Source organism: Paenibacillus thailandensis (assembly GCF_042685365.1).
Classification (GTDB): domain Bacteria; phylum Bacillota; class Bacilli; order Paenibacillales; family Paenibacillaceae; genus Paenibacillus_AP; species Paenibacillus_AP thailandensis.
Window position 1 is genome coordinate 344621 of record NZ_JBHUMY010000006.1, and the last position, 57671, is coordinate 402291.

The 57671-nt window shown below is 55.3% G+C and carries 50 protein-coding genes and 1 pseudogene (2 of these 51 running past the window's edge); 39 read left to right on the forward strand and 12 right to left on the reverse strand.

Annotated features, from left to right (window positions below; all coding sequences use genetic code 11):
• From ACFSW5_RS06490 to ACFSW5_RS06615, 26 genes are all read left to right on the forward strand, one after another.
• Positions 1-945, forward strand: partial view of a BMP family ABC transporter substrate-binding protein gene (locus ACFSW5_RS06490; RefSeq protein WP_379270590.1) — the 3' portion only. It extends 165 nt beyond the left edge of the window; 945 of the gene's 1110 nt are visible here — the last part of the coding sequence; the start codon falls outside the window, past its left edge; it ends in the stop codon at positions 943-945.
• A 246-nt stretch (positions 946-1191) separates the two neighbouring features.
• Complete coding sequence (locus tag ACFSW5_RS06495) at positions 1192-3759, forward strand: LuxR C-terminal-related transcriptional regulator (RefSeq protein ID WP_379270591.1); 2568 nt, start codon at positions 1192-1194, stop codon at positions 3757-3759.
• Positions 3760-3849: 90 nt separating this feature from the next.
• The gene (locus tag ACFSW5_RS06500; RefSeq protein WP_379270592.1) at positions 3850-5097 is read left to right on the forward strand and encodes an FAD-dependent oxidoreductase; all 1248 of its coding nucleotides are present in this window, start codon (positions 3850-3852) and stop codon (positions 5095-5097) included.
• 238 nt (positions 5098-5335) lie between these two features.
• On the forward strand, positions 5336-6199 hold the full coding sequence (locus tag ACFSW5_RS06505; protein ID WP_379270593.1) for a chemotaxis protein: 864 nt from the start codon (positions 5336-5338) through the stop codon (positions 6197-6199).
• Between the two features lie 4 nt (positions 6200-6203).
• Positions 6204-8066, forward strand: a complete 1863-nt coding sequence (locus ACFSW5_RS06510) for an ABC transporter substrate-binding protein (RefSeq protein ID WP_379270594.1) — start codon at positions 6204-6206, stop codon at positions 8064-8066.
• A 73-nt stretch (positions 8067-8139) separates the two neighbouring features.
• The gene (locus tag ACFSW5_RS06515; RefSeq protein WP_379270595.1) at positions 8140-8595 is read left to right on the forward strand and encodes a GNAT family N-acetyltransferase; all 456 of its coding nucleotides are present in this window, start codon (positions 8140-8142) and stop codon (positions 8593-8595) included.
• 90 nt (positions 8596-8685) lie between these two features.
• Complete coding sequence (locus ACFSW5_RS06520) at positions 8686-10311, forward strand: alkaline phosphatase family protein (RefSeq protein WP_379270596.1); 1626 nt, start codon at positions 8686-8688, stop codon at positions 10309-10311.
• Between the two features lie 152 nt (positions 10312-10463).
• Positions 10464-11051, forward strand: coding sequence for a TetR/AcrR family transcriptional regulator (locus tag ACFSW5_RS06525; RefSeq protein WP_379270597.1), 588 nt, complete (start codon positions 10464-10466; stop codon positions 11049-11051).
• A gap of 102 nt (positions 11052-11153) precedes the next feature.
• Positions 11154-12584 (forward strand): MFS transporter, encoded by a 1431-nt coding sequence (locus ACFSW5_RS06530; RefSeq protein ID WP_379270598.1) that lies wholly within the window; start codon positions 11154-11156, stop codon positions 12582-12584.
• A 162-nt stretch (positions 12585-12746) separates the two neighbouring features.
• Positions 12747-13292 (forward strand): cysteine hydrolase family protein, encoded by a 546-nt coding sequence (locus tag ACFSW5_RS06535; protein ID WP_379270599.1) that lies wholly within the window; start codon positions 12747-12749, stop codon positions 13290-13292.
• A gap of 143 nt (positions 13293-13435) precedes the next feature.
• On the forward strand, positions 13436-14164 hold the full coding sequence (locus ACFSW5_RS06540; protein ID WP_379270600.1) for a response regulator: 729 nt from the start codon (positions 13436-13438) through the stop codon (positions 14162-14164).
• A gap of 20 nt (positions 14165-14184) precedes the next feature.
• Positions 14185-15306, forward strand: coding sequence for a sensor histidine kinase (locus tag ACFSW5_RS06545; protein WP_379270601.1), 1122 nt, complete (start codon positions 14185-14187; stop codon positions 15304-15306).
• Positions 15307-15440: 134 nt separating this feature from the next.
• On the forward strand, positions 15441-16379 hold the full coding sequence (locus ACFSW5_RS06550; protein WP_379271046.1) for an ABC transporter ATP-binding protein: 939 nt from the start codon (positions 15441-15443) through the stop codon (positions 16377-16379).
• Between the two features lie 16 nt (positions 16380-16395).
• Positions 16396-17523 (forward strand): ABC transporter permease, encoded by a 1128-nt coding sequence (locus tag ACFSW5_RS06555; RefSeq protein ID WP_379270602.1) that lies wholly within the window; start codon positions 16396-16398, stop codon positions 17521-17523.
• A 1-nt stretch (position 17524) separates the two neighbouring features.
• On the forward strand, positions 17525-18676 hold the full coding sequence (locus ACFSW5_RS06560; protein WP_379270603.1) for an ABC transporter permease: 1152 nt from the start codon (positions 17525-17527) through the stop codon (positions 18674-18676).
• 144 nt (positions 18677-18820) lie between these two features.
• The gene (locus ACFSW5_RS06565) at positions 18821-19387 is read left to right on the forward strand and encodes a GNAT family N-acetyltransferase (protein ID WP_379270604.1); all 567 of its coding nucleotides are present in this window, start codon (positions 18821-18823) and stop codon (positions 19385-19387) included.
• Positions 19384-20484, forward strand: coding sequence for a DmpA family aminopeptidase (locus ACFSW5_RS06570; protein WP_379270605.1), 1101 nt, complete (start codon positions 19384-19386; stop codon positions 20482-20484). The genes ACFSW5_RS06565 and ACFSW5_RS06570 overlap by 4 nt, the downstream gene beginning before the upstream one ends.
• A 43-nt stretch (positions 20485-20527) precedes the next feature.
• Entirely contained in the window at positions 20528-21646 is a 1119-nt protein-coding gene (locus ACFSW5_RS06575; RefSeq protein ID WP_379270606.1) for a threonine aldolase family protein, read from the forward strand.
• Positions 21647-21835: 189 nt separating this feature from the next.
• Positions 21836-23110, forward strand: coding sequence for an MFS transporter (locus ACFSW5_RS06580; RefSeq protein ID WP_379270607.1), 1275 nt, complete (start codon positions 21836-21838; stop codon positions 23108-23110).
• Between the two features lie 196 nt (positions 23111-23306).
• A complete protein-coding gene (locus ACFSW5_RS06585) occupies positions 23307-23708 on the forward strand; it encodes a DnaJ family domain-containing protein (RefSeq protein WP_379270608.1) in 402 nt (133 codons plus the stop codon).
• A 103-nt stretch (positions 23709-23811) separates the two neighbouring features.
• On the forward strand, positions 23812-24558 hold the full coding sequence (locus ACFSW5_RS06590) for an ABC transporter ATP-binding protein (RefSeq protein WP_379270609.1): 747 nt from the start codon (positions 23812-23814) through the stop codon (positions 24556-24558).
• Positions 24555-26528, forward strand: a complete 1974-nt coding sequence (locus ACFSW5_RS06595; RefSeq protein ID WP_379270610.1) for an ABC transporter permease — start codon at positions 24555-24557, stop codon at positions 26526-26528. Before ACFSW5_RS06590 ends, ACFSW5_RS06595 begins: the two co-directional genes overlap by 4 nt.
• A gap of 63 nt (positions 26529-26591) precedes the next feature.
• The gene (locus ACFSW5_RS06600; protein ID WP_379270611.1) at positions 26592-27263 is read left to right on the forward strand and encodes a response regulator transcription factor; all 672 of its coding nucleotides are present in this window, start codon (positions 26592-26594) and stop codon (positions 27261-27263) included.
• A complete protein-coding gene (locus ACFSW5_RS06605; protein ID WP_379270612.1) occupies positions 27260-28273 on the forward strand; it encodes a sensor histidine kinase in 1014 nt (337 codons plus the stop codon). The genes ACFSW5_RS06600 and ACFSW5_RS06605 overlap by 4 nt, the downstream gene beginning before the upstream one ends.
• A gap of 2 nt (positions 28274-28275) precedes the next feature.
• On the forward strand, positions 28276-28497 hold the full coding sequence (locus tag ACFSW5_RS06610) for a cysteine-rich CWC family protein (RefSeq protein ID WP_379271048.1): 222 nt from the start codon (positions 28276-28278) through the stop codon (positions 28495-28497).
• Between the two features lie 13 nt (positions 28498-28510).
• On the forward strand, positions 28511-28753 hold the full coding sequence (locus ACFSW5_RS06615) for a hypothetical protein (protein WP_379270613.1): 243 nt from the start codon (positions 28511-28513) through the stop codon (positions 28751-28753).
• Between the two features lie 265 nt (positions 28754-29018).
• On the opposite strand, the gene ACFSW5_RS06620 is transcribed toward ACFSW5_RS06615, so the two are convergent.
• The 5 genes from ACFSW5_RS06620 to ACFSW5_RS06640 form a co-directional block, all read right to left on the reverse strand.
• A complete protein-coding gene (locus ACFSW5_RS06620; RefSeq protein WP_379270614.1) occupies positions 29019-29846 on the reverse strand; it encodes a carbohydrate ABC transporter permease in 828 nt (275 codons plus the stop codon).
• Between the two features lie 29 nt (positions 29847-29875).
• The gene (locus tag ACFSW5_RS06625; RefSeq protein WP_379270615.1) at positions 29876-30847 is read right to left on the reverse strand and encodes a carbohydrate ABC transporter permease; all 972 of its coding nucleotides are present in this window, start codon (positions 30845-30847) and stop codon (positions 29876-29878) included.
• 71 nt (positions 30848-30918) lie between these two features.
• Positions 30919-32184, reverse strand: a complete 1266-nt coding sequence (locus tag ACFSW5_RS06630) for an ABC transporter substrate-binding protein (RefSeq protein WP_379270616.1) — start codon at positions 32182-32184, stop codon at positions 30919-30921.
• Between the two features lie 401 nt (positions 32185-32585).
• Positions 32586-33485: an SDR family oxidoreductase gene (locus ACFSW5_RS06635; RefSeq protein WP_379270617.1), complete on the reverse strand. Its 900-nt coding sequence runs from the start codon at positions 33483-33485 to the stop codon at positions 32586-32588.
• A 184-nt stretch (positions 33486-33669) separates the two neighbouring features.
• Positions 33670-34998, reverse strand: a complete 1329-nt coding sequence (locus tag ACFSW5_RS06640; protein ID WP_379270618.1) for a GH1 family beta-glucosidase — start codon at positions 34996-34998, stop codon at positions 33670-33672.
• 399 nt (positions 34999-35397) lie between these two features.
• Here ACFSW5_RS06640 and ACFSW5_RS06645 point away from each other — a divergent pair, with 399 nt between their 5' ends.
• The gene (locus ACFSW5_RS06645; protein ID WP_379270619.1) at positions 35398-37647 is read left to right on the forward strand and encodes an AraC family transcriptional regulator; all 2250 of its coding nucleotides are present in this window, start codon (positions 35398-35400) and stop codon (positions 37645-37647) included.
• Positions 37648-37789: 142 nt separating this feature from the next.
• Here the strand turns inward: ACFSW5_RS06645 and ACFSW5_RS06650 are convergent, their stop codons facing one another.
• Positions 37790-38674, reverse strand: coding sequence for a carbohydrate ABC transporter permease (locus ACFSW5_RS06650; protein WP_379270620.1), 885 nt, complete (start codon positions 38672-38674; stop codon positions 37790-37792).
• A gap of 320 nt (positions 38675-38994) precedes the next feature.
• Here ACFSW5_RS06650 and ACFSW5_RS06655 point away from each other — a divergent pair, with 320 nt between their 5' ends.
• The 8 genes from ACFSW5_RS06655 (at position 38995) to ACFSW5_RS06690 (ending at position 47774) form a co-directional block, all read left to right on the forward strand.
• Positions 38995-39930 carry an ABC transporter permease gene (locus tag ACFSW5_RS06655; protein WP_379271050.1) on the forward strand — a complete coding sequence of 312 codons (936 nt, stop codon included), beginning with the start codon at positions 38995-38997 and terminating at the stop codon, positions 39928-39930.
• A 108-nt stretch (positions 39931-40038) separates the two neighbouring features.
• The gene (locus ACFSW5_RS06660; RefSeq protein ID WP_379270621.1) at positions 40039-41547 is read left to right on the forward strand and encodes an extracellular solute-binding protein; all 1509 of its coding nucleotides are present in this window, start codon (positions 40039-40041) and stop codon (positions 41545-41547) included.
• Between the two features lie 75 nt (positions 41548-41622).
• A complete protein-coding gene (locus tag ACFSW5_RS06665) occupies positions 41623-42741 on the forward strand; it encodes a glycoside hydrolase family 88/105 protein (RefSeq protein ID WP_379270622.1) in 1119 nt (372 codons plus the stop codon).
• A 20-nt stretch (positions 42742-42761) separates the two neighbouring features.
• A complete protein-coding gene (locus ACFSW5_RS06670) occupies positions 42762-44123 on the forward strand; it encodes a glycoside hydrolase family 28 protein (protein WP_379270623.1) in 1362 nt (453 codons plus the stop codon).
• Entirely contained in the window at positions 44120-44407 is a 288-nt protein-coding gene (locus tag ACFSW5_RS06675) for a hypothetical protein (protein ID WP_379270624.1), read from the forward strand. The genes ACFSW5_RS06670 and ACFSW5_RS06675 overlap by 4 nt, the downstream gene beginning before the upstream one ends.
• 156 nt (positions 44408-44563) lie before the next feature.
• Positions 44564-46549, forward strand: a complete 1986-nt coding sequence (locus tag ACFSW5_RS06680; RefSeq protein ID WP_379270625.1) for a Na+/H+ antiporter — start codon at positions 44564-44566, stop codon at positions 46547-46549.
• A 235-nt stretch (positions 46550-46784) separates the two neighbouring features.
• A complete protein-coding gene (gene infC, locus ACFSW5_RS06685) occupies positions 46785-47273 on the forward strand; it encodes a translation initiation factor IF-3 (RefSeq protein WP_379270626.1) in 489 nt (162 codons plus the stop codon).
• 204 nt (positions 47274-47477) lie between these two features.
• On the forward strand, positions 47478-47774 hold the full coding sequence (locus ACFSW5_RS06690) for a Dabb family protein (protein WP_379270627.1): 297 nt from the start codon (positions 47478-47480) through the stop codon (positions 47772-47774).
• Between the two features lie 112 nt (positions 47775-47886).
• Here ACFSW5_RS06690 and ACFSW5_RS06695 read toward each other — a convergent pair whose 3' ends face one another.
• Complete coding sequence (locus tag ACFSW5_RS06695; RefSeq protein ID WP_379270628.1) at positions 47887-49335, reverse strand: stalk domain-containing protein; 1449 nt, start codon at positions 49333-49335, stop codon at positions 47887-47889.
• A gap of 177 nt (positions 49336-49512) precedes the next feature.
• Entirely contained in the window at positions 49513-50724 is a 1212-nt protein-coding gene (locus ACFSW5_RS06700; protein ID WP_379270629.1) for an MFS transporter, read from the reverse strand.
• Positions 50725-50986: 262 nt separating this feature from the next.
• Here ACFSW5_RS06700 and ACFSW5_RS06705 point away from each other — a divergent pair, with 262 nt between their 5' ends.
• The 3 genes and pseudogenes from ACFSW5_RS06705 (at position 50987) to ACFSW5_RS06715 (ending at position 53422) form a co-directional block, all read left to right on the forward strand.
• The gene (locus tag ACFSW5_RS06705) at positions 50987-52462 is read left to right on the forward strand and encodes a GyrI-like domain-containing protein (protein ID WP_379270630.1); all 1476 of its coding nucleotides are present in this window, start codon (positions 50987-50989) and stop codon (positions 52460-52462) included.
• A 185-nt stretch (positions 52463-52647) separates the two neighbouring features.
• Positions 52648-52964: pseudogene (locus ACFSW5_RS06710) on the forward strand (MmcQ/YjbR family DNA-binding protein).
• A gap of 59 nt (positions 52965-53023) precedes the next feature.
• A complete protein-coding gene (locus ACFSW5_RS06715; RefSeq protein WP_379270631.1) occupies positions 53024-53422 on the forward strand; it encodes an NUDIX hydrolase in 399 nt (132 codons plus the stop codon).
• Positions 53423-53497: 75 nt separating this feature from the next.
• Here ACFSW5_RS06715 and ACFSW5_RS06720 read toward each other — a convergent pair whose 3' ends face one another.
• The 4 genes from ACFSW5_RS06720 to ACFSW5_RS06735 form a co-directional block, all read right to left on the reverse strand.
• Positions 53498-53956 (reverse strand): SRPBCC family protein, encoded by a 459-nt coding sequence (locus ACFSW5_RS06720; protein ID WP_379270632.1) that lies wholly within the window; start codon positions 53954-53956, stop codon positions 53498-53500.
• 82 nt (positions 53957-54038) lie between these two features.
• A complete protein-coding gene (locus ACFSW5_RS06725) occupies positions 54039-54824 on the reverse strand; it encodes a helix-turn-helix transcriptional regulator (RefSeq protein WP_379270633.1) in 786 nt (261 codons plus the stop codon).
• A 14-nt stretch (positions 54825-54838) separates the two neighbouring features.
• On the reverse strand, positions 54839-55270 hold the full coding sequence (locus tag ACFSW5_RS06730) for an MOSC domain-containing protein (RefSeq protein ID WP_379270634.1): 432 nt from the start codon (positions 55268-55270) through the stop codon (positions 54839-54841).
• Positions 55271-55559: 289 nt separating this feature from the next.
• Positions 55560-55802: a hypothetical protein gene (locus tag ACFSW5_RS06735; protein ID WP_379270635.1), complete on the reverse strand. Its 243-nt coding sequence runs from the start codon at positions 55800-55802 to the stop codon at positions 55560-55562.
• Between the two features lie 529 nt (positions 55803-56331).
• On the opposite strand from ACFSW5_RS06735, the gene ACFSW5_RS06740 reads away from it, so the two are divergent.
• Positions 56332-57671 carry the 5' portion of an ABC-F family ATP-binding cassette domain-containing protein gene (locus tag ACFSW5_RS06740; protein ID WP_379270636.1) on the forward strand. The gene runs 193 nt beyond the window's last position, so only the first 1340 of its 1533 coding nucleotides appear in the window; the start codon lies at positions 56332-56334; its stop codon lies beyond the right edge, outside the window.

Consider the following 57671-nt stretch of genomic DNA (forward strand, 5'->3'; position numbering starts at 1 on the left):
GGCTGGACGTACCAGCACGACCTCGCGAGAAAAGCGGTGGAGGAGAAGTTCGGCTTGAAAGCGACGGTCCTCGAGAATATTCCCGATACGGCGGACGCCGAACGCGTCTTTACCCAACTGGCACAGGAGAACGATATCGTATTCGGAACGAGTTACGGCTATATGGACGCGATGGTCAACGTGGCCGCCAAATTCCCCGATGTCGTATTCGCGCACAGCACCGGCTATAAGCTGGCGGACAACTTAAGCACGTATACGGGACGCGACTATGAGGCCGGTTATTTATCCGGCATAGCGGCCGGAAAGATGACGAACAACGACAAGCTCGGGTATGTCGGTTCGTTCCCCATTCCGGAAGTCATCAATACGATTAACGGCTTTACGCTTGGTGCGCAAAGCGTAAATCCGGACGTCGAGGTATACGTCACCTGGAGCAATACGTGGTACGATCCGATGACGGAACGGCAAGCGGCGATAAGTCTGCTGGATCAAGGCGTCGACGTACTGGCTACGTATCAGGACTCGCCGGCAGGCATCCAAGCCGCGGCCGAGCGGGGCGCATACGGCATCGGCAACGATTCGGACATGAACAAATACGTACCGGAAACGTATATTACGAATCCGGTATGGAATTTCGAACCTTTTTACAGCAAAGTGATTCAAAGCGTCATTGACGGCACGTTCAAGTCGGAAGCGTATTACGGAGGCATGGAAGACGGCATGATCGAGCTCGCTCCGCTTGGCCAAAACGTGCCGCAAGACGTGCGGGAGCTGATCGAGCAAAAACAAAAGGACATCGTCGATAACGGCTTTGAAGTGTTTACGGGACCTCTTTACGATCAAAGCGGCGCGGAGAAGGTGGCCGCGGGCGCCGCGATGAGCGACGGGGACATTTTATCGATGAACTGGTTCGTCAAAGGCATCGTCGGTACGATACCGCAGTAAATCGGGCAACGCGCCGAGAAAGGACCGCTTTCCGTTCCGGGCAAGGACGGGAAGCGGTATTGTTTGTTTTTTAGGAAACAACGGAAGGATTTCGAGGCGAGCGCCGTGAATAGGGTTGGTAAACATTCGGCGAAGAGGAAGAGATGAAACCCATGGAATATGTAAACGATGATCCGCATCCGAACAGGGCAGGCGCGGGCCTGCTAAAGACAAAATGGTTTTTTGCCGGAGCGTCCGTCCGCGTATATGGAACGGGCCGGACTGGCGGAGCGGCTCGGCAAAGCATTGGAAACCCGGCTTACCGCCATAGTCGCCCCGGCGGGTTACGGCAAATCGACGCTCGCCGGCGGCTGGGTCCGAACGGCCGGTCTCCCCGCCGGATGGATATCGCTGGACGAGAAGGATAACGATCCGGTCCGTTTCTGGCGCTGCTTGAGCGGAGCCGCGGAGCAGGCTTTGGGAACCGCGCCGGCGTACGTGCCGGAAGCTGCAGGTTCCGTGCGGACGGAGCACCTGGCCGAAACATTGCTCGAGGCGCTGATCGGTCATAGCGAACGGAGCGGAAGCCTGCTGCTCGTGCTGGACGATTATCATGTGCTCCAGGAGGAACGCTTGCACGAAGCCTTTTACCGATGGATCATCCGCCTGCCCCGTTCCGTCCGCATCATGCTGCTCAGCCGGCACGACATCCCTTTTCCGCTAGCGGCTTTGCGGGCGAAAGGGATGCTCAACGAGCTTGGCATGACCGATCTTCGTTTTACGCGGGAAGAGGTTGCGGATTATTGGCGGCTTCAGACGGGCGAAGCGCCGCAAGAACCGTTTCTACGCCGGCTGGTTGCCGTTACGGAAGGGTGGGCGGCGATGCTGCATTTATCCGCGCTATCATTCGCCGGGAAACGCGCCGCAGGGCTGGATGAAGCGTACCCGATCAGCGGACGCAGCCGCCATGTATCCGATTATTTGTTCGAAGAAGCGTTCGGCGGCTTGCCCAAGGAAACACAGCGGTTTCTGCTGCGGACTTCCGTTCTGGACCGGATGAACGCCGGATTAGCCGAGGCGGTCTCGGGCGTTTCCGCCGCACGGCGGACGATGAAGGAGCTGGCCCGCAAAGGGTTGTTCATGATTCCGCTCGACGACGATCGGGAATGGTATCGGTATCATCATTTGTTCCGGGACTTTCTAAGGGAGAGGCTTCGCGAGGAGTCGCCAGCCGAGGAGGTCCGTCTGCACGGTATAGCGGCCGGGTGGCATGCGGCGAACGGATTATGGGAGGAGGCCGTCGAGCATGCGCTGCGTGCCGGTCGCGCCGCGGAGGCGGCGGCTTGGACGCTGGAGCACGCAGACGTCTGGCTCAGACATCGGGAGACGGTCGCGCTGCGCCGCTTGCTCGAACGGCTTCCGAAGCCGGAGGCGAACGAGCCGGGCATTGTTCTGCTGCAGCTTTGGACCGATCTGCTGGACGGGCGGAAGGGGAGGGCCGGCAGCATGCTTCGGGAACTGAACGCGGCGCTCGGTGCGATGGCGGATCGGCCCGCGTACGGGAGAATGCGCGAGGAGGTGCGGATTCTTGAAAATTACTGCGCGGTTCTGGAAGGCGATTTCGACCGGGCTCTTGCGCTCATTCGCGAATACGGCGAAAGGAACGATCTGCCGGCGCGGGACACGCCGCTTCTGCTTGGCCGAGGATTGGAATTGAACGAAGGGGCGGTCCCGTTTATCCGGGGAGCGTTCGGGTTTAACGGCGACGTCGGCAAAGCGGGGCTTTACCATCGGTACTACGGCAAGTTCATCGAGAAAAACGGTTTGCACGAAAATGCGTACACCGCTTACCAGCAGACGGCTATGGCGGAATGCCGCTATATGTTGGGCGAGCTGCCGGACGCCCGCGCATACGCGGAGGAAGGGGCAAGGCTTGGCCGAGTCTTCGGCGCGCTTGGCGCATACGTTCCGGCGATGATATTGCAATCGCGTCTGCTGGCCGCGGATCGGCGGCTTCACGGGGCCGCCGATTGTATGGAAGAGGCGCTGGAGCATTTGCGCCAATGCCGTCTGCATACGACAGTCTGGCAGCGGAAGCTGGGGGCTCGATTGGCATGGATAAAGCTTCAGCTTGGAGACCTTGATTGGGCCCGGAAATGGATGAAAGGGCGGAGCGGGATCTCCTGCGGAACGAATGGACCGGCGGCCGCCGACATCGGATATCCGGACGACGAGGATCTGATCCATGCACGGGTTGCAGCCGGATTGGGCCGCACGGAAGAAGCGATGGCCGCGGCTACCGCTATTCGGGAAGCGGCCGAACGGCGCAACAACCGGCTGTCCATGCTCGAGGCCGAGCTTCTTCTCGCCCGCCTTCATGCGGAAGGCGGCGATAACGCCGCTTGCGCCCGCCATTTGGGCGAATCCGTCAAGCTGGCCGCTCCGGATCGCTGTTATCGCCCGTTTCTGGACGAAGGCGCCGCCATTGCGGAACGGTTGAAGCTGCTCGTAAGCTCGTCTATAGGCTCGTCGTTCACGGAAGAGGAGCTTCGTTTCATTCAAGCTCTGCTGCATATGGCGCGTTCGAAGGGAACCTCCGTGCCGGATGAGGCGAAGCTGTCGTACGAACGTCTGCGCGAGCCGCTGACGGAAAAGGAGAAGGAGGTGCTGACGCTAATGGCGATGGGTCTCTCGAACAAATCGATTGCGGCGGAGCTTAGAGTGACCGAGGGTACCGTAAAGACGCATCTCCATCGGATATACGCCAAATTATCCGCGAACGGCCGGACGCATGCCGTCCGGCTGGCGAAAGAGCGGGGGCTTCTTGCCCCGTAAAACCCGTTTCTCTATCTTTCGATAGACGCTCCGATTCTTCATGGCGAGTATGCTGAATACGGTATTGCCATGAAAAAGGAGCGAATGCGAATGAAAACCGAATACGACGTTATAATCGTCGGGGCGCGGATCGCCGGCGCCTCTCTGGCCTATGAGCTCGGCCGCGCGGGTTATAAGGTGCTGCTTGTCGATAAAGCCAATTTTCCGAGCGATGTGCTGTCGACTCACAACTTTTTCAACAATTCGGTCGCCATGCTGCGGGAGATGGGCGTGCTCGGCAAATTGCTCGCAACGGGCACCCCGACCTACAAGCGGGCTTACGTCCGGTTGGAGGAAGCCGTCATCGACGGCGATTTTCCCGAAGCGAACGGCGAAACGGAATGTTTATGCATCCGCCGAACCCATCTCGACCGCATCTTGCTGGAGCATGCGGCAGCGGTTCCCGGTGTCGCCGTCTTGGAGGGCTTCCGCGTTGCGGGACTGCTCAGAAGCGGCGAGACGGTGACGGGGATCGAAGGCGTAAATGCGGGAGGAGAGGCCGTATCGTTCCGTTCCAGACTGGTGGTCGGGGCAGACGGCCGGCGGTCGGCCGTCAGGCGGATGGCCGGAAGCCGAAGGCTCGCGGCAGTGCCGACCGATTTCGCTTCCTATGTCGGTTACTTCCGTCATTTTCGCCAGGAGGGGGAGCCATGCGCCGAGTTCTACAGAATGGGCGAATATTTGGCGATCGTCTTTCCGACCAGCGATCAGCTCCACGTTGTCGGGCTTATGTTTCCGCTGTCCTGGAGCCGTATGCTCGAAAGCATGAAACAAGATCCGGAAGGGACGTTCCGCCATGCCGTCCGGACGGGGTTCGGACGCGTCTCGTTCGCAGACCGATTGAGCAGGTCCGAATTGGCCGGTCCGATCCGCGGGTTGAACGGCTACGATAACGATTGGCACGAAGCGATGGGGAAAGGCTGGGCGCTGACGGGCGACGCGTTGTCCTTCAAAGACCCGGCGGTCGGCCAAGGGATGCACGACGCTTTGTTTGCGGCCAAGGCGCTGACCGGCGTATTGGTCTCCCATGACGACTGGGCCGCAAGCTGGGATCGAATGGCGGAAAGCTACGGGAGGATCATGAACGGGAAGACCCGTCCGCTGTTCGAACTCGCTTGCGCGATGACCCGCAACGTACCCGTTACGCCGGAGCAGACGGCCGTCAATTGGTTGATCGGCATTCATCCGGAGGCGAAACGGGCTTTTCTCGGGATGTACAATCATACGAACGGTCCGGAGGAGCTGGAGCGGGTAATCGGGGGCATTATGAGCGGAGGAGCGGCGAACGAAAGGGAGTGAAGCGGCGTTCGATTAATCGGCTGCAATCGGAATACGGCGGATGGCGAATATGGTTTGCCACTCATTGGAGCATTCCATTCCATCTTCGGCAAGCCGAATAAACAAGGCGTCTTGCCAGAGCGAATCCGGCTCTGAGCGGATGCCTTCTTTCGCATTCCGGGCTTCTCGATTATGATGGAAGAGAAAAGGAAGGAAGGGATCGTAAGCCGTCCGATCAAACGTCGTGAAGGAACGGGGAGTGGTACGATTGCCTCAGAAGCTCGCGGTTATCGTAATACACGGATTAGGCAGGCATAAGGAAGATTTCGCCGATCGGTTCATGATACAGCTCAAGAAGCGGTACGCGGACGCCGCGGGCATAAACGACCCCGGCAATCATCTCGCCATCCGGCCGGTACATTGGGCCGAAATTCTCGAAGTCCGGGAAGAGAGGCTGAAGGCAAGGCTTTACGGTCATAACCGGCTGCGTTATAAGCTGCTGCGGAATTACCTGATTCATTATTTGGCGGACGCCGTCGCTTACCAGCCGCTGGAGGTCAACGATCAAATCTATCGCGACATCCACGCGACGATCAGCACGGCGCTGCAGCGTTTAACGGAAGAAGCCGGACCCGAGGCGCCGCTTTGCGCCATTTCCCACAGCATGGGGACGGTTATCGCAAGCAATTATTTTTACGATATGCAGAACGCCACGAGATGGAAGCCGGACGTGCTTGAGCCGGGCTCTCCGCTGGCGAGGGGAGAAACGTTGTCGCTGTTCTATTCCTGCGGCACGACGCTGCCGTTATGGAGCCTTCGCTACCGCGATTTTGACCGGCCGATTCGCGTTCCCGCAGACGCCGCCTACGCAGCGGCGAAAGGCATTACGGGGGAATGGGTCAACTTTTACGACAGGGACGACATTCTCGGATATCCGCTCCGAAGCATCGACCCCGCCTACGGCCGGGCCGTTCGCGAAGACGTGCAGATCAACGCCGGCGGAATGCTAAGAAGCTGGAACCCGTTCAGCCACGGCGGATATTTTACGAACGGCAGCATGCTGAGACGGATCGCGGCGGGCTTGGTACGCACATGGCGGGAAGCAAACCAACAGGAAGGATAAAGCTATGTCTTTGACGCAAGATTATTTACGGCTGTATACCGCGTTTGCGCGAGCGGGAGGCGGGCAATCCGTCAAGGTTACGTCCGACCGGCTTGCCTCCGCATTGTATTGCACGGCCCGTAACGCCAAGCTCATTATTCATAAAATGACGAAGCTCGGCTGGCTCGACTACCGGCCGGGGAGGGGGCGCGGCAACCCTTCGGAGTTGACGTTCCGGCTCGATTACGAAGAAACTTATGTACGGGAAGCGAAACGCTTGGCCGGGGAAGGCAAGGTCGAAGCCGCTTTTCAACTAGTGCAAGCGTTCGGCGGGAATACCGGATTTCGGCAGGAGCAATTCGTGGAATGGCTATCCGGCTATTTCGGCTATTCCGTGGACAACCGGAACGAGGCCTATTTGGAAACGTTGAAGCTTCCGGTATTTCGGGAGCTGAACGGCGTTCATACGCTGGATCCGGCCGAGTCGTTTTATGCGCTCGACATGCACCTTATTCAACAGGTGTACGACACCCTCGTAGAAACCGATCCCGTCACGCGCGGATTTAAAGGAGCGATCGCTCATCATTGGAGCAGCGACGATTCGGCCAAGGAATGGACGTTTTATTTGCGTAAAGGCGTCCTCTTCCACAACGGCAGAGAGCTGACCGCGGAGGACGTCCGCTTCAGCCTGCTGCGTCTGGCCGAAGGCGGATACAAGCAACGCTGGCTGGCCGAAGACATCGTATCGGTCGACATCCTGTCCAAATTCGCGGTCAGCGTTCGTTTGAAACGTCCTAATCGTTTGTTCCCGGCTTACGCCGGATACCCGCCGATGTCCATCGTGCCGTTGGAATGCGGCGAAACGGGTTTGTCCGATAAGCCCGTGGGCACCGGCCCTTACCGGTATGTGGCGCAGGACAGCCAAAGATACGTCCTGGAAGCGTTCGACCGGCATTATGCGGGAAGAGCGCTGATCGACCGGATCGAACTGACCGTCATTCCGGGCGATTGGAGGCTTGCGCTTACGCCTTCCGCATCGCTGCTCATCGATACGGACGACATCCCGGTGAGCGAACCGGTAAGCTTGCCGGACTGGCGGCTCAAGCGCAAGGTAACCGGCTGCACGCTGCTCACCATGAACCAAAGGAAACCCGGACCGCTCCGGGACCTGCATTTGCGCAAAGCCGTGCAATACGCGGTGAACCGCCGCTTAATGGTGGACGAGCTCGGCCATTCCAGAGCGTGTCCGGCATTCGGTTTTTTCACCGAAGACGGTCAGGGCGGCCTTGTGGATACGGATTGGGATATGAAGCTTGCCCGCGGGCATATGGAGAAATCTTCGTATGCGGGCGAGCCGCTTCGGTTATTGACGTACCGGCGGCATGTGAAAGACGCGGAGTGGCTGCAGCGTGAGCTTGCGGCCATCGGCATCCGGTTCGAGGTCCAAATCGTTTCGTGGAAGCAATTGCTGCAGACGTCCGTAATGGAACGGGCCGATATGATCTTGTTCGAACTTCCGAGCGCGGAGGGGATCATTCGGATCGTCGAAAGCTTTAAATCCCATTTTATCCGCGCCCATCTGTCCGAAGACGACGCCTCCGCCGCGGACGAAGCCGTCGCGGAGCTGCTGGCGGCTGCGGACGAGCGGTGCCGCAGTGAAATTTTGAAGCGGATCGAACGCAATTTAAAAGAAAAAGCGGCTTTTGCGTTTCTGGTTCATAAAAGCGTCAGCAGCCATGCCCATCCTTCGCTCCGGGGCATACGCATAAACGGAAGAGGCTGGATCGATTTCAAAACGTTATGGTACGACCCGGAACGAACGTCGGCGGCCGGGGACGGACAAAAGGCGAAATCCGGCGCGTATCTTTACCCTTTTTCGGATGGATAGGGTTAACTATAATGCAAATAGATTTCTCAACCGTAGAAGTCGGACAAATAGACGTAACCGAGGAGTGATTGAAATGGACATTAGACAAGACGATTTATCGGGAGAAAAAGTCATTGCATTGATTGCGGAGCATTTGTACGGAATGTCGCTTCATTCGCCGCCGGAAAGCATACATGCGCTAGACCTTGTCGGGTTGAAAAAAACGGATATCACGTTTTGGAGCGGATGGGAAGAAGACGAGCTGCTCGGCATCGGAGCGCTGAAGGAGCTGGACGGCGGGCACGGGGAAGTCAAATCGATGAGGACCTCTTCTTTGCATCTGAGAAAAGGGGTGGCAAGACGCATGCTGCAGCATATTATTGACGAAGCGAAGCGGCGGGGGTACGGCCGCATCAGTCTGGAGACCGGCTCCATGGAAGCCTTCGCGCCGGCCAGACGGTTGTACGAGAGCTTCGGCTTTGCATATTGCGGCCCTTTTGCGGATTACAAGGAAGACCCCAATAGCGTGTTTATGACAAAAGAGTTGTAGAATATATCGCCACGGCGCTTCACGAGAAATAGGTTTGCTGCATAGATAGACTTCTCCAAGCTCACAATAGAGCCAAAAGGAGGAGTCTTATTGCGTTATGCCATCCGAATCGTCTTAACCGTCGCGGCAATAGCGCTCGCGGCAAGCTGTTCAAGGCCGTTTAAGCCGTTTCAAGACGAGGATATCGTTCGGCTGCGAAGCGGCGGGCAGACGGCACATGCGAATAAGCCGGTTATCCTGCTGCTCGTCGATTCGTTGATGTACCAAACGATCGACCGAGGGATTCGGGAAGGAAAGCTTCCGGCCTTTCGGTATTTAATCGAGCACGGCCAATATTACCGCAACTTAGTCAGCGGCTTTCCGACGATGTCGGTGTCCATCGACAGCACGCTGCTCACGGGCGCGAACCCCGACCGGCACCGCGTGCCGGGGCTTGTCTGGTATTCTGCAACCGAGAGACGGCTTGTCAATTACGGCACGGATCCTCTGGAGGTCGTCAAGACGGGCTTTCCGGGTACGTTTCGGGATGCGTTGCTGCATTTGAATCAATCGCATTTAAACCCGAAAATTTCTACCTTGTACGAAGAACTGGAGAGAAAGGGGCTTTCCACGGGATCGGTCAACGGTTTAGTTTTCAGAGGCACTTTCGCCCATCGGTTAACCGTCCCCGCATGGCTTCGGACGGTTACCGGCCTGCCTTCCGGCTTTGACGTGAAAGGGCCGGCCTATTATTCGTTCGGCGCGTTCTCGAACCCGCTGAAGACGGCCGTCAACCTGCCGGAAGGAGCGACGGAGCGCTTCGGATTCAACAACCGATACGCGATTGAGATGACCGCCTATTTGGTGAAGCATCATCTATTGCCCGATTTCTTGTACGTCTACTTGCCGGATTTGGACCAAAAGCTGCACAAGAGCGGGCCGGACGAGTTCGACGGCGTCGCGGAGACGGACAGGCAGCTGGACTCATTGCTGCAAAGCTTCGGTTCGCGGGAACAAGCGCTCGAACGGGCCGTATTTGTCATTTCCGGCGACAGCGGAATGACCCGCATCGCTTCTTCCGCCGATCAGCCTACGATCGATCTGCCGGCGCTGCTGCTTCCTTATAAGATTTTGCTCCCAAGCCGGAGAGCGGCGAAGGAAACGGAGCTGGCGCTTGCGGTCAATGAGACGATGGCCTATGTATACAAATTGAATACAAAAGCCGCTTTACGCGATATCGCATCGCAGCTGTGCGGGGATGCGCGAATCGATTTCGCCGCCTGGGAAGAAGGCGGTTCGATTCACGTGATGCAGGGAGGCACCAGGAAGACGATGCGCTACCGGCCCGGAAAGGAAACCGCGGATTCGTACGGTCAGGCTTGGATGGCGGACGGAGCGGTCGACGTGCTGGACTTGCGCATCGATCATGCGAATAAAACGTTGAATTACGGCCGATATCCCGATGTCTTGCAGCGTCTGTCCGCGGCGCTCCATTCTCATGACGGCGAATTTCTGGTCGTTACCGCCAAAGAAGGCTACGAGCTGGCGACAAGCGGCTCGCCCGTGCATCGGGAAGGCGGAGGACACGGAGGACTGACCGCCACGGAATCGTTAGTGCCGTTAATTATCGCCGGAACGGACGCGAAGCCGGACAAGCTTCGCATTGTCGATTTAAAGGATTATTTGCTCAAGCTGCTGCTCGATAAATCCGAGTTTGCCAAGCTTGGGGATAAGTGAACAAAAAATTGACCGCGTTGGCGGTCTTTTTTATTGACCGAACGGTCCGGAAATGGTAAGATGATTCCATCAAGAGGGAGGCGACGCTCCTTCTTGACTGAATGGTCTAGTAAAAGGTAGTATGGGAGGAGGAAAAAAGGAGGCATACCGATTTGGCAAGAAGCAAGGAATTTGATACCACGCTCGTACTGCATAAGGCTATGGAAGTATTCGGCCACTACGGCTACGAGGGGACGTCGCTGCAGCTTTTGCTCGAAGAGCTGGGGATAGCCCGCCAAAGCTTATATGACACGTATGGCACGAAACGGGATCTCTTTATTAAAGCGGTCAAACATTACGTGAACGAGAAATCGTCCGCCGTCGTTGCTTATTTAGAGCAGCCAACTTCCGTTAAAAATGCCGTTAACGCGATATTCGCCGCCATCGTGGAGACATTGAAGGACGAACAGCGCCGCAAGGAGTGCTTTATCTTGAACAGCGCGATCGATCAGGTCCCTCATGATGCCGAGATCGCCAAGCTTTTCGAGCAGGACAGGATCCGGTTGGAGCAGGCGTTGCACGATGCTTTGGAACGCGGCCGGCAGCGGGGCGAATTGGGGCCGGACCGGGATTTGCGGGCGTTGGCGCGTTATTTGTATCATGCGCGGTATGGGCTGACCCAAGCGGCAAAAATGACGGACGATCCGCTTGTCCTTGAGCAAATAGCGGCAGTTGCGGTGTCCGTACTTGAAAAAAAATGAAGCGTTGAACGGCGCTTCCTTATTTTCGACATTTTTAGAATGATTGGTCTATAATGTGGCCAAATTAGACTGTTCAGTCTATTATGTAAAGGAGAATGAGAGATGAGTTCAACCAGATTCAAAGGATTGGCGTTATTCATTTTGGCTATTTCGCAATTGGTCTTGGCGCTTGATTATACGATTATCTTTGTTGCAATGCCGTCGCTTGGCAGCGAGCTCGGGTTTTCGGCGAATCACCTTCAGTGGGTCGTCAGCGCGTATTCGCTTGCTTACGGCGGATTCCTGCTCCTTGGCGGCCGATTATCCGATCTTGCGGGCAGACGCCGCATGTTTATGATCGCCATGGCGCTTTTTGGACTTGGCTCGCTCCTTGGCGGACTGGCCGAATCCCAGCTTATGCTGATTCTGGCCAGAGGCCTTCAAGGCTTGGGCGGTGCGCTGTTATCGCCGGCAACGCTCTCGCTGATCATGTCGAACTTTGATGAAGGACCGGAACGGAACCGGGCGATGGGAATATGGGCATCGATGGGCGGCGTCGGACTGTCGCTCGGCCTGCTGCTTGGCGGGGTTCTCACCAGCTACATCGGATGGGAAGCGACATTTTATGTGAATGTGCCGATTGCGCTTGTTGCGCTTCTTCTTGCGCCGGTCGTCCTTGCCGAAAGCAAGCTGTCCGCCGCAACGAAGCATTATGACGCGGCAGGCACGGTTTCCGTTACGGCGGGAATGCTGCTTCTCGTTTATTATCTCGTTCAGGCGCCCGTAGAAGGCTGGCTTAGCGCGGCTACGCTTCCCTTTGCGCTGCTCGGCGCGGCCCTTCTGCTCGCCTTTATCGTGATCGAAAAACGAACGAAGGAGCCGCTCATTTCATTCCGCATGTTCCGCAACCGCAATTTGACCGGAGCTGCGCTGACGGCATTTCTATTCTCCGCCTCGTTCGGCTCGCTCTATTACTTTTTGACGCTTTATACGCAAGCGGTGCTGAACTATTCGGCCATTCAGTCGGGCTTTACCTTCCTGCCGCTGACTCTCAGCGCTTTGCTCGGCGCCAGGATGATAAACAAAATGCTTTCCAAGGCGGGCGTAGCGGGTACGATCGCAGCGGGGATGGGGCTCGGCATGATCGGATTTTTGCTGCTGACAAGGTTGTCCGAAACCGGATCGGCGTGGGGAATCATCCCGGGGATTGTGATCATCGGTATCGGTCAGGCGCTTGTATTTACGACGATGTTTATCGCCGGCGGCACAGGAGTCGATCCGAAAGAGCAGGGCGTCGCATCGGCGCTTATTTCAACAGGCCAACAAATCGGCGGGGCGATAGGATTGGCGGTGATTATGGCTATCATTTCGGCTAGTCTCGGTTTGAACGCGACACTCGAAACGATGCAGCCGGCGGAGCTTAACCGCGCGATCCACACGGCCTTCTTCATCTCGGCTGCCGTTACGGTGCTGGGGGTGCTGGTCGCGCTTATCGCGCTTAAACAGCCGAAGCCGTCCAAGCTCGACGGGTTCAAGGCGACGGCATCTCATTAAATCGGCGATATTTTCTTGACCTAGAGTTTTCTCTAGGTTTTCTTTTTTTAGCTTAAGAACCGCCGGGAACAAGACTTTCGTCTTCGTTTACTCCGCAAAGGATAGTAATGGACGGCCGGGAGCGATTATACTGTTGGTAAAAACATTCGGGAGGGATAAGCGTTGAAGGCGCTCATCAATATCGATTATACGTTTGATTTTATCGCGGACGAAGGCGCGTTGACCTGCGGCAAGCCGGGACAAGCCATTGAAGACGAAGTCGTCCGTCTGACCCGCGAATTTGCCGAAGCGGGCGATTATGTCGTGTTTGCGGTCGACGTGCACGACGAAGGCGACGCCTATCACCCGGAGACGAAGCTGTATCCGCCCCATAATATTCGCGGCACGGCCGGGCGGGATTTGTACGGCAAGCTGGGCGAATTGTTCGAAAGCATCAAAGGCTTGGACAACGTCCATTATATGGACAAAACGCGTTATTCCGCCTTTGCCGGGACCGATCTCGATCTGAAGCTAAGAGAAAGAGGCATTCAAGAGGTGCATCTGGTCGGCGATTGCACCGACATTTGCATCCTGCATACGGCGGTCGACGCCTATAATTTGAATTACCGGATCGTCATTCACCGGAACGCCGTAGCCAGCTTCAATCAGGGCGGACACGAGTATGCGCTGTGGCATTTCGAGCATTGTCTCGGCGCGGAGATCGTTTGAGCACTCTCAAGCCATGTTCTAGGGAAGCGTTAGCGTTCGCCTTTGCATTCGGATGCCGGCAACAAGGGTCCGGACATGTAAGAAACAGCTACCTGAACCGGTCCGCCGTCATGTAAAATGATTCCACGAAGGGATGTGCAGACATGAAGATCAGGGTGCTGATCGCGGACGATAACAGCTTTATACGGGAAGGAATGCGCATTATTTTGAACACGTTCGACGACTTCGAGGTGCTCGCCGCGGTCGAGGATGGCCGGGAAGCGGTCGATTATTGCATGGCGAACGAAGTCGACGTCGTGCTGCTGGACGTGCGGATGCCGAACATGAACGGGGTGGAGGCGACGAAGCAGATCGTGCGGAATACGGACGCCAAACCGATCATTTTAACGACCTTCGACGACGACGAATTTGTGTTTGACGCCATCCGGAACGGGGCGAAAGGCTATTTGCTCAAAAACAACGAACCCGAACGAATCCGGGATGCCATCAAAAGCGTATACGGCGGAAACAACGTCCTGCAGGACGTCGTACTCGATAAATTAAAAGCGGCCATGACCGGCGGTTTCGGCGAATCCGGAACGACGGCCTCGGCGATCGAGCCTGGCAACCGGAATGCGGTTCCGTCCGTTCCGGCAGCGGCCGGCACGGAGGACGGCCGGGCAGGCGGCGCCTTCGACAGAAGCCCGTTCACGGAACGGGAGCTTGACGTCATGGCGTTGATCGCAAAAGGCTACTCCAACAAGGAGATCTCGAAGGAGCTTTACATATCCGAAGGGACGACGGCCAACTATATCACGTCGATTTTGAATAAGACCGGACTCGAGCATCGGACGCAGATCGCCATTTATTACTTGACGGGCAAGGTTCGTTAAAGCGAAAGGACTTACAACCGATGGAGCTGTGGACGATAGGAAACAAGACGGCCGTACTGCTTTTGGTCATCGGGTTGTCTTATTTCGGGAACAAGCCGTCGACGGGATGGCTTGTGTTTTATTTTCTGGTATACGCTTCGCTTAACCTCGCAATCCATATTGCGAAAGACTTTCGCGTCAAGCAAGCGGGCATCCTTGCGGTTATGGCTTATTCCGCGGGCTATGCCGTCTATGTTCACCCGGCGTTTGCGCTGCTGCTCCCGCCAAGCGGCTTTGAGCTCGTGTACTGCTGCCCGGGCAAAAAGCCGATTCTGTTGGTTGCCGTTATGCTGCCTGTTTTTTGGCTCGGCTTTCCATACTCCTTCTACTACGGATTTGTAGCCGCATACGGATATTGGAATTATCGGTTTGTTTCCAGGTACATGGGCAAGGCGAACGGGCTGGAGGACAAGCTCGAGCGGCTAAGGCAGGAGCATGAGGCGCTGGCGAAAAGGCTGAACGACAACGAAATGTTTAAACGGACGTTCGAATACGCGGCGAAGCTGGAGGAGCGGAACCGGCTGTCCCAGAAAATTCACGACGGGATCGGCCATTCGATGACGGGCGCGCTTATCCAGATGGAAGCGGCCAAGCGACTGCTCGCAGCCGATCCGGCGAAGGCGGAAGAGCTGCTGCAGAACGCGATCGGCATTTCCAAGGCGGGCATCGAGGAAATCCGGTTGACCTTGAAAGAAACGAAGCCGCCGGTGGAACAGCTCGGCTGGAGCCGTTTGAAAGCGGACATCGACTCGTTCGGCATCCAGTCCGGCCTAGTCACGTCGGCCGTTTATGAAGGCAACCTGGACATCATAACGCCGCTGCAATGGAAAATTATCCGCGAGAACGTAATCGAAGCGATGACGAACGCGGCCAAATATGCGCAAGCTACCGCCGTTCACGTCGAAATCCGCGTATTGCACCGGCTTATTAAAGCGGTCGTCTCCGATAACGGGATCGGGGCTGACAAAATCGTCAAAGGATTGGGCCTCACCGGCATGGAAGAGCGAACCGCCGCCGTGAACGGAACCGTCATTGCGGACGGGTCAAGAGGATTTAGCGTAACGACGCTCATTCCGTGTACCGCACATGAAAAAGTCATATGAGCGATAGGCGGCCGCAATAGAAAAACATGATATTTCTCATAGACAAAGGATGAACTTATGCACTGACATAAGAGCGTCCTTTTTTTGTATTGTTAAATCAAGAAATTGGAGACGACGAAACGGAGGAAACGAAAGTGAACGTGCTGGAGTTAAAGGATTTGACCAAAAAATTCGGCGATTTTATTGCGGTCGACCATATATCGCTTAACGTCCGGGAAGGAGAGATTTTCGGACTGCTGGGGGCGAACGGCGCGGGGAAAAGCACGACGATCCATATGATCTCCTCGCTGCTTCGGCCAACCGCCGGTACCATCCGGATTCTGGGCCGCGACATTGCGAAGGAGAGGCGGTACGCGAAGACGAATCTGGGCATCGTACCCCAGGACTTGGCGATTTACGAGGATATGACGGCCTATGAGAACGTCCGTTTTTTCGCCGGGCTATACGGCTTGAGAGGGTCGTTGTTAAAGGAGCGCACGGAGGAAGCTCTTTCGTTTGTCGGGCTGGCGGACAAAGCGGGAAGCTTTCCGAAAAACTTCTCCGGCGGCATGAAGCGGCGGCTGAACATCGCTTGCGCCATCGCCCATAAGCCGAAGCTGATCATTATGGACGAACCGACGGTCGGCATCGATCCGCAATCCCGCAATTATATATTGGAATCCGTCCGCAAGCTGAACGAATCCGGCTGCACCGTCATCTATACGAGCCATTACATGGAAGAAGTCGAGGAGTTGTGCACGCGCATCGTTATCGTGGACCACGGCAAAATCATCGCCGAAGGCACGAAGGAGCAGTTAAAAGCCATCATTACGGATGTGAAGGACATCCGAATCGAAACGAAATCGGCAGCCGGCGAACAGACCGCCGAACGGATACGGAAGCTGCCGGGCGTACGCGGCGCGCAATCGGAGGAGCAGACGATCCGGGTGCAAAGCGAGGCGGCGGTCGACAACTTGAACCGCATTCTGAAGCTGTTGATCGACGACGGTCTTGAAATCCGCTCGGTCGAGGAGCGGGAGCCGAATCTCGAGACGGTTTTCCTGACGCTTACCGGCCGGAACTTGAGAGACTGACGGGAGGGGGAGACGCGTGAACACGTTCATGATCGCTTTAAAGGAAATGAAACACGATTTGCGGGATAAACGGACGTTTTGGCTGATGCTGGCGTTTCCGATCGCGTTAATGCTCGTTCTTGGCTTTGCGTTGACCAACGCTTTCGATACGGGAACGAATGTAGACGAGATCAAGGTCATTGTGAAAGACGTCAGCGGCGGGAGCAGGCTGGGGAGCGTCTTCGTCGTCTTCGCTCCGGAAGCGGAACAAGCGGGCGTGTCGTTCGAAACGGTGCCGGCAGGAACGGACGGAAGGAGCGAGGTCGGGGAAGGGCGTTATGCGGCGTATGTGGAAGTGAAGCCGGACGAGATCGTCTTTTACGGCAGCAGCGGCCAATCGATCGAGAGCCAAATCGTGCAAGGCATGCTTGCCGTATTCACGGACCGGTACAAGACGTCGGTCGCCGTCGAAAGCGCCGGACCCGGCCGAGCAGCCGCGGCGTTTGCGGAAACGGCCGGAAGCGGCGGCTATATAAAGGAAACGTCCGTCGACGCCGACCGAAAGCCGGGCGCCATGGATTATTACGCCGTGGCGATGTCGATCATGATCGCGATGTATTCGGCCTTATCGGCGAATTCGCTTATCCGGCGCGAAGTCGCAAACGGAACGATGAACCGGCTGTCGGCATCGCCTGTCGGCAAAAGCCAAATATTTGCGGGCAAAGTGCTCGGCAACATCGTCATGAATGCGTTATGCGTATATATGCTAGTGTTCATCAGCAAATTCGCTCTGAATGCCTATTGGGGCGATCATATCGGCTTGGTTCTCGCCGTCTTGCTGACGGAAGTGGTCTTTGCGGTCAGCTTTGGCTTGGCGGTCAGCTACTTAATGAAAGGAAAAGCTTCGTTCAGCCTGACGATGCTTATCGTTCAGCTTGCCGCGTTTTTCGGCGGCTCTTATTTCCCGCTGGGCGAAGGGGGAGAAGGGCCTCTATCGGCACTTGTCGGCTGGTCCCCGATCCGCTGGGCGAACCGCGCCTTGACGCAGCTTATTTATGAGAACGGGGTAACGGCCGCTTGGAACGTCATGGCCGTGAACATCGCCTTCTCCGTTCTGTTGCTAGCCATTTCGGCCGCCGTCATGCGGCGCAAGGAGGGAATCTAACATGTGGAAGGAATTGCGGTTTTTAATATGGACGGCGCTGTGCGCCACGTTCCGCAAACGTTCGACCTGGCTGCTGTACTTGGGTTTGCCCGTTGCCGGAGTCATTGTCTCCTCGTTAATATACGGGTCGGCCGGACAAACGGCGCTAAAGGTGGGCGTCGTAAACGATGACGGCTCCGAAACGGTCGCGGCGGAAACGGTCCGTTTCCTGCAAAGCCTCGACAAAGCCGAAGTTACCTTGGTAACGCCCGATCAGCTTCGGCGGGAGCTCGCAGCGGGGGAACTGGACAGCGGGGTTGTGCTCGGAAGCGGATTTTCCGCAAGCGTACTGGCGGGAAAGCCGGATCATATTGCGGTTCAATCGGTAAAAGGGGAGCAGGTGACGGCCTACGTCAAAGCGATGCTATACGGTTACATCGATAATATGGCTGCGATGGGAGCGGCGGCAGGCGGCGATTCGGCGGCATTTGCGAACATTTACGAGCACTATAAAGGCTCGACGACCGCCCTTCGCAGCGAATGGGTCAACGATGCTTCCGTTCAAAAACAAATGTCGTATCAATCGATCGGATTTTTGATCATGTTTATGTTGACTTCAGCGGCGGGCTTGTCGGAGCTTATTCTGAAAAACCGCGAAAACCGCACCTATTTTCGAATCATGGCTTCGCCCGTATCGGCTAAAACGTATGTGCTGTCAAACGTTATCGTCAATTTGATTATTATGCTTGCGCAAATAACGGTAACGCTGTTCGTGCTGACGGTCGTCTTCCGGCAATCGGCGGGCATCCCGGCGCCCGGAATGGGCTTGCTGCTGGCGTTGTTTGCGCTCGTATCGGTCAGCCTGTCGCTTGTGATCGTCGCGTTTTCGACCAGCACGTCTTCGTCGAACGCGCTGCAAAATTTAATCATTCATCCGACCTGCATCTTGTCGGGGTGTTATTTTCCGATCGGCATCATGCCGGATGCGGTGCGCAGCGTTGCGGCTTTTTTGCCGCAAAATTGGCTGCTTCAATCGATCGACCGCCTTCAAGCCGGTTACGGTTGGACCGACATCGCATGGAACCTGCTCATTTTGCTTGCGTTTGCCGTATTCTTTTTCCTGCTAGCCGCCTACAAATTCGGCCGGAACAACGATACGAGAAATTTCGTTTGAAGCTTGTTTTAAGCTTGCCCGTACGAATGATCCGGCGCCGGGAATGGCGTCCAGGCCGGGACTTGTCGTTATAACCGGCTTTGACTATAATTTAAAGATTAGCTATAGTACGCGCAACGACGAGAAGCGCCGGGAGAAAAAGATATGGAACATCTGGTAAGCGATCAATGGGACGAACAGTTATGGCTACGTGCCGAGCCGATCTATGAAGAGGCTTTTCCGGAGCATGGCCGGAAGAGCCGCTCCATCGTGCGGAGGATGCTCGACCGGGGCTTGGCGGAGCTTCATGTATGGCAAGATCGCGGCGCGGCTGTCGCAATGGCTATTACGGCGATAGACCGGAGCAGGAATCTGCTGATCATCGATTACATCGCGGTCAGCTTCGAACGGCGGGGACAAGGACTCGGCCTTGCTTGTTTGAATGACATACGCGCATGGGCGAGAAACTCTCGAGGCTGCAAAGGGATCGTCATCGAGGTCGAGGCCGAACGTACCGAAGAAAACGAGAAACGAATCCGGTTTTGGCAAAAAGCCGGTTTCGTCTTGACCGACTATGTCCGGTCCTATATCTGGGTGCCGGAGACGTACAAGGCGATGTACTTGAAATTGGACGAGAGCCGGCCGGTGCCGCCGCCCGACGGCAAGACGTTATTTAAATCGATTATTAACTACCATGAAAAGGCGTACAGGAATAGAGGCGAAACGAAATGAGCAGACAGCGGTTCAGAGAGACGGGGTTTACGGTCGGCAGTCTGCCGACGGGGCCGGCGAACGGCATAACCGACGTTCCGGGCGTCAGCGTCGGACACGTCACGCTGATCGAAGAACGCGAAGGCGTTAGCGTGCGAACGGGCGTTACGGCAATATTGCCGCATCAAGGGAATCCGTTCCGGAACAAAGTCGCGGCCGCTTCCTACGTCATTAACGGCTTCGGCAAAACGACCGGCCTTGTCCAAGTCGACGAGCTTGGCGTTCTGGAATCGCCGATTATGCTGACGGACACGTTCGGCGTTCCGGCTGCGACGGAAGGCGCGCTGCGTTATATGATGGAGCTGGACGAAGGGGTCGGCGCTGAGGCGGGATCGATCAATATCGTGACCGGAGAATGCAACGACAAATTTTTAAACGACATGCGCGGGCTTCATGTCCGGCCGGAGCATGCGGTGGAGGCGATCCGCGAAGCGAAGGCGGCGCACGATGCCGGCCGCCCGGCGGCGGAAGGGGCCGTCGGCGCCGGCACCGGCATGGTATGCTACGGCTGGAAGGGCGGCATCGGAACGTCGTCGCGCGTTGTGGAAGCCGAAGGCAGCGTCTATCATATCGGAGTACTGACGCTGACGAATTTCGGGAAGCAAGAGGACTTGACCGTTCTCGGCCAGCCGATCGGCAGGCTGCTGCAGGAGCGGGAAGCCGAAGGCCGCAACGACGACGGTTCCGTCATCATCGTCATCGGCACCGATCTGCCGCTGGACGCCCGGCAGCTGAAGCGTCTGGCGAAAAGGGCGAGCTTCGGGCTCGCCAACACGGGGGCCATCGCCCATCACGGAAGCGGCGATATCGTCATCGCCTTCAGCAACGGCAACCTCGTTCCGCACGAGCCGCAGTCGGACTTCGTCCCGATGCGGACGGTCCGGGAGGACGGCGCGCTGATTTCCGCCTGCTTCCGGGCCGTCGTCGAAGCGGTGGAGGAAGCGGTTTACAATTCGTTGTTTGCCGGCGAGAGCATGACGGGCCATCAGGGCCGTACAGTACGCGGCTTGCCCGTAAAGGAGACGGCCGAACTATTGCGAAGCCGATTGTTGCTTTAAGAGCGGCGGCGACGGACGACGAAACGATAAGGGGGCATTAGCGTTGAGCAAGGGCATAACGCTTGCGGAAGCTTACGAACGTTCCGCCTATCCGATTCGGGGAAACGGAAAATGGGCCGTTCGGCAGCTTATTGAAGCTTTTGACGGATATAACGGGGATACGGCCAGCGACATTTACGGCAAAGGCGATATAATCGAGAATTTTCAGCGGAAAATAGCGGATTGCCTTGGCATGGAGAGCGCGGTGTTCTTCCCGAGCGGAACGATGGCGCAGCAGATCGCGCTGCGAATTTGGTGCGACGAGGCCGGGCTTAAGCGAGTGGCCTACCATCCGTTATGCCACCTCGAAATTCACGAAGAGGACGGATTGAAGGAGCTGCACGGCATCGATCCGATTTTGCTGGGAGAGAAAGAGCGGCTTATTCGGCTGGAGGACATCCGGAGCTTGCGGGACGATATCGCCTGCCTGCTGCTTGAGCTGCCGCAGCGCGAAATCGGCGGCCAGCTGCCGGAGTTCGAAGAGCTGGAAGCGATCTCGGCCTATTGCAGGGCGCGCGGGATCAAGCTTCATTTGGACGGAGCGAGACTGTTTGAGATTACGCCGTATTACGGCAAAACCGAAGCGGAAATTTGCGCTTTGTTCGATAGCGTCTATGTTTCGTTCTACAAAGGGATCGGCGGCATTGCCGGAGCCATATTGGCCGGACCGGCCGCTTTTACGGAGACGTCGAAAGTATGGAAAAGACGCCATGGCGGCGATTTGATCAGTCTTTATCCTTACATCGTAAGCGCGGACTATTATTTCGACCGGCGGATCGGGAAGATGGCCGAATATTATGAAGGAGCGAAGGAGCTTGCGGGGCTGTACAACGGCTGCCCGGGCGTCAAGACGATACCGGAGCAGCCGGTATCCAACATGTTCCACGTCCATTTCGAGCTGGGGAAGGACCTTCTGGAGCCGATCCTTATCGGCGTATACGAAGAGACGGGGATCGGCCTGTTTCCGGCATTGCGCGGGCAAGATGAAAGGGAAGGAACCTGTTATTGCGAGATTAATGTGGGGGATCTTTACGATAATGCGCCGAAGGAACGCATCCACGAAGCCTTTCGCCTGCTTCGGGAGAAGCTTGAACCGGTTGCAAGGATAGGCAAGCGGGGATGAGCCGGTTGATAGTAAATTGGAATAACAAGGAGTTGCGTCATCTCTTTTGGACCGCCCGACCGCTACGGTTAGGGCGGTTTTTTTGCCAAGCGGCCGCCCGGATCGGTCGTTCGCAGGCAGATGAAATGCTTCCGCCGCGCATACATATCCATTAATGGCTTTCATTTTAACCGCCGCGGGGGTGTAAAGTTGAAGAAGAATTGGATCAACTCACCGTACACGTTTTCGCTCGGCATGTTCGCGATGATGGTTCCGAGCCAAGCGTTCAGCTCGTTTTACAGCTATTATTATGTCGAAAAGCTTGGTCTCGGCATCGCTTTGGCGACGGCGGCCCGGACCGTGTTCCTCATTTGGGATGCCGTCAACCAGCCGATGTTCGGCTATTGGTCCGATCGGACCAACAGCCGGTTCGGACGGCGCAAGCCGTGGATCTATGCCGCAATCCCCTGGTTTATGCTCGCATTCGTCCTCTTGTTTTCTCCTCCGGGCGGGTTGCCGCAGCATTCGCTGTTCGCTTGGTTTCTCGTCGCGCTCATCTTGTTCGAAGCCGCCGCTACCGTACTATGGGTTAATTACGGGGCGTTATTCCCGGAGCTGTTCTTGGGCGACCGGCTTCGGGCCAAAGCTTCCGCGGTACAGCAAGGCTACCAGATCGTTGCGTTGTTGATCGGCTCCGCGGCGACTCCTCTCTTGTTTAATGCGATAGGCTTCGGCAACATGGCGCTCGTTTACGCGCTTTTGTTCGCGGTCTCCATGCTGGCTTGCATGCGGTATGTCCGCGAATGCGAAGACGCCCGCCTCCCCGAGCCGCTTAAGCTGGCGGAAGCGTTCCGCGCAACGCTTCGCAACCGGAAATTTTGGCTGTTCAATCTGGCGAATTCGTTCGCCCAGACCGTCAATGGGCTTCTAAGCTCGATCATCCCCTTTTACGCCAAATATGTGCTGAAGATTCCGGATGCGCAAGTTTCGTTATTGCTGGCGGCCGTCTTTGTCTCCGTCATTCCGTCGGTCGCCGTCTGGTACGGGATGGTCCGCACCATGAGCGCCGTAAAGGCATGGCGGCTGTCGCTTGCGCTTTACGGGCTTGCCGTTATCCCGCTATGGTTCGGCTCTAACCTGGCGAGCGGGATCGCAGCCGGCATAGCGGCCGGATTCGGTCTGGCCGGTTTTCTGGTCACCCCGCCGATTGTGGGCGGCCGCATTATCGACGAAGACGCGGCGCTGACGGGGCGCAGACGGGAAGGGATGTATACGGCTATCAGCGGGTTTATTACAAGATCAAGCGGATTGATCTCGGCCTTGGCGTTTCTTGTTGTCGGGATGATCTTCGGCTACGAGAGCGGCGATCGTCCCGGCCCGAATCCCGAGGAGGCGTTCCGCTATTTGATTAGCGCCGTGCCGCTAGGTTTGCTGATCATATCGTATAGCCTGTCATTGTTCGTCAAAGACGAAGCTCCGCGTTAATCGGAAGGGAACGTTCGGAAACCAATAAAGCAAGCAAATCTCGCCCGAGGCTCGACGACGCAAAAACTTATAGGCGGCTCTAGGTAAATTAGCCGAAAAAGAAGGGAATAGAATAATGGGAGTGGAATTGAAAGGGTATCGTGGACTTATTATCGTTTCTGCTTGATTCATTCGGATTAAACGAGGAGTGATCGGCGTGAGCAACGGGGAAGAAAACGGAAGCAAGCCGCTGGAACCGTATAAATCCTACAGTCAATGGGTTGACGAGGCGGTGGAGGAATTCGCGAAGAAAGGCGGCTTTGACGACTTGCCGGGCAAAGGAAAGCCGCTTCATATCGCGCAAGGAGACGCGTTCTCGGGCGTACTGAAGGAAGCGCATTATTTGCCGGCGTGGGTTGAGCTGCGGAAGGAGATCGCGAAGGATATGGAGCGATATATCGATAAAGCCGGTCATCTTACGGAACAGGAAGGGGAGCGGGCGATCGGCGCGATTAACGAAAAAATCCGCAAATACAACCGTATGGTCCCGTCCGGCACGCTGCAGCGGGGGCTGGTGACAAGCGAGAATATCCGGAGCAAATACGAATATTGGCGTTAAATGATCGTTAGATGACGAAATTGTCACTCTCTTTGCTGCCTGCGTTATGGTTGAACTTGCGCATCCTGTTTATAGTTAGAGCAGAGAGGGAGGAATAAACGTCATGAACGCCATCATTCAAACCAAAGGATTAATGAAAAACTACGGGAATAACCAGGTGCTTAAAAATATCGACTTAACCGTCATGGCCGGGGAGTTTACGGCCATCATGGGGCCGTCGGGCTCCGGCAAATCGACGCTGATGAACGTCTTGTCGACGATCGACCGGTTCTCGGGCGGGGAGGTATGGCTGGACAACCAATCTCTGCTTCAGCTGAACCGCAACGCCCTTCGGAAATTTCGGCAGGAGCGGATGGGATTCATCTTCCAGGATTACAACCTGCTTGACGCGCTGACCGTAAAAGAAAATATTTTGCTGCCTCTGTCGCTGCGCCGTTATGCCGCGGGCGAGATGGAAAGGCGGCTGAAACGGATAGCGGAAGCGTTGTCGATCGAACCGATCTTGCATCAGTACCCGAGCGAGATATCGGGCGGTCAGAAGCAGCGCGCCGCTTCGGCCAGAGCGCTTATAACGGAGCCGGCGGTCGTCTTCGCCGACGAGCCGACGGGAGCGCTGGATTCCCGTTCCGCAACCCAGCTGCTGGAGCAGCTGTCCGATCTCAACAGGTCGTTCGGGACGACGATCTTGATGGTGACGCACGATCCGTATGCGGCGAGCTTCTGCAGAAGAGTCATTTTTTTGCGGGACGGCGGAATCGTCAACGAGCTGTTTGCCGGGGACAAGGGCCAGCAAGCGTTCTACGACCGGATACTTGACTCGCAAAGCTTGCTGGGAGGGCATCGCCGATGAGCCTGATCGACTTGACCCTGCGGAACGTCAAACGGAATTTCAGACTGTACGCGATTTATTTGCTGTCTATGATCATCGGCGTCGTCATCTTCTACACGTTTTCGTCGCTTATGTATAACGAAGATATTACGGAAGCTTTGTCCAATCGGAGAAACTTTCAGCTCGGCATTATGATCGCCTCGGCAGCCGTATTTTTGTTTATCTTGTTTTTTATTCTCTATGCCAACTCGTTCTTCATGCGGCAGCGGAAAAAAGAATTCGGCATGTATTTGCTGTTCGGCATGAACGAATGGCAAATTACGCGCATCGTTTTCTATGAATCGCTGGCGCTCGGCGGAATTTCGCTTGTTGTCGGCATCCTGCTGGGCGGCTTGCTTTCCAAGCTGTTCGGGATGCTGCTGATGAGCCTGATGCGGTACGATCAGGTCATCTCGCTCAACTTTCCGGTACAAGCGTTAGCCGTAACGGTCTCTATCTTTGCGTTTCTTATTCTGATCATTACGGTTCAAAGCCATCTGTCCGTGAAGCGGGTTCAACTGATCGAGCTGTTCCACGCCGGCTCCAAAATGGAAAAGCCGGTCCAAACGTCACGCTTGCTTGCATTGGTTGCCGTATTTATGCTTGTCGTTTCGTTCGTCATTATCGGCGGGGGCAAAACGTCGGTGTTCTGGACCGACTATTCCACGGCCAGTTTGCTTGCGGTAGCGGTCGGGATTATCGGCGGGACGTATTTGTTTTTTAGCCAGTTCGTCGGCTGGCTTCTTGAAACGATACGCAGCAAGCCCAATTATGCGGTCGGCGATACGGTGCTGTGGGCGTCTTCGCTCCGGTTTCAAACGCGCGGCAACACGCTGAACCTGACCTTCATCTCCTTGTTCAGCGCGCTTATCGTGCTGTTCGTATCGTTTACGGCTATAAACTACGCGGTGCAGTTCGAAGCCGTCGGCCGTAATTTGCCCAACGACCTGGCTCACCAGTCGCTTGACGAAGAGACGAATAAGCGCATCGAGCGGATCATCGGCGAATCCGGCCACGACGTGTTAAGCCATAACACTCTTGAAGCCGTGCAGGCTGAAACGGTGACGGATATGGCGGAAGCTTTCGATAATCCGGAGTTTTATTCGCCGGGTGTGCTGCTTGTATCGGAGACGAGCTACAACGAGGTCGTAGCGGACCGCGGCGACGACCGGAAGCTGCAGCTTCAAGCGGACGAAGCGGTATCGTTATCGCAAGGGACCGATTATGAAGTCAGCTATAATCCAGCCGCCGCATCGGATTACGAGATCCGTACGGGCGGGTCGGCAATTCGGTTCAAGCTTGCGGGCAAGCTGGATTATGCGCTGCTCGGCTGGTCGAGTTCTCCCGATACTTCCATGGAACGAAGACAAGGCGCGCTTGTCATAGACGATGAAGCTTACGCAGCCATTGCCGCGGCTTCGCCCGCCGCGTTGAAGAAATTTGAAATTTACCGGCTTGCGGACGCGGACCAAGCGGAATCTCTGTCCCGCCAGGTGCACCCGATCGTGACCGCCGTTCCGGGCGCTTACTATTCTTCTTTCGCCGACGTTTATGCCCTGCAGATCGAAAGCTCTTCGCTGCTGCTGTTCTCGAGCGCATTTCTAGCGCTGATCGCTTTGTTCGCTTTGGCTAGCGTCATCTACTTCAAGCAGCTGCGCGAGGCGACGGACGAGCGCCGGCAATACGACATATTGGGCAAAATGGGCGTGGGCGCCAAGCTGATGAGACGCGTCATCCGAAAGCAGCTTATGTTCGTGTTCGCTCCGCCGCTTGCGATCGGCATCTTGATCAGTTCGTTTACGATTAAAGTGTATATTTTGGATTCCATCAGCAATTTTCCCGGGCTGCCGGGACTGGTCTGGTGGATCGTGGCCGCTTACATGCTGATTTATGCCATGTTTTATTTGTCCGCGGCGAATCTGTATTACCGCATCGCCAGCCAGAAGCCCTGACGCTTCTGGCCTTCGGCATATTATGCCTGTCTTACGTTTAAGGCATATGAGGGAGGTTTACTTTTGTTTCACATTTTATTGGTTGAGGATGACGAGAAAATACGGGCGATCGTCGCGGATACGCTGCGCAAATGGCAGTTTGCCGTATCGGAAGTAACGGATTTCGGCACGGTTCTGGAGACGTTCCATGCCGTTCAGCCTCACCTCGTCGTTATGGATATTAACCTGCCGGTGCGGGACGGCTTTTATTGGTGCCAGCAAATCCGGGGCGAATCCAAGGTGCCGATCTTGTTCTTGTCCTCCCGCGATCAGAACATGGACGTCATTATGGCGATTAACATGGGAGGGGACGACTACGTTCAGAAGCCGTTCGAGCTGGATGTGCTCGTCGCGAAAATAAACGCCCTGCTGCGCCGCAATTATACGTATCAGGTAAACTCCCGTCAGCTTTCGCATCGCGGCTTGTCGCTTCACTTGTCCAATTCGACCGTTCAATTCGGAGAGCAGACGTTGGAGCTGAGCAGGAACGAGTTTATCGTTATGCAGGCGCTGATGCGCAGCGTCGGCTCGATCGTGGCGAGAGAGCAGCTGATGCAGGCGCTGTGGAACGACGATCAGTTCGTGGACGACAATACGCTGACCGTCAACGTCAACCGGCTTCGGCGCAAGCTGGCGCAGCTGGGCCTCGAAGATTTTATCGTCACGCGCAAAGGGATGGGGTATATCGTCGAATGAGCTTCTGGCGGTTTCTAAAATACGAGCTGCCCTATATCGGGCTTGTTGCGGCATGCTTTATCGTGGCGTCGCTTGTCTATTTGACGGACCCGACGATGGACTGGCACTGGAGCACCTTTCTTTACGCTTTGGCTTTGCTGGCGTTTGTGGCCGGGGCTTTCTTCGTTTACCGCTATTTCAAAAGCTTAAGCGCGATACGCCGCATCGACTCAGACGACGCCGAGCCGCTGTCGCTCGAGTCGGCCGCTTATTTGGAAGCGATGGAGCTCATGCGCAAAGCGCATATTCACACGCTTAACGAGGCGAGGTTCAAGCAGCGGGAACACCATGATTTTATTATTTCGTGGTTTCACGAAATCAAGACGCCGATATCCGTATTGCGGCTCATGCAGCAAACTTCCGTGGACAAGGACAGTCTGGCCGAGGAGCTCGAGAAGATCGAGCATTACGTCGATCAGGCTTTGTATTACGGAAAGCTGGACAGCTTTAATCAAGATTACGAATTGCATGGCTGCGATCTGGACGCGCTGGCGAAGCGCGCCGTCAAGGAGCACGCACGCACGTTCATCGCGAAGAAGCTGAAGGCGGAGGTCGATACGAAGCCGCTGACGGTGCAAAGCGATTCGAAATGGCTCCGTTTTATTGTGAATCAATTGATTACTAACAGTTTGAAGTATACGGAGCCGGGCGGCAAAATTACGATCGAGACACGCGAATCGGCCAAAGAGAAGCTGCTGATCGTCCGCGATAACGGCATCGGAATCGAAAGCAAAGATTTGCCGCGCGTATTCAACCGGGGCTTTACGGGAACGAACGGGCGAACCCATATGAAATCGACCGGCATGGGGCTCTATTTGGCGCAGCAGCTTGCCAATAAGCTGGGCCATTATTTGACGTGCAGTTCGATCGCGGGGGAATATACGGAGTTCGTCATTCATTTTCCGAAGCATCACGATTTGTACGCGGCAACTGTCGGGAGAGCGCCGAAACGGGAGGAGGGGAGCGATTGACGATGGAAGAAGGAAGGGCTGCGGCGATGCCTTGTCCGTTATGCGGACAGTCCGGACGCTGCGGCAATCCGGAGGCGAGGCCGGACGCTGCTTGCTGGTGTTATACGGCGGGCTTTCCGAAGGAAATATTCAGTCTGATTCCGGACGAGAAGCGCGGCCAGGCTTGCATCTGCCCGGATTGCCTGGCCGCCTTCAAGCGGGGAGAGCTGCGAACCGAAACCTAAAGGAGGTACGATTGTGACATATCGTTCGGACGGCAAGCATACGCACGAATCGCAGCCAGCCGAGAACAAAGCCTTTAACGAACAGGTTACCGTAAGCGAAGAATTGCTGCCGATTCAACGGATTGAAGGCGGAGGTCCTCCGAGACCCGTAAAGTATGAGCGGCTTCCCCGCCCGTTACGGATTTTCGGATACGCCGTTACGATCTTTATGATCGCATGCGCGCTTGCAGTCATCGGTATTTCCGTTTTTAAATGATAAGCTCCCTTAAGAATTGCGAGGGCAGATCGGGAGGTTCACCACCCTATCGAAGGAGCTCGCGAAGCATGTTTTCGCTGATCGGTTGAAGGAGTGGCAAATGCGCCCTAATAAGAGGTAAAAGTGCACCCCCATGCGCGCGAAAATGGCGCCAAGGCGCCGTACGAGGTGCAAAAATGCACCCTATGGACGCAGAGATGGCGCCAAAACGCGCCATGTGGTGCAATTTTGCACCACATGGACGAAGACAGCGCCAAAGTTGCGCTCAGCTCTTGATCGCGCCCGCCGCGATATCGGAAATGAACTGGCGGCTGACGAAGAGAAAGAAGACAATCAGAGGGATGACGGCAAGCAGCGCGCCGGCGATCACCATCGCATAATCGGTCTGGTAGATGCCGTTCAAGGAAGACAGGGCCACCTGAAGCGTAAATTTGCTTGCGTCGGTCAGCACGATGAGCGGCCACAAATAATCGTTCCAGACGCCGATAAAGGTGAACGCGCCGAGAAAGGAAAGCGCCGGGCGAAGAATCGGCAGGCTCACGTTCCAATAGAGGCGGAAAAATCCGCATCCGTCCATGCGGCCGGCTTCGAGCAGCTCCGATGGAATCGACTCCTTCGCGTATTGCCGGATCCAGAATATGCCGAACGCGTTCACCATGCCGGGAACGATCAGCGCTTTAAACGAGCCGACCCATCCGAGCTTCGCCATTATGACGAATGAAGGGACGAGCGACAGCTGCGAAGGCGCCATCATCGTGGCAAGCAGGACAATAAACAGCCAACCGCTGCCGGGGAACTGGAATTTGGCAAAGGTCACGCCGGCGAGAGAATCGAAGAACAACACAAGCAGCGTTACGACGGTGGCCACGAACAACGTGTTCAGGAACGCTCCCCAGAAGTCGATCCCTTCCATGACCCGGCTGACGTTGCGGCCAAGCTCGCCGCCGAACCACAGCTTGGGAGGAAAGCTGTAGATGTCGGATGTCGTTCGGGTGGCCATGACGGCCAGCCAGTAGAATGGGAATACCGACAAGAGCAGACCGATCACAAGCCCGGCATGGACGGCTGCGGATTTCCAACGATTGACGATCATCTTTTTCCCCACCTTTCACCCGTATTCCGTTATCCGTTACGATCCGAGCGGTCCTGCATCATTTTCCAGTTCACCATCGAAAACAAGGCGATCAAAATGAACATGCCCCAGCCGACCGCCGCGCCGTAGCCGAAATAATTGTTGACGAACGCTTCGCGGTACAAGTACAGCACAAGCGTCAGGCCGCCTCCTCCGGCTCCGCCGTTATTGCCGACCAGTATTTGCGGCTCCGTGAACAGCTGCATGCCTCCGATGGTCGAAGTGATGACCGTAAAAAGAATAACCGGCCGCAGCAGCGGAATTGTGATCCGGAAGAAGGTCTGCAAGGTCGAAGCTCCGTCGATGCGGGCCGCTTCGTACAACGCAGTCGGAATGCTTTGCAAGCCCGCCAAATAAATGATGGAATTATAGCCTGCCCATCGCCATATCACCATCGCCGATACGGCGATCTGGATGCCCCATGTTTTATTCAGCCATTGAACAGGATCAAGACCCGCCGACGTCAATAAATAGTTGAGCAGGCCGAAATTGTTGGCGAAGAGCGTGCTGAAAATAATCGAGACCGCGACGAGCGACGTGACGTTCGGCAGGAAGTAGCCGATGCGGAACAGCGTGCGGAACTTGACGAAAGCCGAGTTGAGCAGGAAAGCGACCAGCAGCGCCAGGAACAGCATCGGGATCGTCGAATAAAACCAAATCAGAAACGTGTTTTTAACCGCTTTCCAGAATTCGGGATCCAGCAGCATAAACCGGTAATTATTCAAACCGTTAAAGCTCATCTCGCCGATGCCGTCCCATCTCTGGAACGACAGATAAAAAGAGAAAACGATCGGAAAGAGGCCGAATACGGCAAAAATAATGTAAAACGGCGAGATCGCCAAATATTGTTTGCGGTGTTTCCAGATTTCGGAGAGTAATCGGGTTTTGCGCGCCGTTCCTTCCGCGAGGCGGCGGTCCGGCGAAACGCCGGAAACCGGACGGCCGGCTTGAAATTGTGGCATGGCGATAACCTCCTTATGCCCGTACCCTGTCGGTTAACGGGTTCGTGGTATGCTTCCGCGATTAGCCGCGATTAGCGAAGAAGCTCCTTCCGGATGCGCGACATGGCGTCGTCCCAGGCTTTATCGGGATTTTTGCCCTGAAGGGCGACCGATTCCAGTTCCCGCGTCACGATGCCGTGCACGGATTGGTGCCTGACTCCCAAATAAAGAGGCTTAACCTGCATGGCGGCCTCCCCGAATATTTCACCCGTTACCTGGCCGCCGAAGAACGGTTCTTCGGACAGCATCTCCGGGCTTTCGAGCGCCTTGACGGCCGACGGGTAAAGGTTCATGTTTTTGAAGCTCCTCAGCTGATTGTCGGGATTCAGAAGCCAAGAGATAAAATCGTATGCCTCCTGCGGGTGCTTGCTGTTTTTCAGGATGGCCAGAAAGGAACCGCCGTTGTTGCCGGCGCCCGACGGGGCGCTCGCGACCCGCCATTTGCCCGCCGTATCCGGCGCGGCGTCCATCAATACTTCTTTGTACCAGACCGCTCCGACGAAGCTGGAGATTTTGCCGTTATTCATGGAAGCGTTCCATTCCGGCGTCCATTGCGCCGCATTCGCGAGCAGCCCCATATTATGCGCTTGAACCGCCGTATCCCAAGCTTTCTTGACAGGCGAGCGGGCCGGATCGTCTCCGATGAACGTGCCGTCCTTCTCGAAGTAGATCCGTTCGTTTTGCGCGGTGACCTGCGTGTAGACGGATACGATATTGTCCGTAAGGTATACGCCGTCCAGTTTGTCCTGCAATTGCTTTCCAGTCTCCAGGTAACTTTCCCACGTGCCCATCAGCTTCGATACTTCTTCCGGATCGGTCGGGAGTCCGGCCTGTTCGAACAAGTCCGCGCGGTAATAGAGAGCCGTCGGTCCGGTGTCGATCGGAAGGGCGACCATATAGCCGTCCGGCGTCACGCCGAGATTCCATTTCCAATCCAAATATTCCGCTTCGATATCCGACGCGCCAAGTTCGTATAAGTTCCAAAAATGCGAGGAGCTCGGAAACAGCTCGGCAACCCAGTCGTTAAGCGCTACGATGTCCGGCCCGCCCGAGCCCGCCGCAAGCGTCGTCTTCAGCTTCGATTTAAAATCGCCGCCGACCTTCTGGGCATTGATCTTGATGTTCGGAAACCGCTGCTCCGCTTCGGCAATAATGCTGTCGTCCAAGCTGCGGTTCCAGTACCATAGCGTAAGCGTAATTTTCTCGTCGGACGGCTTCTCGCCGGCGCCGGGAAAGGAGCATCCGCTAATGGCGACAACGGCTAAAAGCAACAGTACCGGCAATCGGAACCTTGTCATCGGCAAAACCCTCCTGTGTGATGGATTTTCGAAACAGGTGTCCAAGCGAATGGGCCCGTATAGACGTTCAAGAGTTGACCCTTGTCTATTATATATGAAAGCGCATACAAACTCATGCGACGGAATTACCATCAAGAGATGAGACGGTAGTCGGAGACGTACTCGTCCTTGTCCAATGACAAAATTTAGAAAGTATTAATTTACTTGCATGGGTTGGTTTACCGCAGCGATACGGCGTGGCACGGCAACGACTTCATTACGGTCGACGGAGCAGGGGCGGCCATGTTCCGCAAACGAACGACGCCCCGGCTCTTTGCGTTTATCCAAAAAGGCTGTTCTTGATCAGCAAAGGGGAATCGTCCACGACGTCGTTTCAAACCGTTTACACCCGAATTGAGCGTCTACGTTTCCGTGATGATCCCGCCGTTTACGTGCAGCACCTGACCCGTTACGTACGAGGAATCGTCGGAAGCCAAGTAAATATAGGTCGGCGCAAGCTCAAACGGCTGAGCAGCCCGCTTCATCGGCGATTGGAGGCCAAACGTTTTGACATAATCGGCAGGGTAGGTGGATACGATGAGCGGCGTCCAGACCGGTCCCGGCGCTACCGCGTTGACGCGAATGCCTTTGTCGACGAGCTGGAGGGACAGCGACCGGGTAAAGGATACGACGGCACCTTTGGTCGATGAATAATCGACAAGCAGCGGAGCTCCGGCGTAAGCGGTGACCGACGAGGTACTGATAATCGAGCTGCCGGGCTTGAGATGGGGGAGAGCGGCCTTCGTCAAATAAAAGAACGGAAAAATATTCGTCCGGTACGTATTTTCCAGCTGTTCGTCGGTGATGTCCATAATGCTTTGCTCCGGGAATTGAACGGCTTGGTTCAGCACCAAAATATCCAGCTTGCCGAAATGGCCGAGCGTCTGCTTTACGATATCCGCGGAAAATTCCGGCCGGCGCAAATCGCCTTCGATCGGCAGGCACCTCCGCCCGTAATATTCGACGACCCGTTTGGTCAATGCCGCATCCTCGCGCTCGTTTAAGTAAACGATCGCGACATCGGCGCCCTCCTTGGCAAAGCCGACGGCGACGGCTCGCCCGATGCCGCTGTCGCCGCCCGTAATAATCGCGACTTTGCCTCTCAGCTTGCCGCTGCCGCGGTATTCGGGGTTATCGAAGATGGGCAGCGGCCGCATGGCGTATTCCATGCCCGGCTGTACATTCTGATGCTGCGGCGGGAATGTGACGGGCTTTTGCTCGCATTTCGTTTCGTAGCCGTAATAAGGGTAAGTTGGAACCATAAGATCCTCCGTTAATCCAATGATGGTATAGGATATTCACCCATGCGCCCTTTGGTGTTCCGAACCGTCTCCGCGCGCTCGAATCGGCTATGCCGATTGAGGACTCCGATCCGAAACGCAAAAAAACATCCGCACTCTTCGCCGAAGAGCGCGGATGTTTTTCGTTTTTGCCGCAGCGATCGTCTTAGATTTCGATTCCGCCTTGCTCGATCACCTGCTTGTACCAGCGATAGCTTGCTTTAGGCGTGCGCTCGAGCGTTTCAAAATCGACGTGGACGAGGCCGAACCGTTTCGTATAACCGAACGCCCATTCGAAATTGTCCATAAGGGACCATACCATATAGCCGCGAAGATCGACGCCGGACTCAAGCGCGCGATGAAGAGCGATAATATGCTTGTGCAAATAGGCCGAACGTTCCGTATCGTTCGCCGGTTCGTCGTAGCATGCGCCGTTCTCCGTAATGTAGATCGGAATCCGTCCGTACGTATTCGTAATCCAGGTCAACACGTGATAGAAGCCGTCTGCGTAAATATTCCAGTTGAAATCGGTTTTCTCGTAGCCGGAGCCGATTTCCTCGCTGTCGTACAGGTCGTTGCCCGGATTGTGGCGAACGAGGCTGCCCGTATAGTAATTGATGCCGAGGAAGTCGATTTTCTCGCTGATGACCTCCATGTCGCCCGGCACGATTTTGACATGGGCCCCCTTGGAAGCGTACCAGTCCACCGCAAGCTGCGGATATTCGCCCTTCAGGACGGGGGAGAGGAACCACTCGTTAAAGGCTGCGTTGCGCAGCGCGGCCGTCTGCACGTCTTCGGCTTTCGAGCTGTACGGCTCCCGCCATTCGGTATTCGGCGCATAACCGATTTCGCCGGCGATGCCAAGCTCGCGGAAGCGGCGAACCGTTTTGCCGTGGGCTACCAGTATATGGTGCGCGACGTCGAGCGCGGCCTGCAGATTTTTTTTGCCCGGCGCGTGGTCGCCGAAGTAGTTGGACAGAATGGAGATGCACCAAGGCTCGTTGAGCGTAATCCAATGCTTGACTTTGCCGTTCAGCTTGTTGAATACGGCTTCGCAATACGCGACAAACGCGTCGATCGTCGCTCTATTCTCCCAGCCGCCTTCGTCCTGCAGCGATTGCGGCAGATCCCAGTGGTACAGCGTGACGAACGGCTCGATGCCGTTTGCCAGCAGCTTGTCAACGAGCTCTTCATAATAGGTGAGGCCTTTCTCGTTCGCTTCGCCTCTGCCTTGCGGAACGACGCGCGGCCAAGCGATGGAGAAGCGGTACATTTTGACGCCAAGCTCCTTCAGCAGCCGGACGTCTTCGTCTACGCGGTGGTAACTGTCGCAAGCGACGTCGCCCGTATGTCCGTGCAGCACTTTGCCCGGCGTCTTGGAGAACGTGTCCCAGATGCTGGGCAGACGCCCGTCTTCGTCGAAAGCTCCTTCTATTTGATAAGCGGCGGTCGCCGTGCCCCATTTGAACGTATCGGGAAAACGTAATAATGCCATGACGATATAACCTCCAATGTTCGGAAATCTCAATAAAACCCAGTATAAAGAATAAGGCATCGATCCTCTATCACTATTCTTTCTACTTCTGGCACAATAATGACTTTCCGGCCGATCCGCTGCCATATAGGCTACGCCTGCCGTATGCCGGTTCAATCGCAAAGGGGAACCGTCCGTCCATTTTCGTTGTCCTATTAACAATGTAAGCGTTATAATAGTTTTTATCCACTTAAGAATTGACAAGTTTCCAAAGATTCTGGAAGAACAAATTCTTATTGGCGATAATGCCTGCCTTCAAACGCGGCCGATCATCATGAAATACTTCGGTAAAGGTATTTTTTCATTCCATAGGTTAATAGAAAAAGAATCGAGCAGAAACAAACTTAAAGGGGCCCGGTCATGAAGAGAAGCAAAACGTTCTACAACATCTTTATTCCGATTCTCGTGCTCGGCGTCGGACTTGTCGTCAGTTTCGGGAGCTATATTTATATCTCGACCATTCATTCCGTCGTCGAGCGGGTGGCCGACGGCAAGCAGTCGTTAATCGTCCAAATCCGCAACACGCTGGAACAAAAAATCCAGACGATCGAATATGCGTTCAGCACGTACAGCACGACCAAATCGTTTAGCGACATCATTCATAATCCGTTAACCCCGCGAGACTTCGAAGCTTACCGGGAGCTGAACACCCAGCTCAACTACATTGCGACGATGGGACTGGACGGCGGCGTCAGTTATTCGCTCATCAGCCTGGAGAAGAACTGGAAGCTTTCGGGCGGCTCCTTGTCCCGGCTGACCGAGGAGGAGCGAAGCGCTCTCTACGACAACTATATCGAGCAAAAGAGCCAGGATTTGTTCTGGGTCAAAACCGAAGACGGCATCCGCTTCGTCCAAACGCTGCCCGTATTCACCAAAAACAAGCAGGCGATTGCATTGTCCGACATCTCCTTAAGCGCGTTAAACCATACGCTTCAGTCGGAGGCGGGCATGCGCGTGTACATCCTGAACAAGCAGGGCGAGCTGCTGTATGCGGCGGAGTCCGGGGAACCGGGCCTCACAGACAGCCAGCTTAAGCAGATCGGCGAGCAAGCGGTCTTGTCGGGCGGCACGGGCGAGGTGAAGCTGAACGGAGACAGCGGAGGAGACATCACCGCGGTGTACGCCGCGTCTTCGTACAACAACTGGACTTACGTCACGGTGCTCGACCGGCAGGAAGTGACCGAAGCGCTCAAAACGACGCGAATCGGCTTGATCGTCATGGGCGTTCTGCTTATTCTGCTTATGGTCGTGGCCGCTTACGTTCTTGCCCTCCGCTTCGCGGAGCCGATCCAGAAGATCCGGAGCAAGCTGCAGCACGGCAATCAGCCGGTCGCCTCGGACGAGGTGGATTGGATTATCCGCTCGATCGATTCGATCGTCTCGGAGAAGGAGAGCATGGAAAGCTTCCTCCGCTCCGAAATGCCCAAGCTGGAAACGCAATTTATCCAGAACTTGCTGCGCGGGCGGTTGTCCCGGGAGGAAACGGACATCAGCCTGAAACGTTTCGGATACCGTTGGCCCGGCAGTCCGCAATACGCGGCCCTGCTTGTCCAGTTGGACAATTACGGCGACCGGCAGGCGTCGGACCGCGACGTGCTGCTGCTCGCGGTCAACAAAATAGCGGGAGAGATCGTACCTCCGTCCGGCCGGATGCTCCCGATCCTGCTGGACGAACGGACCCAGGCCACGATTCTCGTGTTCGGCGAGGAGGCAAGCGAGCCGGACATCCGGAAGCAGACGATCGGGTACGCGAAGCAGTTGATTCATAAAGCGAGGGAAGTGGCCAAGCTGTCGGTCAGCATCGGCATCAGCCGGACGTACGACGACTTGCTCCTGAGCAAAGAAGCGGCCGAGATGGGCAAGCAAGCGCTGCATCACCGGCTCCATCTGGGCAAGGAGTCGATTATTTTCTATGACGACATTTCGACGGTCATTGTCGTGGGAGCGGCTTTGCGCTACCCGTCCGAGCTGGAAGCCAAGCTGTTCGACGCCATCCGGCTCGGCGACGAGCTGGAGGTATCCCGGTCGTTGTACCCGTTTCTCGCCGAGGTGATGAAGCACGGCAAAAACACGATGAATTTCGAAGTGACGCTTATCCGGTTCGTAAATAATTTGATTCAGCTGGAGCAGCATATCGGAACCGACGTGCTGCTGACGCCCGACCACTCGACGCTGTACCATCGGCTGCTCGATACGCGGAATCCCGAAGAAATCGAGCGGATGCTTGTCCAGGAAGTCATACAGCCTATGGTCGGAAGCATGAAGGAGAAGACGAACCGGCAGTTCCGGTCGATCTCGGACAAGATCGCGTCCATCGTCCGCGCCGAATTCGACCGGGATCTGTCTTTGGAATCGATCAGCGAACGGCTTCATTACAGTCCGAATTATTTGAGCAGCATTTTCAAGAAGGAATACGGGATGACTTTCAGCGATTATTTGATGAATTACCGGCTCGACATCGCGAGAAAATGGCTGACCGAGACGGACATGACGATCAAAGACATCGCGGAGCGGCTGCGTTACCAGAACCCGCAAAACTTCATCCGTTCCTTCCGGAAAAAAGAGCATGTCACGCCGGGAGCATACCGCAAAGCGATGCTGGACCGGTAGCGCGCTCCGCATTGTGCGAAGCGTAAGGCGCATGGCGGCTGCAAGCACAAAAAAACCAAGCGGGCTAATGCTGCGCTATCGCGCTCGGCGGCCGCTTGGTTTTTTCGTTTACTTTTCTTCTGGTCGAGCTTGTCCGCCGGGCTCAGCCTTTGACGGCGCCCAGCAGCGCCCCTTTCGTGAAATGCTTCTGCACGAAAGGGTAGGCGATCAGCATCGGCACCGTCGCAATAACGATAACGGCCATCTTGATCGTTTGGGCGGGCGGGATGACGTCAACGGACGTGCTTTCGCCCTGCATGCCGCTCGATACGATGACGATTTGCCGCAGAAGCACTTGAAGCGGCCATTTGGCGGAATTGGTAATGTACAGGATGGCGTTCATGTAGGTGTTCCAATACGCGACGGCGTAGAAAAGGGAAAGCGTCGCGATGGAGGGCAGCGCAAGCGGCATCATAATTTTGAGAAAGACGCCGAAATCGTTGGACCCGTCAATCTTGGCCGACTCTTCCAGCCCTTCGGGAAGCGCCTGGAAGAAGTTCCGCATAATAATCAGATTGAATGCGTTGATCGCGACGGGAATAATGAGCGACCAATAGGAATCGATCAGGCCGACCGCCTTGACCACAAGAAAGGTCGGAATCATGCCGCCGCTGAACAGCATGGAGAACACGACGACGAAGTTAATGAAGTCTCTTCCGTATAAGTATTTGCGGGACAGGCCGTATGCCATCAGCGCGGTTAGCGCCATGCTGACGATTGTCCCGGCGAGGGTCGTCCCGACGGACACGGCCAATCCTTTAAATATCGTAGGCGTCGATAAAATGTACCGGTAGGCGTCAAGCGAAAAGGTAGTGGGGAAAAGTACGAATTTCTTCTCCACGACCTCCTGCGTCGAAGCGAACGAGCTCGCCAGCACGTTAACGAAAGGCAAAAGGCAAACGAGAGCAATGAGCAGCAGCAACGCATAATTGACTGCGTTAAAAACGTGGCCGCCAAACGATTCTTTCCTGTATCCCGGTTTGGACATCGGCGATTTCCTCCCTTAGTTGTCATATACATAGCCACTTTATCAGGCGCAGCGGATTCCGTATATAATCCTTCGCTACGGTGTTCGGTTAGGCGGTTCGGCGTCCCGGGAAGAGCGGCAAACGCTTCATAATCATCAGCGTGAATGATGCTCATCAGCCGCGTCAAAGCCCGCAGCGGCAAAGGGTTCGGCCGCTTGCCGTAGCAAATGATTATATACGTAACGGACGGAAACGCGATAAGCTGGCTTCGAACACGATAAGCACCAAGGAGGTTGAACGGCCGGTGAAGGAAGCAGAAAGCGCGGCGATTCCGATCAGTATGAACGCCAAAGCGGAGAAGAAGAAACGTTTATTGCACCGATTGACAAGCGTCAAACGAAACAAGCTGCTTTATTTGATGATTTTGCCAGGCTTCATTTATTTTATCGTCTTTAAGTATTTGCCGATGGGCGGGCTCATCATCTCGTTTCAGGATTACCAGCCTTATCTCGGAGTCTCGGGCAGCCCGTGGGTCGGGTTCAAACATTTCGAGCGCTTGTTTACGGAGCCGACCTTTATGATGCTGCTGCGGAACACGCTTATTTTGTTCGCTCTGAACATCGTTATTTTTTTCCCGCTGCCGATCATCTTGTCCCTGATGCTGAACGAGGTGCGGCACAAGCTGTTCAAGAGCTCGATTCAAACGATCATTTACATTCCGCACTTTATGTCCTGGGTAATCATCGTTTCGATCACTTACGTGTTCCTGAACGTCGACGGCGGCGTCCTGAACGAGCTTATCGCCAGAATGGGCGGGGAGAAGATCAGCTTTCTCACGTCGCCGGAGTGGCTCCGCACCGTCTACATCGGACAAGTCATCTGGAAGGAGCTCGGCTGGTCCACCATTATTTATTTGGCGGCGATCACCGTTGTCGACACCCAGCTTTACGAAGCGGCGGAGATGGACGGGGCGAGCCGCCTGCGGAAAACGTGGCACGTCACCCTGCCGGCGATCCGGCCCGTTATCATTACGCTGCTCATTCTGAAAATCGGCAGCACGCTTGACCTCGGCTTTGAGCACATGTATCTGCTGCTGAACTCGCTGAACCGCGAAGTCGCCGAAATTTTCGACACGTACATCTATACGGCCGGCCTTAAGAACGGGCAGCTCAGCTTCAGCACGACGGTAGGGCTGTTCAAAGGCGTTGTCGGTCTGATTCTCGTCATCTTGTCGAACAAGCTGGCCAAAAAAATGGGCGAAGACGGCGTCTATTGAGACGCCGCGCCCGCAAGGCCTGCGAAAGTGTAAATTTGAATTCATCTTCCGCTCCTCGCGGAGGAAGAAGATACCATTTTATCGAATAAAAATAAAGGGGAAATGCACATGAAACGCAATTGGGTAAAAGCGGCTTCGCTTGCGCTGGGGGCAAGCCTTCTATTAAGCGCTTGCGGCGGCGGGGCGTCGTCCGGCCAAAGCGGGGAATCCGCCGACGGCAAAACGAAAATCAGTTGGCTGAATATTCTGCACACCGCGTCGCCGCCGACCGACACCGTCCTGAACAAAATCGAGGAAATTACGAAAGCCGACATCGAGTTCTCCTGGATTCCCGACGCTTCCAAGGAAGAAAGAATCAACACGTCTCTGGCCTCCGATTCGCTTGCGGACATCGTGACGCTTACGATTCTGGACAATTCGTCCGTCCGCAACGCGCTGAAAGCCGGCGTTTTCTGGGAAGTCGGCCCGTATCTCGACGAATTCCCGAACTTGAAAGCGATCTCACAGGATACGCGCACATCGGCTTCGATCGAAGGGAAGCTGTACGGCATCCCGTTCCAGAAGCAGATCGCCCGCAACGGCGTTATTATCCGGAAAGATTGGCTTGACAAGGTTGGTCTTCCCGTACCGAAAACGACGGATGAGCTGTTCGAGGTGGCGAAGGCGTTCACCGAACAAGATCCGGACGGCAACGGCGCGAAAGACACAACCGGTTTCATGGACCGGAGCGATCTCGTGTTCGGCGCGTTCAAGACGCTTAGCTCGTACTTCGGCACTCCGTCCTATTGGAGCGTCGACGATAGCGGCAAAGTAACGCCGGAATTCGAAGACGAAGGCTACGTCAAGACGATGGATTATATGAAGGCGCTTTATGAAGGCGGTTACATTAATCAGGACTTCGCCGTTACGGCGAAAACGGACCAGCAGCAGAACTTTGCCCAAGGCAAGGCCGGCATTTACGTCGGGGCGCTGTTCGACAGCAAAAACTTGCTGAACCTGGCCAAAGGCGTGCAGGACGGCATGGAGCTCGTCATGGTGAACGACATTACGTCGACCGGCAACGAAAGCGACCGCGCGATCTGGTCTTCGGGCAACGGCATCGGCGGCTTGCTCGCCTTCCCGAAATCGGAGGTGAAGGACGAAGCCGAATTGAAGCGCCTGCTCCAGTTCGTCAACGATCTGATGTCCGAGGAAGTGTACACGCTGATGACTTACGGCATCGAAGGGGTTCATTATACGGTTGACGCAGACAAAGCGGTGACGATTAAAGATACCGACCTGTGGCAGCAGGAGGTTCAGCCGTTTGCGGCATCCCGTCCGAAGGAAACCGGGTACCAAATTCACGATGCCGATCCTTTGAAGGTGGAAGCCGACAGGCTGATCGAAGAAAACGCGAAATACGCGGTTCTGAATCCGATGTTTTCTTTGGAGTCCCCGACATATTCTTCGCAAGGCTCCGAGCTTCAGAAGACGATTACGGACGCGACGTACAAATACATCCTGGGCAAAATCGGCCTCGACGAATTTAAAGCCGCCGTCGCGAGCTGGAGAAAGGCGGGCGGGGATCAAATCATCGCCGAGTACGAAGCGGCGTATAAAGCGGTCAACGGCAAATAATCGCCGATCGTTTTCGCCTGCCTGCCGGTTTGCCCGGCGGGCAGGTTCATTCACGTATAAGGAGAGTGCCGAACAATGAAGCAATCGAGCTGGGCCGAGCGTACGGCCCGTTCCGTCATGGAGCGGACGCCAAGGCTATATGAAGGGAAAGGGTACGGGGGCAAGTGGTCTTACGATTATGCGGTTGTGCTGAAGGGTTTCGAGCTGCTGTGGAAGCGGACCGGGGAAGCGGAATATTTCCGGTATATAAAGGATAATATCGATTATTTCGTGCAGGAGGACGGTTCGATCCGCGGCTACTCCCCCGAGGAATACAACATCGACCATATCAATAACGGCAAGCTGCTGTTCCTGCTGCACAAGGAAACCGGCGAGGACAAATACCGGAAGGCGGCTGCGCTGCTGAGAAGCCAGCTGGACAACCATCCCCGGACGAGCGAGGGAGCATTTTGGCATAAGCAAATTTACCCTTACCAAATCTGGCTGGACGGTTTGTATATGGGAGCGCCTTTTTATCTGGAATGCTTGCTTGCGTACGAGAACGGGCAAGGACTGGACGACGTCGCCAGGCAGTTTATCGTGTGCGAGCGGCATACCCGGGATAAAGCGACGGGACTGCTCTACCATGCGTGGGACGAAAAGCGCGTTCAGCCTTGGTGCAACCCCGAGACCGGGTTGTCCCCGAATTTCTGGGGAAGGTCGATCGGATGGTTCTGCATGGCGCTTGCAGACACGCTGGAGCTGCTGCCGCGGGAGCACGCGGACTACGGCAAGCTCGCGGGCATCTTCGCGGAAACGCTGTTCGCCTTGCGCCGCGTGCAGGATGCCGAAACGGGCGTTTGGTATCAGGTGCTCGACCAGGGAAGCCGCAAGGGCAATTATTTGGAGGCTTCCGCATCGAGCATGTTCGCTTACGCCATCGCCAAAGGCATCCGGCTCGGGTTGCTGGGCGATGCTTGGAACGACACGCTTGACCGCGCTTTCCGGGGACTTATCGAGGAATTCGTTACGGAAACGAAGGAAGGCTGGGTGAACCTGAACAAAAACTGCCAGGTTGCGGGCCTCGGCGGGGCGGCCCGCCGCGACGGAACGTTCGCCTACTACATCAGCGAGCCGATCGTGACGAACGACCTGAAGGGAGTCGGCGCGTTCCTGCAAGCTTGCGCGGAGTACGAAAACTTGAAGCGTTCCTAAGAAGGGGAGGCATTAATCGGATGTCGGTTTTCAATATTGACGAATACGGCGCGCGCACTTCCGCGCTTGCGACCGATGCGATAACGGCGGCGATTAAGGCGGCCGCGGCGGCAGGCGGCGGAACCGTCTATGTCCCTTCCGGCGTTTACCGTACGGGATCGATCCGGCTGGAGAGCAACATTGAGCTGCGATTAAGCCCCGGCGCCGTCCTGATGTTCAGCGACGATCCGGAGCATTACCCCGCCGTCGTGTCGCGATGGGAAGGCGTGAAGAGGGAGGTGCACGCTTCTTGCATTTACGGCAGCGGTCTTACGAACGTCTCCGTTACGGGAAGCGGCAAGCTGGACGGCAGCGGCCGGGCATGGTGGGACAAAGCGCGGAACCGCCCGGACGAGCTGAAGTATCCGCGGCCGAAACTAATCAGCTTCGACGACTGCCGGAGAGTAACCGTGAAGGACGTGACGCTCGTCGATTCGCCCAGCTGGACCGTCAACCCGATCCGTTGCCGGGACGTGACGGTCGACAACGTCTCGATCTATAATCCCGCCGACTCGCCGAATACGGACGGCATCAATCCCGAGTCTTGTTCCAACGTGCGGATCAGCAATTGCCATATCGACGTCGGGGACGACTGCATCGCCATTAAGGCCGGAACCGAAGACACGGCCGAGCGCATTCCGTGCGAGAACGTCGCCGTTACGAACTGCACGATGGTTCACGGCCACGGGGGCGTCGTCATCGGCAGCGAGATGAGCGGCGATGTGCGCAACGTCGTCATTTCAAACTGCGTATTCAAGCGGACGGACAGGGGCATCCGCTTGAAATCGCGGCGGGGGCGGGGCGGAACGGTCGAGGATATACGGGTCAGCAACGTCGTTATGGAGGATGTCATCTGCCCGTTTATCCTTCATTTGTATTACTTCTGCGGGCCGCGAGGCAAAGACAAATACGTTTGGGACAAAAACCCGTATCCGGTGACGGAGGAGACGCCGCGGTTCCGCCGCGTCCATTTCGCCGACATTACGGCGCGCCGCGTTCATGCGGCAGCCGGATTCATTTACGGATTGGCCGAGCAGTACATTTCGGAGGTGACGTTCGACAACGTCGATATTTCGATGGCGGAGGACGCGACCCCCGGGCAGCCCGATATGATGGCGGGGCTTGAGGATATGAACAACCGCGGCTTCTTCGTCAGCAACGCCCGCGATATCCGTTTTCGAAACGTAACGGTTGAAAACCACGAAGGACCGGCGTTTTACATCGAAAACGGGGAAGGCGTAGAGCTTCAGGGCTGCGAGTCGCGAAATACGATTAAACCGGAGCGGCTAGTCGAGCGGGTAACGTCCAGGCCGCCGGGGGAAGCGGGTGCGGAAAAACGATGAGGAAGGAAGACGATCTGCTTGCCGTGCTGCTCGGCGATGTGCCCGAGCCCGGAGAGGTCGGCGCCCGTAAAATCGCGGAAGAGGCGCATGACGGCTACCGTCTGGAGACGCTGCTGCTGGAATGGGACGGGGAGCGAATTCCGGCCTGCGTCGCATTGCCGATGGAAGGGGAAGGCCCTTATCCGCTTGTCGTCTTTAACCATTCGCACGGCGGCAATTACGCGAACGGGCGGAACGAACTTATTCGCGGCGCTGCTTATTTGCAGCCGCCCTCGTTCTCCTAAGTCGAATTAAATTCGAGTTGTCATGACATAACCCGATCCTTCTCGAAAGGTTCGGGATATTTTTCTTTTGCCAAAGTATGACATGCCGTCAGTTATCCCATAATACCGGAATAATCAGGATGCTAGCGTTATCGTGCAGAGGAGCTGATTTTCCGGATGGAATTGTTGATTATGGTACTGATGCTGCTTATGCTTATCGGGATCTCGAATGTCATAAACCGTTTTGTGCCGTTCGTGCCGGTGCCGCTTATTCAAATCGCGCTTGGCGTTGCCGCGGCATATATCCCCGTCTTCCACCGCGTGCCCTTGAATCCGGAGCTGTTCCTCGTCTTGTTCATCGCGCCGCTGCTCTTTAACGACGGCAAAATGACGCCGCGAAACGAGCTGTGGCGGCTGAGAGTACCGATATTGCTGCTTGCGCTTGGGCTTGTATTCGCCACGATCCTTGTCGCAGGTCCGTTCATCCATTGGCTTATACCCGCCATTCCGCTGTCGGCCGCTTTTGCTTTGGCGGCGATTCTGTCTCCCACGGATGCGGTCGCGGTCGGTTCCTTATCCGGCCGGGCGAAGCTTCCCCGCAAAATTATGCGCCTCTTGGAAGGGGAGGCGCTCATGAACGACGCGTCCGGGCTGGTTGCGTTCAACTTCGCGATTGCGGCCACCGTTACCGGCTATTTTTCGCTGCCCGAAGCGATCGGCAGCTTCATCGTCGTTGCCGTCGGCGGACTGCTGATCGGCGCTTTGCTCGGTTTTGCGGTCATATGGCTGAGGCTAACGCTGCGGCGGCTTGGCATTGAGGACGTTTCCCTGCACATGCTGATCGTTATTTTGACGCCGTTCATTATTTATTTGGCCGCGGAGGAGTGCCACTTTTCCGGCATTTTGGCCGTAGTGGCCGCCGGCGTGACGCACGCGGTCGAGCGGGACCGGATGGAGTCGGCTTCGATCAAGCTGCGCGTCGTATCCGAAAGTACGTGGTCGGTCATTTTATTTTCGTTGAACGGTTTGGTTTTTGTGCTGCTTGGTCTCGAGATCCCGGACGTCGTCGGGAATATATGGAAGGATCCGCATTATCGGAACGGACAGGTGATCGGTTATATTCTCCTTATTACGGCCGTCCTTATCGCGCTGCGTTTCGTATGGGTGCTCGCCATCGAGAGGCATGCGCGGACCGCGCTGCTTACGGCCGTCTCCGGCGTCCGCGGGGCGTTGACCTTAGCCGCGGCATTTTCGACCCCAATGCTGCTTGCCGGCGGGCGCCCATTCCCCGAGCGCAATCTGATTCTCTTTATATGCGCGGGCGTTATTCTGCTTACGCTCATTCTCGCCAGCGTGCTGCTGCCGCCGCTGACCCGCGATCCGAACGAAACGACCGCACAAGCGCGGAAGAGCGAAACGGCGGAGCGCAAGGCGCGCATCCGGGCGCTGGAGGCCGGATTATGCTCGGTGCGAGAAGAGATTACGGATGACAACAAGGAGGAAGCGTTCGACCTGATCGCCGAATACAATCGCCGTATGCAGTACGCCAGATTGCAAGGGAATCCAAGATCGAAGGAAGCTTGGCGCAAAACGGTGACGCTCCGGCTCGAGGGCATTCAAGCGGAACGGAGAACCGTGGAGCGATGGGAGGCGGACAAACGCATACCGCCGGATATCGCATTGAAAGTCAATAAGTCGCTTAACCGGACGGAAGTTCTTTTGACCAACCGGCTGAATCTGAAGCTGATCGCGCTGATCGTGCGGAGAGCGTTAAGAAGGTTGTTTTCCAAGAAGCGCTTTACGCCCGGGCATCCCGGTTGGGAGCCTTATAAGGAAATGCGTCTGGAGGCCATTCGTGAAGCCGTCGCGACGTTGAAAGCGTTAAAGGACGAGGGGAACAAAGACGCCGTGCTCTCCGTCATAGCCGGATACCGGGAAATGGAGCAGCATCTGTTGAGCGGCAGAAGGCCGGGAGCCGGCTACATGGCCAAAAAACATAACGCGCTTCGCAGAGAGCTTGAACTAAAGGCGCTGCAAGCCGAACGCAATGAAATCCAAGAAATGTTCGAGCGGCGCGAGATTGACCGCACCCTGGCGGGGACGCTGCGGCTGGAGGTCAATTACCGGGAAGCCGGCTTGTTCGATTCGGAGATCGCCCACTAAAGGAAAAAGCGTTTTTACGGCGAATTGACGATTCGGGCTAAGTTCTAAGCGGATTGCTTGTCCGGTCGCGTAGGAACGATAGGATGCAAACCGTTCGCATAGGAAAGAAGAGTCGGCCTTTCGGCCGGCTTTTTCGATGTTATCCTTGGCGCACACTGCATTCAGCATTCAGGTATTTGACCGTGCTTACCTGCTTCGATATACTCATGAAACGAACAAATCTCGGGAGGCCCCTATGATACTTGTAAACGAAAAAATTAAAGCGAAAGAGGTTGCGTTAACCGGACTGAACGGAGAAGACCTTGGAATCGTGACGACTTCGGAGGCGCTTGCCCTTGCCAAACCGCAAAAAGCGGATTTGGTATGCACGTCGCTTCTCAGCAGTCCGCCGCCGTGCAAACTGGTTGCCAAAGGAACGGCCCGGCAGGAGGCCGAGAAAGAAAAGAAGGAGCGCCGTACAAGCGACGACCCCGTCAAAACGAAGGAGTTCCGTTTATCGGTACATATTGAAGAGCACGACTACGATGCAAAGCTAAACCAGATGCGCAAGCTGCTGGAATCCGGCAAAGCGGTGCAGCCGGTCGTTCGCATTCAAGGGAAGGAAGGGGAAGCGGCCCGTAAGCTGCTGGAGCGATTGGCGGCGTATTTGTCCGCGTACGGGAGGAAGGAAACGGGCTTCCAAATCAGCGGCAAACAGGCGACGGTGAAGTTTCTTCCGGTTTAAATCAAACGCCGGGAGAAGGAATGAACGGGATGATCCAAGCGGTTCGGAGTGGGAAAAGCTGCGCAAGCCGGATGCGGTGAACGACGATCTTTCGGAAATTCTTTCTTATGTAACAGCTGCGCGAGGGTAGTTCCTTTCCGGGATTGGTCTTATAATGAAAGAGATTGGGAGATTTATAGCAACCCGGTAAAGGAGCGAGTGAACGTGGCGATTATTCATTCGGTTATTTTTAGTTTGAAACACGGCAAAGGCTCACCCGAAGAAAAGCAGTTTCTCGAGGACGGAAGGACTAAGCTTAGCTCGATCCCGGCGGTTAAAGACTTTCGGGTGTTCCGGCAAGTAAGTCCAAAGAACGATTACGATTTCGGCTTTTCCATGACTTTTGAAAGCGAAGCGGATTACGAAGCTTACAACGTCCATCCCATACATGCCGATTTCGTGGCAAACCGGTGGAAGAAAGAAGTCGAGCGGTTTCTGGAAATCGATTACAACGAGATTTAACGGAGTATGAGGTGCATAGCTGCACCGTATGAAGCGTAACGGCGCCGTTTTGCTCAATGTGGTGCAGCTTTGCACCGTATGGGAGCAACGGCGCCGTTCTTGCTTGTTCTAATTATAAGCCGATCGTGATTGCGATACGCTCTTCGGAGGGCAGCCATTCGACTTTGGCTCCAAGCTTTTCGCTAATAAAACGAAGTGGCAAATAGAGGGTGCCGTTTACGTTAAACGGTTGGTTGTCCAATTGTACGGCTTCGTTATTCAGCGTCACCTGGCCGGTTTTGACGTTAACGCCGATAGCGACAGGCTGATCCCCGGAGCTTGTTACGGTAGCCGTCTTTGTCGGTTCGTCGTATTTAATGACGGCCCCGAGCTGTTCGAAAACGGAGCGGAGCGGAACGAAATTTTGGCCGTTTCGCGTAATGACCCCTGTCGGAAGAGCGGCGTCTTGGCCGTTAATGGAGACGGCTATCGGGCGCTGGACGGGAACGGGCGTCGTCTCAAAAACTTCGAATCCGCCGTTTCCGAGCTCGCCGTGTTTGCCGTAGCCCCAGCCCCAAAGCGTGCCGTCCGTCCGCTGCATGATGACGTGCCGGTATCCGCTTTCCAGACCCGCGATGTCTTTGGCTAGCAGCTCGAAGGCCGCGTTTGCGGGCATCTTTTCCCGTTCGATGGAAGCGGTATACACGGTATTGGCTTGAGTCAACGCGACGATGGACCGCTCAACGATAACAGCCTTTTTCACCTTCGATATACCCGTCAACAGGACAGGATCGGTATTTTTGTGGTATGTCGTGCCGTCGGAGAAGCCCGTAATCGTTTCTCCCCGGAACCAGAGCCGGCCTTGACCGTCGATGGCAAGCATAGCGCCGCTATTTCCCCAAATGCTTCGTACGCCGCTAAGACCTTTAATCTGAGATGCCTGCGCCGAGCTTTTGCCGGTAACCCCCTGCTGCAGCTCCCAAACGGTGCCGTCCTGCTTCAAGGCGATATCTCCGTCGATTTGCACGATGCCGCTTAACGGCTGTACCTGAGCAAAGCCGCTCAAGGAATCGTTACCCGTCCAAACGGTGCCGTCATCCTTCAGAAAAGCGTAATGGCTGTTGTATTCCTGGTCCCAATACGACTCGACGCTCTTTACCCGATCGATGCCGGCGACAGGCTTAAACCGCGAAAGATCGCCGTCCGACTCGGCTGCAAACACTTGGCCCGCTTCGTTCGCTACAACGTCCTCGTCGCTGTCGACGACACCGTCGACGCCTTCAACGGGCAATGCGTTTAATTTGCCTGTTTGGGGATCGGACTGCCATAGCCAGACCGTATCGTCGTTCTTGCGCACCAATCCGCTGTCGAAAGACTGCTGAGCGCCGGTAAGTCCCGGCACCGCAGTCGGAACGGCGCGATCGTTTCCCCATACCCATAAAGTGCCGTCCTTTTTAATTAAGGAGGTTGCACCAAACGATGCGATGCTGCCCGATTGCGCTTCTTCTGCCGAAGCCATTCCCGCGTTTCCCGCCAGGGACAAGGCGATAGCGGCCGTAATGATCATGTTTGTTCTTTTCATCCGATTGAAGTCTCCTTTTCTTGCAACGATTGCGGCATGTAACGCCGGTTGGAAAATTATAGGCTTCTTCTAGACGAGCCAGCGCTTAAAAAGGTTGCTTAAAGATTCGTTTTACCTTTTGCGAATCGTACGCAAACACCCCCGGCTTCGACGGAAGCCGGGGGTGTTACGTTGTTTTTAGGCCGCTATGTCGCTCTGCGCAATCGCTCGCCGCTCCGAGAGATAAGAGGCCGTTCCGATCGCAAGGGCAAGGCCGATCAGAATAGCGCCCACCCACGGCAGCGAAGCGAGGGAGAGGTGCGTAATGACCCATCCGCCAATGAAGGCGCCCGCTGCGTTGCCCAGATTGCCGGCGGAATGGCTTGAGGTGGAAGCCAGTGCCGGAGCCGCCTTGGCTGCGTTCATAATCCGGACCTGAAGTCCCGGCATGACGGCAAAGGAACCCGCCCCCCAGACAAAAATCGTCGCCACAGCGAGAACCGGATGATAAATCGTAAATGTCAGAAGCGTCAGCGTGACCACCAGAACGACATAGATGCCGATAATCGAAGGCATCAGCTTCCAGTCGGCCAGCTTGCCGCCGACGATGTTGCCGATCGTGACGCCGATGCCGAACAATACCAGTATCCAAGTGACGCTATGCTCGGCAACGCCCGTTACTTGAACAAGCAGCGGCGTAATATACGTAAAGACGGCGAACAATCCGGCGTTGCCGAGCGCGCCGATCAGCAGAAACAGAAGCAGCTTGGGGCTGATCAGCGCTTGGAGCTGCTGGCCGAGGCTCGCCGGCTTCTCCAAAGGCAGACGCGGAATAAGAACGAGAATGCCGATCAGGGCAAGCACCCCCATGACGGCAATCGCGGCGAAGGACGCCCTCCAGCCCATGTTTTGACCGATATAGGTTCCGAGCGGGACACCCAATATATTGGCAATCGTCAACCCGGCCATCATAACGGAAACGGCGCCCGCCCGTTTATCCGGACGGACCAAGTTGGACGCGATCACCGCGCCCACGCCAAAAAACGTTCCGTGCGTTAACGCCGTTATAATCCGTGCGGCCATGAGAACCGCATAGTTTGGAGCAAATTCGGAAATGCCGTTTCCGAGAATAAAAAGCCCCATAAGCAGGCATAACAGTTTTTTTTGCGGGATGCGGTTCGTCATTACGGTCAGGATGGGAGCTCCGACGGCTACGCCAAGGGCGTACATCGTGATAAGCTGGCCCGCCGCGGAAATGGTCACATTCAAATCTTCGGCTACATTAGGCAAAATCCCCATAATGACAAATTCGGTCATGCCGATGGCGAATGCGCCGATCGTTAATGAAAGCAGCGATATCGGGAACCGCTCCTTGGCCGTTTTGTTTCTCGTTTGCTGCGCTAATTCCATGGTGCAATCCATCAAACCTTTCCGAAGTCAAAATAAATTTTAAGCATTCCGGAGACCTACTCGCCGAATAGGCTTCGGTTTAAGCTTTATCTATTATTAAGTTTGAACAAGGATTAATCAACCTTTTTATTTTTAGAATATATGTTCGCATTTCGGAAGGAATTGGTTAGCCGATAGCGAAATAGAAGGTCATGAAATATTATCCATCCATTGGAGAAGAGACAGACGGGGAATGGATCCAAATTTAATCGGAGGTGCAAGGATGTACGTTGATATTATCGAAATGCCCGAGCTGAAAGCGGCCGTATTGGAGATTCCGAGAGACGGAGGCGAAGTGCGCAAAGCATGGAAAAAGGTTTCGGATCTGCTCGGCGGTCACTCCGCCGTGCAAGACCCGGATAACGGCTATGTATTTATCCCCGAGTGGCAGTGGGCGACGGAAGTGACGACGTTGTGGGTAGGGATGCTCGTCAGCGGCTTTGAAGGGCTTCCGGACGGTTTGGCCCAGGTGACGATACCGGCCAAGCGGTTTGCGCGGCTCCGTGTGAAAGGCGACCGTAAACAGATGGAGCAGTGTTACGGCTATTTATTCGAGTGGTTCGATAAAAGCCCCCACCGCCGCGACGTTCGCGAAGGTTCGCTTGGTTTTGAAAAAAACGCCCTGCACCCGGTCAATCCGTTCGACATTCCGGCAGACGAAATCAACGAGTTCGATTTTTATATCCATGCGCCTCTGATCGAGCCAGCCGAGTCATCCGATCCGTATTCGGGAATTATCAGTGTCGAAGTGAAGGAAGCGGGCCCGCGGAGAATCGTTGGCGTTGAAGCGTTTATCGACCGCAACTTGGTACAAGCGCATCAAGCCGTGCCGGAATTATGGCAGCGCATCATGCCGCGATTGAAAGAAGTCGGCAGCGTCAAAGCTCCGTTCGCGACGTTCGGGCTTTACGGCTATGAGCCGCCGTTTGGACCGGGGCAGAACTTCCGGTATTTAGCTGGCGTTGAAAGCGCCCCGCATTCCAGCGAGCCGCTGCCCGACGGCATGGCCGACCGGGTTATTCCGGGGGGCGAATTTGTGACCGTAACCTATAAAGGCACGGCAAGCGGCCTGGAGCAAACGTGGAACTATTTTCATCAAGTATGGTTCCCGCTTCAAACCGACTATGACGCAATCGACGAATTTGAGTTCGAGCGGCATGACGGACGGTTCCAAGGGACGGACAACGAGCAATCCGTCATGGAAATGCATTTTCCGGTGAAACGGAGAGTTCAGGAGCGGCGGCTTACGGACAAAATCGTCGTAGACGAGAAAGGCAGGCACCTGCTGCAGGATTTGAGAAACGAGAATATCCGTATGGCCAGCTTCCAGGGTTCAAGCTTTCATGGCATCGATATGAGGGATACGGCGCTTCGGTATGTCAATTTCGTCCATTCGGAGTGGGAGCATATTTATTTCGCGGGCGTGCATATTCGGAGCATCCAGATGGGCGGCACCGTATTCGAAGATATAAGGAGGCCGGAAGCGCCAATGAGCCGGCTTGACGCGGAACCGGGCACGGACGGCTGGGTTAACGTAGAACCGGTCGTCTTTCGGAACAGCGACCTAAGCACAGGCCGCTTCGAGAACTGCGACTTGAGCGGCGTTCAGCTGAACGGATGCCGGTTGGACGGCATGACGATTGACGGCATCCCGGTTACCGAGCTGCTGGATGATTACTTGAAGCGGAAGGAAGCTTAATTGAACAGCACAGCCGGGCTTCCGGGGAAGTCCGGCTGTTCATTTTGAAGGAAAGAGGAATGCCGGTATGGATGGAAGGTGAAGCCGAAGGCCGCGCAGGAGTTTATAGGGAGGAAAACTTTGCATCAAGCAGCAGCCTGTATTAGACTGAGCAATATAGAAGACAGAGGACGGGAATAAAAAGAATGGTGTCATTCGAACAATTGACGGAATACTGTTTATCGCGCAAAGGAGCGGTGAAGGATTATCCGTTTGGCCCGGAGCCGTTGGTCATGAAGGTAGGAGGCAAAATGTTCGCGCTGCTGTCCGAAAGCGGCGGACAAGCTTCGATATCGCTCAAGTGCGAGCCTGGTCGAGCTGCTGCGCGGCCAATACGAAGCGGTTATACCATTTGAACAAACGGCATTGGAATACGGTAACGGCGGATAACACGATTCCGGCCGATGAGCTGCAATGGATGATCGACCACTCTTATCGGCTTGTGGCGGGGGGCTTGAAGTAAGCGGTTCGGGAAGAGCTTGGACTGCTAATTGATAACGGAAAGAAAGCGAGGAAGCTATCATGACGACCATTGACAAAATCGCTTGGATTCATCTCGAAAACGGAAAATTGTTGTGCGCGCGGTCCAAAGGCAAATCGATCTATTATATTCCCGGAGGCAAAAGGGAGCCCGGCGAATCGGATGAGCAAACGCTGGTCCGGGAAATCGAAGAAGAGCTGTCGGTTCGGATCAAGCCGGTGACGATAACCCATTATGGCACGTTCGAAGCGCAAGCGGACGGAAAGGCGGAAGGGGTTCGCGTCAAGATAAGCTGCTTTACGGGGCAATACGAAGGAACGATAAATCCCGCCTCGGAGATCGAAGAGCTGGCGTGGCTCGGTTACGGCGATATCGACCGCGTCTCCGAGGCCAGCCGGCTCATTTTCGAACGGCTGCGTGCGGACGGTTTGCTCAATTGACGCGTTACGCCAAGCAGCTTAACCGCCTTCTTTGGGAGGCGGTTAAGCTGCTTTTCCGGCACAATGCCCGTTATTTTATTCACAGCATAAAAGGCCTTGTCCGGATTCGAGGCTTGATTTTAAACTGGCGAGCATATCCGTCCATGCGGCTGCATGCCATTCCCGGGCCCGATTCCAATCCGGGGACGCTTTCCAGCCCTTGTGCGTGAGCGTTACGATCGTGCCTTCTTCTCCGGGCTCAAACGAAACTTCAACGAAGGTAAGCTCCCCGCGGTTGATAATATCGGCAAAAGGATCGGGTCCTTTCCATTCGAAGACAAGCGATTTAGGTTTGTCGATGTGAAGAATGGTACAACCTTTTGTACTCATGGAATCCCGGTTCTCCGGGTTAAAATAAAGCTCGAATTTGCCGCCTATTTTCGGTTCGATTACGGCAGCCGGAGCAAACCACTCGGTTATCCGGTCCGGTTCGGTCCACGCCCGCCAAACTAGGGAAACGTCGGCGGCAATCGCAACTTGTCGAATGATGTCCATGACCATAATTCCTTTCTTCTATCGGCTTATCTATGGCTACTTCGCTTTTCATTATAACGCGCGTTTCCAGTTGCAAATTCTTCTACTTTGCTTTGTTGTTCCGTATTTTCTCAAATAATAACAGAGGCAGGTTGACGACGATCGGCGGGTCATACGGCAGAGGCTCCCTTAAGGTTACGGTGACTTTGAGATCCGACGTTTCATGAATGTGCAAAGGCTCGTCCAGCTTGCAGCGCAGCGTATGATGGAGAAGAAAATAATCCCGGGGATTACGGCTCCACGGAACGCCTGCCGCAAGCAAATAATACGTGCCGAGGGGAATGCCGCTTATAACCGCCGTTCCGTTGTTTTGATTAATGGCTGTGCCGGCGACAGGCTTCTGATCCGGGACCGCCCTCGGAAACAATCCGACATATACGATACCTCGAAACGAAAGGGGAGCTTCAATTCGGCATTGAACTCGCGGCAATGAACTGTTCGTATCCATTGCCCAGTCGATACGTCGATCCTTGTATTGGTTAACGAAACGAAAAAGCATTTCGACCGATGACAGAAAACGCTTGGGGGACACCCCGACAAATTGCTTAAAGCGGGTAACGAATGTGCCCGTGCTGGACAGACCGATGCTCATTCCGATTTTGACGAGCAAGGAGGGGTGCTTCAGCAGCTCATTCTTGCCGGATTCCATTCGGAGAGCGGATAAATATTGCCTGACCGATATTCCCGTTACATCTTTAAATATGCGTGAGAAATGAAAGGTGCTGTATCCGACCCGATTTGCCAGCTGCTCGGTCGTGATCCGTTCGTCGAGATGTTGTTTCATGTATTGTATCGTTTGTTCGACGGCCATCGAATGTTTGGTATTCATTCTGATCACCAACTTTATACCCGTTCGAGGGGACGATATGGTTCCGCCGGAAGGCTAATACGGACAGGATCCCCGACCCGGACTTCTCCCCCGGTCAGCACGATACCCATAACCCCGGCTTTTCGGACGAGGTTTCCGCTATCATCCCGGTCTAAAACCGCACTCAACAGTCCGGATTGGAAATGATCGATTTGTGCGCAAGGATTGCGCAGTCCCGTAATTTCGATAACCGCCGTCCGGCCGATATAAAGCTTTGAATTTGTTGGCAGTCCGAGCAAATCGATGCCGCGCGTTGTAATGTTTTCGCCTAGCTGTCCGGGCTCGACGCGAAAACCTGCATCCCGCAGTTCGTCGAATAACTCCGAGTGTATAAGATGAACCTGGCGAAGATTCGGTTGATTCGGATTTTGCGCTACGCGGGAACGATGCTTTACGGTCTTTCCCATGTGCGCATCGTCCTCCACTCCTAGGCCGGCGAGGAGCGTAATAGCTTCGAAGGTTTGTTTACTAAAGGTATGCGTTGCGCTGCGGCTGACCGATAGCACTTTTCCGGTCTGAAGTTCAAGACTGTTTGCCATTTATAACACTTCCTCTCCGATATTAAAAATAGCCGTAGAGTTTATTCGACGTTTGATTTTTATATTCCTTGCATTTCGTGAAAGCGCGAGGGAATCGATTGTGCTTGGGCGGTATCCTACGGCTTTGTATGAGTACGATGTAAGCCGTTTAAAAGCGCTAATTCGTTTGCTTGGTATGTTTGGCGCGCGAAGCTTGTTTGTTCCCTTCGTTTGCAGCACCCTTGGGTTTCGAACTGCCGTTGGCGCCGCTGCCGCCGTTCGTGCCATTGGTACCGCCGGCATTGTTCATGCCGTTAACGCCGTTTACCGTCGTAGTCGCAATATTGATCGTTTTTACGTTTCCGAAAATGATGGTACCCCCGTTATTTTCAATAATAATCCTACCGATTGAGCACCCCATGAATGCGTCTTCTCCTTCCTAGGCAAGACATGTTTCTATTATTCTATGAATAAAACATAGATTCGTATTGGCTATTCGCAGCGTGACGTCAGCCTTTTTTTCCGGAAATTGACTTTTGCTGCGGAAGGTGTATACTGAATGGTGTATGACTAATTTTTGGATATGAGGTGGAAGGAGTATGTTCTTTTTATCGACTGTTCTTGTTCGGAAAATGGCTTAAACGGGATAGGTCTGCCCATTTTTAACGTTAAGCCAACCGAAGAACAGCGATAAGAACATCTTTCCTGAAATATCGTTCGCGGGAACGAGTAAGGCGGGTTTGTTCGCTTTACTCGTTTTTTTTTCGCCGCATAAGATTTAAAGAGGCTTCATCGGATAGCGCAAATCCGAATTCTATGGAATGCCTCCGATTTTGATTTCTATATTTTGACGACGCCGTCCGTCCGGATGGCGCTTGTCGCCGCAGGCAAGAGCGTTTTTTGCTGTGCTCCGGTTGGCTTCGACGAAGAAGCTAAAAGGAGAGAGCTCAATGAGTATTGTAACGATGAACGATATCACTCACGGTTTTACGGATAAAACGATTTTTCGCAACGTCAAGCTTCGCCTGAACCGGGGCGAGCATGCCGGGCTCGTCGGCAGCAACGGCACGGGCAAATCGACGCTGCTGCGGATGCTGTCCGGAACGCTGCTGCCGGATGCCGGCTCGATCGATTGGCTGCCGGGCATTCGGATCGGATATTTGCGTCAGCATGCCGAGCTTCGCGCCGGATCGACGGTACGGCAAAACCTGCAGGAGGCGTTCGCCCCATTATATGAAGCGGAACGAAGAATCCAGGAGATCGCGGAGCAGCTTCGCGAACCTGCCGGCAATGGGGAAAAGCTGCTCCATCGGCTCGGCGAGCTTCAGAATCGTCTGGAAGTTTCGGGATTCTACGAGCTGGATGCAAAAGTGGAAGAAGTAGCGGCCGGGCTTGGCCTAACGGCAATCGGGCTTGAGCGGGACGTCGGCAGGCTGAGCGGCGGACAGCGGACGAAGCTGCTGCTCGGAAGGCTGCTGCTGGAGCAGCCCGACGTGCTGCTGCTTGACGAACCGACCAACTATTTGGACGAAGCGCATATCGAGTGGCTGATAGCATATTTGAAGCGTTACGAGAACGCATATGTTGTCGTCTCGCACGACGAACGGTTTCTGAACGAAGTGACCTCGATCATTTTCCATTTGGAGCATCAGCAGCTGAAGCGGTATGCAGGCAATTATACGGCTTTTCGAACGCTGTACGAACAAAGCAAGCGGCAAGCCGAAGCCGCATACGAGCGCCAACGGCAGGAGATCGGCAGGCTGGAGAGCTTCATTCAGAAAAACCGCATCCGGAAAGCGAAGCAAGCCAAAAGCCGGGAGAAAGCGTTGGAACGGATGGAAAAGATCGAGCGGCCGCTTCCGGCCGCGAAACCGCGCTTCGCGTTTTCGGTTTGTTCCGAACCCGTTCCGAAAGTGATGGAAGCCAAGGGCATTCAGATCGGTTATTCCGCACCGCTGTTCGCTCCACGGGATTTGCTCGTTCGGCGGGGAGACAAAATTGCCGTCGTGGGCAGCAACGGAATCGGCAAAACGACCGTTCTACGGACTTTGCTTAAGCTTGTCCAGCCGTTAAGCGGAACAGTCCGAATAGGCGAGCGTGTTCAAGTCGGCTATTACGCGCAGGAGGACGGCTTCACCGGTCGAACGCCGCTGGAGCTGGTCGCAGAGCTCCGGCCGGATCTTTCCTTGAAGGAGATTCGGAAGACGCTGGCGATCGCCGGCCTTAAGGAGCAGCATATCAGGCGCCCGGTTCGTACGCTAAGCGGCGGGGAACAAGCAAAGGTCCGCCT

Coding starts and splice junctions, on each gene's coding strand:
- ACFSW5_RS06495 (WP_379270591.1), top strand. CDS start 1,192: ATGGAACGGGCCGGACTGGCGGAGCGGCTCGGCAAAGCATTGGAAACC.
- ACFSW5_RS06500 (WP_379270592.1), top strand. CDS start 3,850: ATGAAAACCGAATACGACGTTATAATCGTCGGGGCGCGGATCGCCGGC.
- ACFSW5_RS06510 (WP_379270594.1), top strand. CDS start 6,204: ATGTCTTTGACGCAAGATTATTTACGGCTGTATACCGCGTTTGCGCGA.
- ACFSW5_RS06515 (WP_379270595.1), top strand. CDS start 8,140: ATGGACATTAGACAAGACGATTTATCGGGAGAAAAAGTCATTGCATTG.
- ACFSW5_RS06530 (WP_379270598.1), top strand. CDS start 11,154: ATGAGTTCAACCAGATTCAAAGGATTGGCGTTATTCATTTTGGCTATT.
- ACFSW5_RS06540 (WP_379270600.1), top strand. CDS start 13,436: ATGAAGATCAGGGTGCTGATCGCGGACGATAACAGCTTTATACGGGAA.
- ACFSW5_RS06545 (WP_379270601.1), top strand. CDS start 14,185: ATGGAGCTGTGGACGATAGGAAACAAGACGGCCGTACTGCTTTTGGTC.
- ACFSW5_RS06560 (WP_379270603.1), top strand. CDS start 17,525: ATGTGGAAGGAATTGCGGTTTTTAATATGGACGGCGCTGTGCGCCACG.
- ACFSW5_RS06565 (WP_379270604.1), top strand. CDS start 18,821: ATGGAACATCTGGTAAGCGATCAATGGGACGAACAGTTATGGCTACGT.
- ACFSW5_RS06570 (WP_379270605.1), top strand. CDS start 19,384: ATGAGCAGACAGCGGTTCAGAGAGACGGGGTTTACGGTCGGCAGTCTG.
- ACFSW5_RS06590 (WP_379270609.1), top strand. CDS start 23,812: ATGAACGCCATCATTCAAACCAAAGGATTAATGAAAAACTACGGGAAT.
- ACFSW5_RS06595 (WP_379270610.1), top strand. CDS start 24,555: ATGAGCCTGATCGACTTGACCCTGCGGAACGTCAAACGGAATTTCAGA.
- ACFSW5_RS06605 (WP_379270612.1), top strand. CDS start 27,260: ATGAGCTTCTGGCGGTTTCTAAAATACGAGCTGCCCTATATCGGGCTT.
- ACFSW5_RS06610 (WP_379271048.1), top strand. CDS start 28,276: ATGGAAGAAGGAAGGGCTGCGGCGATGCCTTGTCCGTTATGCGGACAG.
- ACFSW5_RS06620 (WP_379270614.1), bottom strand. CDS start 29,846: ATGATCGTCAATCGTTGGAAATCCGCAGCCGTCCATGCCGGGCTTGTG.
- ACFSW5_RS06625 (WP_379270615.1), bottom strand. CDS start 30,847: ATGCCACAATTTCAAGCCGGCCGTCCGGTTTCCGGCGTTTCGCCGGAC.
- ACFSW5_RS06630 (WP_379270616.1), bottom strand. CDS start 32,184: ATGACAAGGTTCCGATTGCCGGTACTGTTGCTTTTAGCCGTTGTCGCC.
- ACFSW5_RS06635 (WP_379270617.1), bottom strand. CDS start 33,485: ATGGTTCCAACTTACCCTTATTACGGCTACGAAACGAAATGCGAGCAA.
- ACFSW5_RS06640 (WP_379270618.1), bottom strand. CDS start 34,998: ATGGCATTATTACGTTTTCCCGATACGTTCAAATGGGGCACGGCGACC.
- ACFSW5_RS06645 (WP_379270619.1), top strand. CDS start 35,398: ATGAAGAGAAGCAAAACGTTCTACAACATCTTTATTCCGATTCTCGTG.
- ACFSW5_RS06650 (WP_379270620.1), bottom strand. CDS start 38,674: ATGTCCAAACCGGGATACAGGAAAGAATCGTTTGGCGGCCACGTTTTT.
- ACFSW5_RS06655 (WP_379271050.1), top strand. CDS start 38,995: ATGAACGCCAAAGCGGAGAAGAAGAAACGTTTATTGCACCGATTGACA.
- ACFSW5_RS06660 (WP_379270621.1), top strand. CDS start 40,039: ATGAAACGCAATTGGGTAAAAGCGGCTTCGCTTGCGCTGGGGGCAAGC.
- ACFSW5_RS06665 (WP_379270622.1), top strand. CDS start 41,623: ATGAAGCAATCGAGCTGGGCCGAGCGTACGGCCCGTTCCGTCATGGAG.
- ACFSW5_RS06670 (WP_379270623.1), top strand. CDS start 42,762: ATGTCGGTTTTCAATATTGACGAATACGGCGCGCGCACTTCCGCGCTT.
- ACFSW5_RS06675 (WP_379270624.1), top strand. CDS start 44,120: ATGAGGAAGGAAGACGATCTGCTTGCCGTGCTGCTCGGCGATGTGCCC.
- ACFSW5_RS06680 (WP_379270625.1), top strand. CDS start 44,564: ATGGAATTGTTGATTATGGTACTGATGCTGCTTATGCTTATCGGGATC.
- infC (WP_379270626.1), top strand. CDS start 46,785: ATGATACTTGTAAACGAAAAAATTAAAGCGAAAGAGGTTGCGTTAACC.
- ACFSW5_RS06695 (WP_379270628.1), bottom strand. CDS start 49,335: ATGAAAAGAACAAACATGATCATTACGGCCGCTATCGCCTTGTCCCTG.
- ACFSW5_RS06700 (WP_379270629.1), bottom strand. CDS start 50,724: ATGGAATTAGCGCAGCAAACGAGAAACAAAACGGCCAAGGAGCGGTTC.
- ACFSW5_RS06705 (WP_379270630.1), top strand. CDS start 50,987: ATGTACGTTGATATTATCGAAATGCCCGAGCTGAAAGCGGCCGTATTG.
- ACFSW5_RS06715 (WP_379270631.1), top strand. CDS start 53,024: ATGACGACCATTGACAAAATCGCTTGGATTCATCTCGAAAACGGAAAA.
- ACFSW5_RS06720 (WP_379270632.1), bottom strand. CDS start 53,956: ATGGACATCATTCGACAAGTTGCGATTGCCGCCGACGTTTCCCTAGTT.
- ACFSW5_RS06725 (WP_379270633.1), bottom strand. CDS start 54,824: ATGAATACCAAACATTCGATGGCCGTCGAACAAACGATACAATACATG.
- ACFSW5_RS06730 (WP_379270634.1), bottom strand. CDS start 55,270: ATGGGAAAGACCGTAAAGCATCGTTCCCGCGTAGCGCAAAATCCGAAT.
- ACFSW5_RS06735 (WP_379270635.1), bottom strand. CDS start 55,802: ATGGGGTGCTCAATCGGTAGGATTATTATTGAAAATAACGGGGGTACC.